Origin of the sequence: Serratia sp. CY74737, assembly GCF_052166775.1 — a bacterium.
Taxonomy (GTDB): domain Bacteria; phylum Pseudomonadota; class Gammaproteobacteria; order Enterobacterales; family Enterobacteriaceae; genus Serratia; species Serratia ureilytica.
In genome coordinates, this window is sequence record NZ_JBJNOF010000013.1 from 169,492 (window position 1) to 219,758 (window position 50,267).

Annotated in this window: 44 protein-coding genes and 1 tRNA gene (1 of these 45 running past the window's edge); 14 read left to right on the forward strand and 31 right to left on the reverse strand. The window is 60.5% G+C overall.

Going from position 1 to position 50,267, the window contains the following annotated elements; all coding sequences use genetic code 11:
* The 9 genes in view from phnN to phnF are tightly spaced (at most 16 nt apart) and all read right to left on the reverse strand, a layout consistent with a single transcriptional unit that may run on beyond the window.
* Window positions 1-380, reverse strand: the 5' portion of a protein-coding gene (gene phnN / locus ACJ8PE_RS18270) for a ribose 1,5-bisphosphokinase (RefSeq protein WP_016929305.1). 190 nt of this gene lie to the left of the window's left edge; only the first 380 of its 570 coding nucleotides appear in the window; it begins with the start codon at window positions 378-380; the stop codon falls past the left edge of the window.
* Entirely contained in the window at window positions 380-1,516 is a 1,137-nt protein-coding gene (phnM, locus tag ACJ8PE_RS18275; RefSeq protein ID WP_197793305.1) for an alpha-D-ribose 1-methylphosphonate 5-triphosphate diphosphatase, read from the reverse strand. Before phnM ends, phnN begins: the two co-directional genes overlap by 1 nt.
* The gene (gene phnL / locus ACJ8PE_RS18280) at window positions 1,516-2,220 is read right to left on the reverse strand and encodes a phosphonate C-P lyase system protein PhnL (protein ID WP_102779579.1); all 705 of its coding nucleotides are present in this window, start codon (window positions 2,218-2,220) and stop codon (window positions 1,516-1,518) included. The genes phnM and phnL overlap by 1 nt, the downstream gene beginning before the upstream one ends.
* Before the next feature lie 16 nt (window positions 2,221-2,236).
* On the reverse strand, window positions 2,237-3,025 hold the full coding sequence (phnK, locus tag ACJ8PE_RS18285) for a phosphonate C-P lyase system protein PhnK (protein WP_033636845.1): 789 nt from the start codon (window positions 3,023-3,025) through the stop codon (window positions 2,237-2,239).
* Complete coding sequence (locus tag ACJ8PE_RS18290) at window positions 3,025-3,885, reverse strand: alpha-D-ribose 1-methylphosphonate 5-phosphate C-P-lyase PhnJ (protein WP_004933420.1); 861 nt, start codon at window positions 3,883-3,885, stop codon at window positions 3,025-3,027. Before ACJ8PE_RS18290 ends, phnK begins: the two co-directional genes overlap by 1 nt.
* The gene (locus ACJ8PE_RS18295) at window positions 3,878-4,963 is read right to left on the reverse strand and encodes a carbon-phosphorus lyase complex subunit PhnI (RefSeq protein WP_047572955.1); all 1,086 of its coding nucleotides are present in this window, start codon (window positions 4,961-4,963) and stop codon (window positions 3,878-3,880) included. The genes ACJ8PE_RS18290 and ACJ8PE_RS18295 overlap by 8 nt, the downstream gene beginning before the upstream one ends.
* Entirely contained in the window at window positions 4,963-5,544 is a 582-nt protein-coding gene (gene phnH, locus ACJ8PE_RS18300; RefSeq protein ID WP_197793307.1) for a phosphonate C-P lyase system protein PhnH, read from the reverse strand. The genes ACJ8PE_RS18295 and phnH overlap by 1 nt, the downstream gene beginning before the upstream one ends.
* Before the next feature lie 3 nt (window positions 5,545-5,547).
* Complete coding sequence (gene phnG / locus ACJ8PE_RS18305; protein ID WP_197793308.1) at window positions 5,548-5,991, reverse strand: phosphonate C-P lyase system protein PhnG; 444 nt, start codon at window positions 5,989-5,991, stop codon at window positions 5,548-5,550.
* Window positions 5,992-6,720, reverse strand: coding sequence for a phosphonate metabolism transcriptional regulator PhnF (phnF, locus tag ACJ8PE_RS18310; RefSeq protein ID WP_015376439.1), 729 nt, complete (start codon window positions 6,718-6,720; stop codon window positions 5,992-5,994).
* A 227-nt stretch (window positions 6,721-6,947) separates the two neighbouring features.
* On the opposite strand from phnF, the gene ACJ8PE_RS18315 reads away from it, so the two are divergent.
* Both ACJ8PE_RS18315 and ACJ8PE_RS18320 read left to right on the forward strand, forming a co-directional pair.
* Window positions 6,948-8,003, forward strand: a complete 1,056-nt coding sequence (locus ACJ8PE_RS18315) for a permease (protein WP_442536828.1) — start codon at window positions 6,948-6,950, stop codon at window positions 8,001-8,003.
* Between the two features lie 41 nt (window positions 8,004-8,044).
* Entirely contained in the window at window positions 8,045-8,329 is a 285-nt protein-coding gene (locus ACJ8PE_RS18320) for a hypothetical protein (protein WP_197793326.1), read from the forward strand.
* A 130-nt stretch (window positions 8,330-8,459) separates the two neighbouring features.
* On the opposite strand, the gene ACJ8PE_RS18325 is transcribed toward ACJ8PE_RS18320, so the two are convergent.
* The 4 genes from ACJ8PE_RS18325 to ACJ8PE_RS18340 form a co-directional block, all read right to left on the reverse strand.
* A complete protein-coding gene (locus tag ACJ8PE_RS18325) occupies window positions 8,460-9,818 on the reverse strand; it encodes a hypothetical protein (RefSeq protein ID WP_232099423.1) in 1,359 nt (452 codons plus the stop codon).
* A gap of 464 nt (window positions 9,819-10,282) precedes the next feature.
* Window positions 10,283-10,747 carry an anaerobic ribonucleoside-triphosphate reductase-activating protein gene (gene nrdG, locus ACJ8PE_RS18330; RefSeq protein WP_041037638.1) on the reverse strand — a complete coding sequence of 155 codons (465 nt, stop codon included), beginning with the start codon at window positions 10,745-10,747 and terminating at the stop codon, window positions 10,283-10,285.
* A gap of 168 nt (window positions 10,748-10,915) precedes the next feature.
* On the reverse strand, window positions 10,916-13,054 hold the full coding sequence (gene nrdD / locus ACJ8PE_RS18335) for an anaerobic ribonucleoside-triphosphate reductase (protein ID WP_404769135.1): 2,139 nt from the start codon (window positions 13,052-13,054) through the stop codon (window positions 10,916-10,918).
* A 244-nt stretch (window positions 13,055-13,298) separates the two neighbouring features.
* Complete coding sequence (locus tag ACJ8PE_RS18340) at window positions 13,299-14,213, reverse strand: LysR family transcriptional regulator (RefSeq protein ID WP_033636854.1); 915 nt, start codon at window positions 14,211-14,213, stop codon at window positions 13,299-13,301.
* Window positions 14,214-14,319: 106 nt separating this feature from the next.
* Between ACJ8PE_RS18340 and ACJ8PE_RS18345 the strand changes: the two genes are divergently transcribed.
* Window positions 14,320-14,844 (forward strand): NAD(P)H-dependent oxidoreductase, encoded by a 525-nt coding sequence (locus ACJ8PE_RS18345; RefSeq protein WP_197793312.1) that lies wholly within the window; start codon window positions 14,320-14,322, stop codon window positions 14,842-14,844.
* A gap of 28 nt (window positions 14,845-14,872) precedes the next feature.
* On the opposite strand, the gene treC is transcribed toward ACJ8PE_RS18345, so the two are convergent.
* From treC to treR, 3 genes are all read right to left on the reverse strand, one after another.
* Entirely contained in the window at window positions 14,873-16,537 is a 1,665-nt protein-coding gene (gene treC / locus ACJ8PE_RS18350) for an alpha,alpha-phosphotrehalase (protein ID WP_197793313.1), read from the reverse strand.
* A gap of 67 nt (window positions 16,538-16,604) precedes the next feature.
* The gene (gene treB, locus ACJ8PE_RS18355; RefSeq protein WP_197793314.1) at window positions 16,605-18,020 is read right to left on the reverse strand and encodes a PTS trehalose transporter subunit IIBC; all 1,416 of its coding nucleotides are present in this window, start codon (window positions 18,018-18,020) and stop codon (window positions 16,605-16,607) included.
* 129 nt (window positions 18,021-18,149) lie between these two features.
* Entirely contained in the window at window positions 18,150-19,097 is a 948-nt protein-coding gene (gene treR / locus ACJ8PE_RS18360) for a trehalose operon repressor TreR (protein WP_042783558.1), read from the reverse strand.
* 424 nt (window positions 19,098-19,521) lie between these two features.
* On the opposite strand from treR, the gene mgtA reads away from it, so the two are divergent.
* On the forward strand, window positions 19,522-22,230 hold the full coding sequence (gene mgtA / locus ACJ8PE_RS18365; protein ID WP_197793315.1) for a magnesium-translocating P-type ATPase: 2,709 nt from the start codon (window positions 19,522-19,524) through the stop codon (window positions 22,228-22,230).
* 266 nt (window positions 22,231-22,496) lie between these two features.
* Window positions 22,497-24,887, forward strand: coding sequence for a beta-N-acetylhexosaminidase (locus ACJ8PE_RS18370; protein ID WP_404769136.1), 2,391 nt, complete (start codon window positions 22,497-22,499; stop codon window positions 24,885-24,887).
* 29 nt (window positions 24,888-24,916) lie between these two features.
* On the opposite strand, the gene ACJ8PE_RS18375 is transcribed toward ACJ8PE_RS18370, so the two are convergent.
* From ACJ8PE_RS18375 to argF, 9 genes are all read right to left on the reverse strand, one after another.
* The gene (locus ACJ8PE_RS18375) at window positions 24,917-25,645 is read right to left on the reverse strand and encodes a proteasome-type protease (RefSeq protein WP_015376453.1); all 729 of its coding nucleotides are present in this window, start codon (window positions 25,643-25,645) and stop codon (window positions 24,917-24,919) included.
* 75 nt (window positions 25,646-25,720) lie between these two features.
* A complete protein-coding gene (locus ACJ8PE_RS18380; protein WP_004933384.1) occupies window positions 25,721-26,515 on the reverse strand; it encodes a transglutaminase family protein in 795 nt (264 codons plus the stop codon).
* A complete protein-coding gene (locus ACJ8PE_RS18385) occupies window positions 26,512-27,438 on the reverse strand; it encodes an alpha-E domain-containing protein (protein WP_004933382.1) in 927 nt (308 codons plus the stop codon). Before ACJ8PE_RS18385 ends, ACJ8PE_RS18380 begins: the two co-directional genes overlap by 4 nt.
* Window positions 27,432-28,868 carry a circularly permuted type 2 ATP-grasp protein gene (locus ACJ8PE_RS18390; protein WP_004933380.1) on the reverse strand — a complete coding sequence of 479 codons (1,437 nt, stop codon included), beginning with the start codon at window positions 28,866-28,868 and terminating at the stop codon, window positions 27,432-27,434. Before ACJ8PE_RS18390 ends, ACJ8PE_RS18385 begins: the two co-directional genes overlap by 7 nt.
* A gap of 259 nt (window positions 28,869-29,127) precedes the next feature.
* On the reverse strand, window positions 29,128-29,514 hold the full coding sequence (ridA, locus tag ACJ8PE_RS18395) for a 2-iminobutanoate/2-iminopropanoate deaminase (protein WP_004933379.1): 387 nt from the start codon (window positions 29,512-29,514) through the stop codon (window positions 29,128-29,130).
* 159 nt (window positions 29,515-29,673) lie between these two features.
* Window positions 29,674-30,138 (reverse strand): aspartate carbamoyltransferase regulatory subunit, encoded by a 465-nt coding sequence (pyrI, locus tag ACJ8PE_RS18400; protein WP_019453298.1) that lies wholly within the window; start codon window positions 30,136-30,138, stop codon window positions 29,674-29,676.
* A 12-nt stretch (window positions 30,139-30,150) separates the two neighbouring features.
* On the reverse strand, window positions 30,151-31,086 hold the full coding sequence (gene pyrB / locus ACJ8PE_RS18405; RefSeq protein ID WP_033641691.1) for an aspartate carbamoyltransferase: 936 nt from the start codon (window positions 31,084-31,086) through the stop codon (window positions 30,151-30,153).
* A gap of 289 nt (window positions 31,087-31,375) precedes the next feature.
* Window positions 31,376-32,944, reverse strand: a complete 1,569-nt coding sequence (locus ACJ8PE_RS18410) for an ABC transporter substrate-binding protein (protein ID WP_197797486.1) — start codon at window positions 32,942-32,944, stop codon at window positions 31,376-31,378.
* A 196-nt stretch (window positions 32,945-33,140) separates the two neighbouring features.
* Window positions 33,141-34,160, reverse strand: a complete 1,020-nt coding sequence (gene argF, locus ACJ8PE_RS18415; RefSeq protein ID WP_197793318.1) for an ornithine carbamoyltransferase — start codon at window positions 34,158-34,160, stop codon at window positions 33,141-33,143.
* Window positions 34,161-34,322: 162 nt separating this feature from the next.
* On the opposite strand from argF, the gene rraB reads away from it, so the two are divergent.
* Entirely contained in the window at window positions 34,323-34,748 is a 426-nt protein-coding gene (rraB, locus tag ACJ8PE_RS18420; protein WP_025305115.1) for a ribonuclease E inhibitor RraB, read from the forward strand.
* 177 nt (window positions 34,749-34,925) lie between these two features.
* Window positions 34,926-35,690 (forward strand): tRNA isopentenyl-2-thiomethyl-A-37 hydroxylase MiaE, encoded by a 765-nt coding sequence (miaE, locus tag ACJ8PE_RS18425; protein WP_123893242.1) that lies wholly within the window; start codon window positions 34,926-34,928, stop codon window positions 35,688-35,690.
* Window positions 35,691-35,705: 15 nt separating this feature from the next.
* Here the strand turns inward: miaE and ACJ8PE_RS18430 are convergent, their stop codons facing one another.
* The 5 genes from ACJ8PE_RS18430 to pepA form a co-directional block, all read right to left on the reverse strand.
* A complete protein-coding gene (locus ACJ8PE_RS18430; protein ID WP_197793319.1) occupies window positions 35,706-37,313 on the reverse strand; it encodes a GMC family oxidoreductase in 1,608 nt (535 codons plus the stop codon).
* A gap of 224 nt (window positions 37,314-37,537) precedes the next feature.
* Window positions 37,538-38,041 (reverse strand): GNAT family N-acetyltransferase, encoded by a 504-nt coding sequence (locus tag ACJ8PE_RS18435; RefSeq protein WP_042783576.1) that lies wholly within the window; start codon window positions 38,039-38,041, stop codon window positions 37,538-37,540.
* 199 nt (window positions 38,042-38,240) lie between these two features.
* A complete protein-coding gene (locus ACJ8PE_RS18440) occupies window positions 38,241-41,117 on the reverse strand; it encodes a valine--tRNA ligase (RefSeq protein ID WP_197793320.1) in 2,877 nt (958 codons plus the stop codon).
* A gap of 12 nt (window positions 41,118-41,129) precedes the next feature.
* A complete protein-coding gene (locus ACJ8PE_RS18445; protein ID WP_025305119.1) occupies window positions 41,130-41,579 on the reverse strand; it encodes a DNA polymerase III subunit chi in 450 nt (149 codons plus the stop codon).
* Window positions 41,580-41,663: 84 nt separating this feature from the next.
* Window positions 41,664-43,175, reverse strand: coding sequence for a leucyl aminopeptidase (gene pepA, locus ACJ8PE_RS18450; protein ID WP_004933352.1), 1,512 nt, complete (start codon window positions 43,173-43,175; stop codon window positions 41,664-41,666).
* Window positions 43,176-43,457: 282 nt separating this feature from the next.
* Between pepA and lptF the strand changes: the two genes are divergently transcribed.
* The 7 genes from lptF to ACJ8PE_RS18485 all read left to right on the forward strand — a co-directional run bounded on the left by lptF (window position 43,458) and on the right by ACJ8PE_RS18485 (window position 49,156).
* A complete protein-coding gene (gene lptF / locus ACJ8PE_RS18455) occupies window positions 43,458-44,552 on the forward strand; it encodes an LPS export ABC transporter permease LptF (protein WP_033641697.1) in 1,095 nt (364 codons plus the stop codon).
* The gene (gene lptG, locus ACJ8PE_RS18460) at window positions 44,552-45,622 is read left to right on the forward strand and encodes an LPS export ABC transporter permease LptG (protein ID WP_033641698.1); all 1,071 of its coding nucleotides are present in this window, start codon (window positions 44,552-44,554) and stop codon (window positions 45,620-45,622) included. The genes lptF and lptG overlap by 1 nt, the downstream gene beginning before the upstream one ends.
* Before the next feature lie 151 nt (window positions 45,623-45,773).
* A complete protein-coding gene (locus tag ACJ8PE_RS18465; RefSeq protein WP_117187889.1) occupies window positions 45,774-46,493 on the forward strand; it encodes an autoinducer binding domain-containing protein in 720 nt (239 codons plus the stop codon).
* Between the two features lie 987 nt (window positions 46,494-47,480).
* Window positions 47,481-47,565, forward strand: a tRNA-Leu gene (locus ACJ8PE_RS18470).
* Window positions 47,566-47,778: 213 nt separating this feature from the next.
* A complete protein-coding gene (locus tag ACJ8PE_RS18475) occupies window positions 47,779-48,303 on the forward strand; it encodes a type IV secretion protein Rhs (RefSeq protein WP_197793321.1) in 525 nt (174 codons plus the stop codon).
* A complete protein-coding gene (locus ACJ8PE_RS18480) occupies window positions 48,300-48,680 on the forward strand; it encodes a putative T6SS immunity periplasmic lipoprotein (RefSeq protein ID WP_197793322.1) in 381 nt (126 codons plus the stop codon). Before ACJ8PE_RS18475 ends, ACJ8PE_RS18480 begins: the two co-directional genes overlap by 4 nt.
* Window positions 48,681-48,775: 95 nt before the next feature.
* On the forward strand, window positions 48,776-49,156 hold the full coding sequence (locus ACJ8PE_RS18485; protein ID WP_197793323.1) for a putative T6SS immunity periplasmic lipoprotein: 381 nt from the start codon (window positions 48,776-48,778) through the stop codon (window positions 49,154-49,156).
* A gap of 165 nt (window positions 49,157-49,321) precedes the next feature.
* On the opposite strand, the gene ACJ8PE_RS18490 is transcribed toward ACJ8PE_RS18485, so the two are convergent.
* On the reverse strand, window positions 49,322-50,267 hold a 946-nt coding region (locus ACJ8PE_RS18490; protein WP_442536829.1), incomplete at its 5' end, for a hypothetical protein.

Below are 50,267 nucleotides of genomic sequence, written 5' to 3' on the forward strand. Positions count from 1 at the left end.
CGCCGGCGCAGGATCGCGGCGTTGACCTGCAGGCATACCGGCAGCAGCTGCGCACCGTAGCGCTGCTGCGCCTGCGGCAGGTGGGCGCGTGAACCGTTGACCGCTACGTCGATCCCCTGCAGCAGCCAAAGATCCACTTCGATCCCGAACGCGTAGCGCTGCTGGTGGGCCTGCCAGTCGAGCGCGAACAGCCCCTTGGCGCGGCGGCGCAGAAATTCGGGTTCGCTCAGCGCGATGTGATTCTCACAGCCGGCGTCCGCCGGCCGGGTGATGTAACGGTGCGCCACCAGCGGCGCGCGATCGGCGTCGGCCCGCAGCGCAGCCAGCAGGCTGTCCTTGCCTGCGCCGGAAGGCCCCATCAGATAGATGAGCCGCGCCATCAGAACACCTGCCTGCCCTGGCGCCACACGTTCTGCACGTAAACGTGCTCGCCGTGCGGCCGCGCCAGCACCAGATCCGCCCGCAATCCTTCGGCGAGGGTGCCGCGATCCTGCAGATCCAGCGCCCGCGCCGGGTTGCGGGTGATCATGCGCACCGCCTGGGGCAGATCGTAGGCGTTGCGTTCGTCCGCCGCGAGGCGAAACGCCGCGTCCAGCAGGCTGGCCGGGTAATAATCGGAAGAGAGGATATCCAGCACCCCCAGCGCCGCCAGGTGGTGCGCCGCCACGTTGCCGGAGTGGGAGCCGCCGCGCACGATGTTCGGCGCGCCCATCAGCACCTGCAGGCCCTGCTGGTGCGAAGCGCGGGCGGCCGCCTCGGTGGTGGGGAACTCGGCGATGGCGCTGCCGAGCGCGCAGGATTCGGCCACGTGCGCGGCGGTGGCGTCGTCATGGCTGGCCAGCGAGATGCGGCGTGCGCGGCAGTGGGCGGCGATCGCCTCGCGGTTCGGCGCGGCCCAGCGGGCGGACAGGGCGACCTGCTGCGCTTCGTACTCGCTCATCTGCTGATCGTTGAGGTGGTATTTGCCCTGATAATATTCGCGGTACTTTTCGCGCGAGGCGAACTGGCGCTGGCCCGGCGAATGGTCCATCAGCGACACCAGCGACACGCCCGGCTTGTCCATCAGCTGTTCGAACAGCGGCAGCGTGCTCTCGTGCGGCAGCTCGCAGCGCAGGTGCAGCCGGTGCTCGGCGCGGTTCACCCCGGCGCGCTGGCTGTGGATCACCGCATCGATCATCTTCTGCAGGTTTTCCAGCCGGTGGCCGCCGTCGCGCACGTCGCCGATCGCCACCGCGTCCAGCACCGTGGTGATGCCGTTGGCCACCATCAGCGCGTCGTGGCTGCTCATCGCCGAATGGGCCGGCCAGTCGACGTTCGGGCGCGGGGTAAAGAACTTATCCAGGTTGTCGGTATGCAGCTCGATCAGCCCCGGCAGCAGCCAGCCGCCGTCGCCGTCCAGCGCCTGCGGCAGCCGGCTCGGGCCGTCGGCGAAGCTGCGGATCACGCCGTCCTGCATCTCCAGCGAGCCTTGCACCACCTGGTTATCCAGCACCAGCTTAACGTTATTGACGATCATCAGAGGGCCTCCAGCGCCTGTGGCGCCTGCATGTCATAAAGTCGGTCGGCGACCCGTTGGCGGACGCCTTCATCATGGAAAATGCCGACGATCGCCGCGCCGCGCGCCTTGGCGCGTTCGATAAGCTGTACCACCGCCGCGCTGTTGCGGCTGTCGAGCGAGGCGGTCGGTTCGTCCAGCAACAGAATGGGGTAATCGACGATAAAGCCGCGCGCGATGTTCACCCGTTGCTGTTCGCCGCCGGAGAAGGTGGACGGCGCCAGCGGCCACAGGCGCTGCGGCACGTTGAGCGCGGCGAGCAGCGCTTCGGCGCGTTCTCGGCACTCGGCGCGCTCGACGCCCTGTTCCAGCAGCGGCTGCATCACCACCTCCAGCGCGCTGATGCGCGGGATCACCCGCAGGAACTGGCTGACCCAGCCCAGCGTATGGCGGCGCACCGCCAGAATCTGGCGCGCGTCGGCGCTGACCATGTCCAGCCAGTCGCCCTGGTGGTTGATCCAGATATGGCCGCTGTCCGGCAGGTAGTTGGCGTACAGCGAACGCAGCAGGGTGGATTTGCCGCTGCCGGAGTGGCCGTGCAGCACCACGCATTCGCCGCCGTGGACCGTCAGGTTGGCGTCGTGCAGCACCGGCAGGCGGGTGCCGTACTGCTGATGCAGCACAAAGGTTTTACTGAGATGTTCAACTCGGATTTGCATAGTCATCTGTTATCGCCTTGGGTTACGACAGCACCGAAGAAACCAGCAGCTGGGTATAAGGATGGTGCGGATCGTCGAGCACCCGATCGGTCAGGCCGCTCTCCACCACTTCGCCCTGTTTCATCACCAGCAGGCGGTGGGCCAGCAGCCGCGCCACGCCGAGATCGTGAGTGACGATCACCGCCGCCAGCTGCATTTCCACCACCAGATTGCGCAGCAGATCGAGCAGGCGCGCCTGCACCGACACGTCCAGCCCGCCGGTCGGCTCGTCCATAAACACCAGCTTGGGGTGGGTGACCAGATTGCGGGCGATCTGCAGCCGCTGCTGCATGCCGCCGGAGAAGGTGGTCGGCAGATCGTCGAGGCGCGACAGCGGGATTTCGACGTCTTCCAGCCACTGGCCGGCCTGGCGGCGAATGTCGCCATAGTGGCGCTGGCCGATGGCCATCAGCCGCTCGCCGATGTTGCCGCCGGCGGAGACCTGCGGCCGCAGCCCGTCGAGCGGGTGCTGGTGCACCACGCCCCAGTCGGTGCGCAGCAGGCGGCGGCGATCGCTCTCCGCCATGGCGTACAGATCGTGTTCCTGGCCCGCCTGCGGGCGGTAAAGGATCTGCCCGCGCTGCGGCGCCAGCCGCGCCGAGATCGACTTCAGCAGCGTGGTTTTGCCGGAGCCGGATTCGCCGACGATGCCCAGCACTTCACCGGGGTAGATATCGAACGACACGTCGCTGAAGCCCTTGCCGGGGGCGTACAGGTGGGTGAGCCGGTTCACCGACAGCAGCGGGGTGGTGCTCAAAGGGGTGGAAGTCATCAGTGCTGCGCCTCTTGCGAAGATTGCGCCAGCTGCTGCCGGCAGTAGTCGGTGTCCGAACAGACGAACATGCGGTTGCCCCGATCGTCGAGCACCACCTCGTCGAGATAGCTGTGGCGCGAGCCACACAGCGCACAGGGTTCGTCCCACTGCTGCACGCTGAACGGATGGTCGTCGAAGTCCAGGCTCTCCACCTTGGTGAACGGCGGCAGGGCGTAGATGCGTTTCTCGCGCCCGGCGCCGAACAGCTGCAGCGCTGGCATCATGTGCATTTTCGGGTTGTCGAATTTCGGGATCGGCGACGGATCCATCACGTAGCGATCGTTGACCTTCACCGGATAGGCGTAGGTGGTGGCGATATGGCCGTAGCGCGCGATGTCTTCATACAGCTTCACCTGCATCACGCCGTACTCCTCCAGCGCGTGCATCTTGCGGGTCTCGGTTTCGCGCGGTTCGATAAAGCGCAGCGGCTCCGGGATCGGCACCTGATAGATCAGGATCTGGTCTTCGCGCAGCGCGGTTTCCGGAATGCGGTGACGGGTCTGGATCAGCGTGGCCTCCGGCGTGCGTTCGGTGGTTTCCACCCCGGCGACGCGCTGGAAGAAGCGGCGGATCGACACCGCGTTGGTGGTGTCGTCGGCGCCCTGGTCGATCACCTTCAGCACGTCGGCGCGGCCGATAACGCTGGCGGTGAGCTGAATGCCGCCGGTGCCCCAGCCGTAGGGCATCGGCATCTCACGGCCGCCGAACGGCACCTGGTAGCCGGGGATCGCCACCGCTTTGAGGATGGCGCGGCGGATCATGCGCTTGGTCTGCTCGTCCAGATAACCGAGGTTATAGCCGGTCAATACTTCACTCATCGCGGGCCTCCTGACGCTCGCTGTATTCCTGCCGCAGCCGCTTGAGCAGCTCCAGTTCGGCCTGGAAGTCGACGTAGTGCGGCAGCTTGAGATGGGAGACGAAGCCGGCGGCCTCGACGTTGTCGGCGTGGGCCAGCACGAACTCTTCGTCCTGCGCCGGGCCGGCGACGCCTTCGCCGTAGTCGGGGCTTTGCAATGCGCGATCCACCAACGCCATCGCCATCGCCTTGCGTTCGGCGCGGCCGAACACCAGCCCGTAACCGCGGGTGAAGTGCGGCGGGTGGTCTTTGGGATCGACGAAGCCGTTGACCATTTCGCACTCGGTCAGCAGGATTTCGCCGATATCGATGGCGAAACCGAGCTCTTCAGGCACGATCTCCACCGAAACGTGGCCGGTGCGGATCTCGCCGGCGAACGGGTGGTTGCGGCCGTAGCCGCGCTGGGTGGCGTAGCCGAGCGCCAGCAGAAAACCTTCGTCGCCGCGCACCAGCTGCTGCAGGCGCGCCGAGCGCGAGCAGGGGTAAACCGGCGGATTGCGGGTGATGTCGTCCGGCGCGCTGCCGTCGTCCTGTTCCTCCCGCGCCAGCTGCTGGCGACACAGCAGATCGAACACGTGGCCGCAGTTGTCCGGCAGCGGTTCGTCGGCCTGCGGCGCGCGCGGCGCCTCGCCTTCCGCCAGCAGCGCGAAATCCAGCAGCCGATGGGTGTAGTCATAGGTCGGCCCCAGCACCTGGCCGCCGGGCAAGTCCTTGTAAACCGCCGAGATGCGTCGCTCCAGCCGCATATTTTCGCTGGCCAGCGGCTCACTGACCGCCAGGCGCGGCAGGGTGGTGCGATAGGCGCGCAGCAGGAAGATTGCCTCCACCAGATCGCCGCTGGCCTGTTTGATGGCCAGCGCCGCCAGCTCGCGATCGTAGATGCCGCCTTCGGTCATCACCCGATCCACCGCCAGCCCCAGCTGCTGTTCGATTTGTTCCGCGCCGATCGCCGGCAGCGCCTCGTCGCCGCGCCGCAGCTGTTCCTGCAGCTGATGGGCGGCCTCAATGGCTTTTTCGCCCCCTTTTACCGCTACGTACATCAGCACACCTCCACGCGGGTGGTCCGCGGGATCGCCAGCAGGCGATCGCCGCAGGTCAGCAAAATATCCAGCCCCAGCGGGAAGCGCTGCGGGCGGTTGACCAGGTAATCCAGCAGCGCCGGCGGCAGGCGCGGCGCTATCAGGCGTTGGCTCTCGATGCCGGGGCCGGTCAGGCGCAGCGCGGCGCCGTTCTCCAGCTCGCCGAGCTGTACGATGACCGTGGCGCCGCATTCCGGCGAGATTTCCGTGCCGTGCGGCAACGCCTGCAGATCGGCGGCCTGCAGCTGCTCATCGAACAGGGCAAAACAGACCTCCTGCGCCGCGGTGGCCAGCGGCGCGCCGCTGTGAAAACGAATGTTTGTTAGCACTTGCTCACTTTTAAGCGCCGCACACAGCTGCAGCGGCGTTTCCTGGTCGGCCAGCGTCAGCAGCGCGGCGGTGCTGGCGGCGTTCAGCGGCGCCCAGGCCGGGCCGCCCGGCAGCGTCACCCGGTGGCCCGGTTCGCTCAAGGCTTTAAGAATCAAACGGAAAGCGTGCTGCGATTGGTCTATCGGTTGTTCAAAACCGGTCAATAAACTCATGGCTTAATCCCCTCGCACCAGCGTAAAGAAGTCCACCCGGCTGGCGGCGATCGTCCGGGTGCGCAGCTGGTGCTGTTCGTGCTGCAGCGCGGCCAGCGGCGCGATCAGCTGTTGTTGCAGGCGTTCGCCGTGTTCCGGCTGTTGCAGCAGCGCATCGGCCAGCGCGCACAGCTCGGCGTGCGCCTTGTCGCGCCCGGCGATATAGCTGTAGCCGTAGCCGCCGTTGTCCAGCTGCACTACCGCACGGGTGACCGTCATGTCCCCCAACACGAAGCGGCGGCCGGTGGCGCCCATGCGCCCCTGCAGCTGGGCCAGGCCGATCTCCGGCGCGCGGATGCTGCGGTAACCCGGGCTGAGGTTCAGCGCCTGCCAGTGGCTGCGCAGCTGCTCGGGCCGGCTGTGCGCCAGCACCGACATCCAGCGTTGTCTCGACTCTAAGGCGTGCATTCAGTGCTCCATCGTCAGTTCAATCATGTCGGCGCGGGCCAGGCTGACGGAGTATTCCGCCACGTCTTCGCCGCCGCTGCGGACGTTAAGGGTGCGCACGCACAGCAACGGCGCGTGGGTGGCGATCTCCAACAGCCGGCTCTCTTTGGCCTGCGCGCGGCGCGCGCTGATGCGCGTCTGGCGGCGGGTCAGCGGCTGCTGGAGGTGCTGTTCGATAAACTGGTGCAGCGAACCGCTGTGGAACTGCTGCAGCGCCGGCCACCAGTCCAGATCGGGCAGATAGTGGTCGATCACGCTCATCGGCACGCCGTTGACCCGGCGCAGGGTGCGCAGGTGGATCACCATTTCGCCTTCTTCACGCGAGAGCGCGCTGGCGACATGCCCATTGCACGGGCGCAAGACTGCGAGTAAGCGCTCACTGGTGGGGTGGCTGCCCTGCTCGAACAGGTTCTGGCTGAAGCGGGTATTGGCGTGCAGCGGGTAGTCGTAAGGCCGCATCAGCACCAGAATGCCGACGCCGTGGCGGCGCTGCAGCCAGCCGCGCTCCACCAGCTGATCCACCGCGCGGCGCAGGGTGTGGCGATTGACTTGGTAACGCTCGGCCAGCTGCTGTTCAGAAGGCAGGTAGTCGCCGCAGCGGTATTGCGTGCGCAGCTCCTGTTCCAGCTGCGCGGCGATCTGCTGATAGCGGGTGGGGTAAGTGGTCGGATGTCTAGATAACTCCATCATAATAAAAACCTCGTCATGCCGATGGCGGTGCGATGAAGACGGAAGCGGTGCGTTTCATCGTGCGTCTACCCTGTGGTTTTCACGTTGGCATCATGGTGCCGGGCGCAGATGACAATCGCGTTACGCGTCGGTGGCGAACAGATGAACTATTTAGGACAGCCCGGGCGTGCACGGGCGGCGGCGGCGCGCTATGCTGGCGCCTTTGTTGACTGACTCTGGCCGCGACCATGCCGCAACCTCTGAACGCCCCTGAACACGCCCCACGCGCCTGGCCGCTGTGGAAACCGATCCTGTTTCTGCTGGTGGTGGCCGTCGGCCTCTACTACGTCAAATGGCAGCCTTACTACGGCAAAGCCTTCGTGGCGGCGGACAGCCACTCGATCGGCAAATCGATCCTGGCCGACGGCGCTGCGAGCCCCTGGCTGGCGGCCTGGCAGTACGCGCTGGTCTACTTCACCGCGGTGTGGAAGGCGGCGCTGCTCGGGGTGCTGTTAGGTTCGCTGGTGCAGGTGCTGATCCCGCGCGACTGGCTGGCGCGCACGCTCGGCTACCGGCGTTTTTCCGGCACCGTGCTGGGGGCGCTGATCGCGCTGCCGGGCATGATGTGCACCTGCTGCGCCGCACCGGTTGCCGCCGGCATGCGCCGCCAGTCGGTGTCCAGCGGCGCCGCGCTGGCCTTTTGGCTCGCCAACCCGGTATTGAACCCGGCGACGCTGGTGTTCATGGGATTTGTGCTCGGTTGGCCGTTCGCCGCCATCCGCCTGGTGGCAGGTGTGGTGATGGTGCTGGGCATCGCCTGGCTGGTGCAGCGCGTGACCGCCAATGACCCGCAACCCGCCGCGCCGCAGCCGCCGGTGATGACGGCGCAGAGCGACGAGCAACCGTTCCTTGTCCGCTGGGGCAAAGCGCTGTGGGCGCTGTTTTGGTCGACCATCCCGATCTATGTGCTGGCGGTGCTGGCGCTGGGCGCGGCGCGGGTCTGGCTGTTCCCGCACGCCGACGGCGCCGTCGACAATAGCCTGCTGTGGATCATCGCGCTGGCGATCGTCGGCTGCCTGTTCGTTATCCCCACCGCGGCGGAGATCCCGATCGTGCAGACCATGATGCTGGCGGGCATGGGCGCAGGCCCGGCGCTGGCGCTGCTGATGACCCTGCCGGCGGTCAGCCTGCCTTCGCTGCTGATGCTCAACAAGGCCTTCTCTGCCCGGGCGCTGTGCCTGACGGCGGCGCTGGTGGCGCTGTGCGGCGTGCTGACCGGCGTGGTGGGGATGGGGCTGGTGTAACGGATTCGTGACCTGATGCTGTCTCAAAGGAGGAAATGAGAATGGAACAGCGGAATAAACCTGAAATGGACGTACAGGTGATGTTGCTGGAGCAAGCGCTGCGTGAGAGGGTAGATGCCGCCTTTGAACGTTTAAGAAACGGCACCGCGGTTTATCTCAGCCATTCGGAGGCAGAAAAACGAATGGCTTTATTTAAGGGGGCGTTATTGGCGAGGGGGGTGAGGGGGCTTAGCTCTGGGGCTGGGCTGTCAGGTTTTGTGGGTAGAAGACTGCGTTATCTACCAGGCGGCTTTGAGCGAGAAGCGGACACACAGGATGTGAATTAAGAACTTGTTTATTCGAAATGTTAATCTGATCAACCTAAAATAGACATAGGTGGTGAAGTTGATAAAAAGCAGGATATCATAATGCCTATACTGTGTTAATTCAGAATAATTATATTATTTTGTTCGCTAATTAAACTTTCAATGAGGATACCAGAGAGTCTTTTCTTATAACATGATCTTTTCGCAATAACACAAGCTCAAGCGCTGCATAGGGTTCAAGAGATTTTTCTATAATGCTCTCTTCATCGATAAGCTCATCAAAAGAAGAAGGCCTCTTCAAGGATTTAAATTCTTTTAATATATTTTGATATTGCTCTGACAAACCATAATGTTGTGCTATTTCCATGAATAGATCCCGATAATATATTGGTTTTTTAATCGGGTATGAATCGACGATTTCGGCAAGAGTACTTAAAACAAGAATGTGAAACGTCTGAAAAGGCCATAGTTGTTCATGTTTTCGATTCATTTTCAGGTGTCGTGGGAAAGAGGGTCCTTTCTTGTCTAATACTGGTTTGAAAAGATGTCTCTTAATCATCCATTCTTTCCAAAACGAATAGTGTTTCTTGAAAAATGTGTTGTATCCGTTTGAGTACTCGGAGGCTAGCGATTCAACCTCTTCTTTTATATGACGTAATTTTTCGATATTAATTAACTCTAGTATATATTGGCTCCTTCTTTTCTGAATGCTTACCTCTACAGAAGGATGTTTCAACCATGAGCAATGAATGACGTTAGATTCATCGTCAAAGTAATTACATATCGCATATTTATCAGCAAGAGGCAGCAATTCAGGAATACAGCTTGAGTATGAATAAGCAACTCTGATCGTTCTGCCTCCAGTAACTACATCGAGAATGACACACTCATCAGACTCAAACATCAGCGAGACTTTTTGACATGTAACGGTGCGAGCAGTAAATACCTCTCGATTTATGTTATGCGTATTACCATTGTGTTCGAGTTCTATGTCTTGACGTATGCAGGGGAGATACAGCGTTTTATCTTTCATAGAACGCTTAACGAGTTCGTGTACTTTAGATTCTCTTTCAGCTTTGGCTCGCTGCTTTTCTTGTTCAACCTTTTCCAAATGCTTGAGCTTCTTTTCCTCTAGAGCTGAGTGGTAGATCCATTTGTAGTCTACGCTGTTAACTTTTAGTAGAGCGATCCATTCGTCAATGCTCCTGTTTTCATTAGGTGGAAAACGGTACTCAATCGAGTCAATCTGCTGGTCGATATAATATTGTCTCTTCTCTTCATCACATTCATGGGTAACCCAGACTTCGATTGCTACATCACCAACACCTGTTTCTAGGTACACATCTGCCCAGTATTTGCCGATCTTGTACTCAAGGGATGATTTACTGACGTCTGTGGTAAATTCAGGAACAAAGAAGTCAGTATCATCTAGGGATAACGAATTTTGGGGAAGGGTAAACTTGGATATCGATAAGAAGTGTTGTTGCATCCCGATGTGCAACTGTGTCATTTGACAGTCTCGGCTTTCTTCTTTTGTTGTATGCGAGAAATGGTGTCTGACTACCCTACCGTTGTTCTTTGCTACCAGAGCGTCCCCACAGTTCTTACAGATGCATTCACAGCGTTTGCCGTTAGGAACGGAATCAACGTGAACAATCTTGTTTGTATTTTTATGGAGGGCATACTCAAATAGCATTTATTCTTTTAGCATCCTTGTTCAGATATGACGCTGATTGGCCTTCATTTGTCCTATTCTTGATTAGAAGAGTTCTTTTCCAACTGATCGGCCCATTCTTGCATCATTGCCTTCCTTTCATCAAGGTAATGTAAACACCCACGTATAACCGTGCCATGTGATTTTAGATATCTTGACTGAATGTGTCGTAATGTTCGCAACATCCGCTCCTGGCACAACGCAGCCCATCAGATTAACGCCGTGCCGTAGCGCTGCCAGATCGAGTCTGTGCAGCTAGCTCAACGCAACCTATGCACCACCTGGTTGCTGCTGCCGCGCCAAATCAGCGCCGGGTCTTTCAAATCCTGCACGAACTTGCCGTCGATCAGCACGTTGATCCTGTCTACTACCTGCATTTGCTGCGCGTCCAACTCCGCCAGCCGGTAGCCGGTCCACAGCCAGATATCCTTGCCGGGGCACTCGGCGCGCACCCGTTTCACCAACTGCAAGATGCTCGGGACGTTGGCCGGATGCAGCGGATCGCCGCCGGAGAGCGACAGCCCCTGGCGCGGCACGCGGGTATCGTTCAGATCGGCGATGATGCGGTCTTCCAGTGCCGGGGTAAACGGCTGGCCGGAGTTGAGCCGCCAGGTGCTTTTGTTGTAGCAGCCGGGGCACTGGTGCACGCAGCCGGCGACAAACAGCGTGCAGCGGGTGCCGGGGCCGTTGACGACGTCGATCGGGTAGTACTGGTGATAATTCATGTGAGACCTGCCCATCAGGCTATTTTACTGGCCATTTTGCCTCCGGCCAGTGCTCCCAATCCTCACGTACTGCGTGTACGCTCCGGTTGGTGCGCGCTGGCCGAAGGCAAACTGGCGGCGACAATCACGCCTGATGAACAGGCTTCTGCATAAGCTGCGCGGTGCTTTTCAGCCGAGCTGCCCGTTGCCGAGGTGTTTCACCCGGCGTTTCACCTCTTCCTGCTTGCCGGCGTTGAACGGCCGGGCATCGGGGCTGCCGAGATAGCCGCACACCCGGCGGGTGACCGAGACCTTAGCCGAGTCGTGATTGCCGCATTTCGGGCAGGTGAAGCCCTTGCTGGTGCAGGAGAATTCACCGGTGAAGCTGCACTCGTAGCACTCGTCGATCGGCGTGTTGGTGCCGTAGTAAGGCACCCGGGTGTAGCTGTAGTCCCACACGTCTTCCAGCGCCTTCAGGTTGTGCTGCAGGTTCGGGTACTCGCCGTAGCAGATGAAGCCGCCGCTGGCCAACGGCGGGTAGGGCGCTTCGAAGTCCAGCTTGTCGTACGGATTGACCTTCTTCTCCACGTCGAGGTGGAAGCTGTTGGTGTAATAGCCCTTGTCGGTGACGCCGGGCACCACGCCGAAATCGGCGGTGTCCAGCCGGCAGAAGCGATCGCACAGGTTCTCGCTCGGCGTGCTGTAGAGGCTGAAGCCGTAGCCGGTCTCGTCTTTCCAGGCGTCGACGGCGGCGCGCAGCTGCGCGACGATCGCCACCGCTTTGGCGCGCAGCGCCTCGTCGTCATACACGTGGTTTTTGCCGCCGAACAGCGCGTTGATGGTCTCGTGCAGGCCGATGTAGCCCAGCGAAATCGAGGCGCGGCCATTCTTGAAGATATCCGCGATGTTGTCGTCGGCCTTAAGCCGCACGCCGCAGGCGCCTTCCATGTACAAGATTGGCGCCACCCGCGCCTTGATGCCTTCCAGCCGGGCGATGCGCGTCATCAGGGCCTTTTTCGCCAGCTGCAGGCGCTGATCCAGCAGCGCCCAGAAGCGCGACTCATCGCCCATCGCCTCCAGCGCGATGCGCGGCAGGTTGAGGCTGATGACGCCGATGTTGTTGCGGCCGTCGTGCACCAGTTCGCCGTCCTGCTCGTAGGTGCCGAGGAAGCTGCGGCAGCCCATCGGCGTTTTGAACGAGCCGGTGACTTTAACCACTTGATCGTAGTTGAGGATGTCCGGGTACATGCGCTTGCTGGCGCACTCCAGCGCCAGCTGCTTGATGTCGTAGTTCGGATCGCCGTACTGGTGGTTGAGGCCGTCGCGGATGGCGAACACCAGTTTGGGGAACACGGCGGTCTTGCGGTTTTTGCCCAGCCCGGCGATGCGGTTTTTCAGGATCGAGCGCTGGATCAGGCGCGACTCCCAGCTGGTGCCAAGGCCGAAGCCGAAGGTGACGAACGGCGTCTGGCCATTGGCGGTGTGCAGGGTGTTGACCTCGTACTCCAGCGACTGGAAGGCGTCGTAACACTCTTTATCGGTGCGCGCCATGGCATAGCCTTTGGCATCCGGGATCTGCCACTCTTCCGCCACCTGCAGGTGTTTGCGGAAGCTCTCGTCGACGAACGGCGCCAGAATTTCATCGATGCGGTTGATGGTGGTGCCGCCATAAATATGGCTGGCGACCTGGGCGATGATCTGTGCGGTCACGGCGGTGGCGGTGGAGATCGACTTCGGCGGCTCAATCTCGGCGTTGCCCATCTTGAAGCCGTTGGTCAGCATGCCTTTCAGATCGATCAGCATGCAGTTGAACATCGGGAAGAACGGCGAGTAGTCGAGATCGTGGTAGTGAATTTCGCCGCGTTCATGGGCCAGCACCACGTCGCGCGGCAGGATGTGCTGCTTGGCGTAGTGTTTGGCGACGATGCCCGCCAGCAGGTCGCGCTGGGTGGGGATCACCTTGCTGTCCTTGTTGGCGTTTTCGTTCAGCAGCGCGCGGTTGCTTTGCTCGACCAGGCCGCGAATTTCCTGGTTCAGGCGGCCGCGCAGCTCGCGCGCCACGTCGCGATCGTGGCGGTATTCGATATAGGCGCGCGCCAGCTGTTTGTACTCGCCGGCCATCAGCTGGTTTTCCACCGCCTGCTGGATCTCGTGGATATCGACGCGCGGCTGCTGCTCCATGCGCTGAGCGACCACGCGGGCGACGGTGGCGCAGTAGTCGGCGTCGACCACGCCCACCGCCAGCGCGGCGCGCTCGATGGCCTGCGCGATGCGCGCTTCGTCAAAAGGTACCTGGCAACCGTCCCGCTTAATCACTACTGGTTTCACGTTGTACTCCTTGTTCCCCGAGGGAGCGTTCATACCCGCCTGGCGTGGCGAGCAACCGTCAAATTTCGCTTATCCACAGGGCAAAGCCGCAGCGCGCAAGGGCTGTGGCGGCGTGTGGATGATTTTGTGGATAACTACTATATATAGGTGTTCGCAATTCTTAATGCACTATATATAGATATTGGCGAGATTCTTTTGATGTAGAACAAGGAAAACGGAAGAGCGTGCGCAAGCTGAACAGTCGTCAATCGCTCACTGGCCGATCGCGAAAATGCGCCAGCAGAAAATCAACCCAGACGCGCACCCGCGGCGGCAGATCCGCCGAGGCGTAATAGAGCCACAGCTGCACCGGGCGCGGCCAGCACTCCGCCAGCACCGGCCGCAGCGTGCCCTGCTCAAAGTGCTTTTCGAGGTACCAGCGCGCCAGGTTGACGATGCCCAGCCCGGCCAGCGCCGCATCCAGCAACATTTCCGGGCGGCTCACCACCAATCGGCCGTTCAGATCCAGCGCCAGCGTTTCGCCCTGATGGCGCAGCTGCCATTTGACGTGGCGGCCGTTGCTGGGGTTGCGGTGCAGCAGGCAGTCGTGTCGCAGCAGATCGTGCGGCGTTTGCGGTTCACCGCGCCGCGCCAGATAGTCGGGCGACGCCGCCAGCACCATGTGCATCGGGTAGAGCGGGCGGGCCACCAGCCGGCTGTCGGGATCGACCCGGCTGCCGATGCCGACGTCGAAGCCTTCGCCCACCAGATTCACCACCCGGGCGTCCAGCGACAGATCGAGATCGATCTGCGGGTAGCGCGCCAGAAATTGCGGGATCAACGGCATCAGCATCTGGCGGCCGAAGCCGGGGATCATCGTGACGCGCACCACCCCGGCCGGCGCCTGCCGCTCGCCGCCGGCGCTTTCCAGCGTCGCCGCCAACGCCTGCCACAGCGGCGCCACCTGCGCCAGCAGCGCTTTGCCCTCGTCGGTCAGCAGCACGTTGTGGGTGTTGCGCTGAAACAGCCGCAGCGCCAGCTTCTCTTCCAGCGCGCGGATGTTTTTGCTGACCGCCGCCGGCGTGACGCCCAGCTGGCGGGCGGCGGCGGAGAAATTTTGCGCCTGCGCGGCGGCGAGGAAGGCCGGCAGCAGGCGGTGCACGTCAAAGGGCAGCGACATAGTGGTTGATACTTTCGGTTGAAATTGAAGTGACCTTGAACAGCCTACACCCGAAGCGGCAGAAATGGAAAAATGCCTCATCTTCTTTACGTTTAAGGAATCCTTTATGTCACGCATTTTAGTGTTAACCGCCCACCGCACCCCCGACGAGTCACGCATCAACCAGGCGCTGATCGAGGCCGTGCGCCCGCTGCCTAACGTGACCGTGCACGAGCTGATCCGCGCTTACCCGGATTACCGCATCGACGTGGCGTGCGAACAGGAGCTGCTGGAAAGCCACGATGCGGTGGTGATGATGTTCCCGTTTTTCTGGTACAGCTCGCCGGCGATCCTGCGCGAATGGCAGGACGCGGTATTAACCTATGGTTTCGCCTACGGCAGCGAGGGCACCAAACTGCACGGCAAGCCGCTGCAGCTGGTGGTGAGCACCGGCGGCAACGCGCAGGCCTACACGCCGGCAGGCTACAACCGCTATCCGGTGCAGGATCTGCTGCTGCCGTTCCACGCGCTGGCTAACCTGACCGGCATGGATTATCTGCCGCCGCACCTGGTGCAGGGCGTGAGCGACATGAGCGATGAGCAGTTGGCGCAAGAGGCCGCCGGGGTGGTGGCGCTGATGGGGACATTGTAGGGCGCAGCGTTCGCCGCGCCCTGCGGGGTCAGTCTTCGAGCAGCCACCATACCGCTTCGAACGGCCGCAGCGTCAGCGCCTGCGGCTGATCCGCCGAGTCGCTGTAGTTGCTCATCAGCGGGCGCCACTGGGCAGAGGCTTCCACGCCATCCGCCGCCCAGGCCAGCGGTTCGCGGCTCAGGTTGGCCACCACCAGCAGGCGCTGGCCGTTCCAGCTGCGCTGATAGCACCACAGCGCCGGGTGATCCGGCGCCAGATCCTGATAGTCGCCGTGGGTTAGCAGCGGATACTGCTTGCGCAGGATGATCAGCTGGCGGTAGGCGTAAAACACCGAGTCGAGATCGGCCAGCGCCGCGTCGGCGTTGATCTGCGGGTAGTTCTCGGCGCAGCCGATCCACGGCGTGCCGGTGGTGAAACCGGCGTGCGGCGCGGCGCTCCACTGCATCGGCGTGCGGCCGTTGTCGCGCGATTTGTCCGCCAGGATCGCCAGCAGTTCGGCGTCGCCGTGGCCCTGGGTGCTCAGCTCGGCGTACATGTTCAGGCTTTCCACGTCGCGGTACTGCTCGATGGCGCGGAAGCCGGGGTTGGTCATGCCGATCTCTTCACCCTGGTAGATATAAGGCGTGCCCTGCATGCCGTGCAGCACCATCGCCAGCATTTTGGCGGCCGGCACCCGCAGTGCGCCTTCATCGCCGAAGCGCGACACGATGCGCGGCTGATCGTGGTTACACCAGAACAGCGCGTTCCAGGCGCGGTTATGCATCCCTTGCTGCCAGTGGCGGAAGATCTGCTTTAACTCCACGTAATCCGGCGCCGCCCGCGTCCATTTTTCGCCGCCGGCGTAGTCTACCTTCAGGTGGTGGAAGTTGAAGGTCATCGACAGCTCTTCGCCGCTCTGCGCCGCGTACTGCTGGCAATGCTCAAGCGTGGTGGAAGACATCTCGCCCACCGTCATCAGGCCGCGTGGCTGGAACACGTCGCGGCTCATTTCCTGCAGGAATTCGTGAATGCGCGGGCCGTCGGTGTAGAAGCGGCGGCCGTCGCCCTGGCTGTCGGACGGGAAGTCCTGCTGCTTGGACACCAGATTGATCACGTCGAGGCGCAGGCCGTCGACGCCTTTGTCCGCCCAGAACTGACACACTTTCTTCAGCTCTTCGCGCACCGGCGGGTGTTCCCAGTTGAGATCCGCCTGCTCGACGGCAAACAGGTGCAGATAGTACTGGCCGCTGTCGGCGTGCCACTGCCAGGCGTTGCCGCCGAACTTGGAGCGCCAGTTGTTCGGCGGCGTATCGCCTTCGCCGTCGCGCCAGACGTAGAACTGGCGATACGGGCTGTGGCGATCTTGCGCGGCCTTGAACCACGGATGCTCGGTCGAGGTGTGGTTGAACACCATGTCCATCACGATGCGGATGCCGCGCCGGTGGGCTGCAGCGATCAGCTGCTCGAAGTCCGCCATGGTGCCGTAAGCCGGATCGATGGCGCAGTAGTCGGCCACGTCATAGCCGTTGTCCACCTGCGGCGATACGTAGACCGGCGTCAGCCAGATGGCGTCGACGCCCAGCTCCTGCAGATAGTCCAGCCGCCGGGTCACGCCGGCCAAATCGCCGTAGCCGTTGCCGGTGCTGTCCTGAAAACTCTTCGGATAAATTTGGTAGATGACGCCGTTCTGCCACCAGGGGGTTGGGTTGCTCATAGTTCAATACCTTTGAATCGTGACAACGGGCCTGCGTAAGCAGGCCCCTACATTCATTTTGCGTCAATCAAACCGGCAGCTCGCCGCGGGCGGCCTTGCGTTTGTAGACCATGATGGTCAGCACCAGCGGGATGACGATCGCCACCAGAATCGCCAGCGAGTAAATCAGCCAGAACTGCGGCTTGATAGACAGAATGCCCGGCAGGCCACCGACGCCGATGCCGTTGGCCATCACGCCGTCCAGCCCGCAGATAAGGCCGGCGATCGCGGAGCCGATCATCGCGCACAGCATTGGGAAGCGGTATTTGAGGTTGATGCCGTACATCGCCGGTTCGGTCACGCCGAGGTAGGCGGAGATCGCCGCCGGCACCGAGATTTCACGCTCGTTGGCCTTGCGGCTGATGATGATGATGCCGAGCACCGCCGAGGCCTGCGCGATGTTGGACAGCGCAATCAGCGGCCACACCGGGGTGCCGCCCATGCTCTGGATCATCTGCATGTCGATAGCCAGCGTGGTCTGGTGCACGCCGGTGATCACCAGCGGCGCATACAGGAAGCCGAACAGTGCGGCGCCCACCGGCGCGAAGCTGCCGGTCATCACCGATTTCACCGCCCAGGCGACGCCGTCGCCGATCATGCGGCCGAACGGCCCGATCAGCGCGTGCGCCAGGAACACCGCCAGCAGCAGCGAGACCACCGGCACCACCACCAGATAGAGATAGTCGGGAACGATCTTTTTCAGCCGGGTTTCGATCCAGCCCAGCGCCATGCCCGCCAGGATCGACGGGATAACCTGCGCCTGATAGCCCACTTTCTGGATCACGAACCAGCCGAAGTTCCACACTTCCGGCGTTTGCTGGCCGAGCAGGTAGGAGTTCATCAGCTGCGGCGACACCAGGGTGATGCCAAGCACGATGCCGAGCACCGGGGTGCCGCCCATCTTTTTCACCGTCGACCAGCAGATGGCCACCGGCAGGAACATGAAGATCGCTTCACCGAGCAGCCACAGGAAGTCGTAAACGGTTTTCCACGCCGGGTGCATCTGCGCCAGCGTTTGGCCGCCGGACATCGGGATGTCGCCGATCACGTTGCGGAAGCCGAGGATCAGACCGCCGCTGATCAGCGCCGGCAGCAGCGGGAAGAAGATCTCGGCGAAGTGGGAGATGGTGCGCTCGGTCCAGGTCATGTTCTGGCGCGCGGCCACCTTGGCCTGCTCCTTGTCGGCCTCGTTGACGCCGGTGCTGGCGATCAGCGCCTGATAGTAGTCGCCGACGTCGGTGCCGATCACCACCTGGAACTGCCCGGCGTTGGTGAAGCAACCCTTGACCATCGGCAGCTCTTCGATCTCTTTCGGTTTCGCCTTGTTGGGATCGTTGAGGACGAAACGCAGCCGGGTAATGCAATGGCTGACGGTGGCGATGTTCTCGCGGCCGCCGACCAAAACAATCAGGCGATCAATATCCTGCTGTTTTACTTTGCTCATTATGGGATACCTGCAGAGGTGTTGACTGAGTAATGATCAAAGCTTAGCCACTCGGCATTTTGAATGAAATGGGAACGTTCCCGGTTTGGGGCGAGGATCACAAAATGACGAAAAATGGTCAACTTCCGATCAGGAAAGTTTGCTGGGCACCACCAGGCGGCGGATCCCCTGTTCGCCGCTGAGCTGCGCCAGCAGCTGCTGCGCGGCCAGCAGGCCGGCGCTGCCGTAGCCGAACTCCACCGACAGGGTGTCGGGGAACAGGAAGCTGAGCAGCGGGGTGTTGCCGATGGCGCATACCTGGATGGCGCGCGTCGGTTGTTGTTGCAGGTATTTGATCGCCCCGAGGGCGATGCTGTCGGAGGCGCAAATCAGCGCGCTGGTATGCGCGTCAATCACTTCGGCGGCGTGCTGGAAACCGCTCTGGTAGCTCAGTTCGCCCAGCGTTGCGCGCGGCGTGAGCGTGAGGCGTTCACAGGCGTCGAGATAGGCCTGATAGCGGCGCTGGCCGGTGGTGGCGTCGCTGAGCTGCACCCCCAGATAGCCGATATGCCGATGCCCTTGCTGATACAGGCGATCCATCAACAGGTTCACCGCGCCGGCGTCGTCGTAGCAGACGGACGAGAAGCCGTCGTATTCGCGCACCATCACCACCATTTTTTCCTGCCACGGCTTGAGCATCGCCGCGGTCAGGCCGGTGAAGCCGAACAGGATCACGCCGTCGACGTTGCGCTGATGCAGTACGTGCAGATGCTCCTGCACCAGGCGGGTTTCGAACTGGCTCTCCATCACGATCGGATCGAAGCCTTGCTGATACAGCAGCGGCAGCATGGTGCGTACCGCCTGGTTTTCCGACGGCGAGTCGAGACGGGAAACGATGATGCCCACCACTTTGTCGCTTTGGCCGCGCATGGCGCGCGCCGACTTGGAGGGCGTAAACCCTTGCTGACGGATCACCGCTTCCACCCGTTCACGGGTTTGCGGGCTCACGCTGCCTTCATTGTTCAGCACGCGTGAGACGGTGGATTTGCCTACGCCGCTCAGGCGCGCGATGTCCTTGATGGTCAGCCGGTTTTGCATGGTTTACTTTTCGTTGAGGTGGACAGGCGTAACATAAAGGCCTGTAAAACAATGCCCGTCAGCATAGCTCATTTTCCGACGCGGATCTTGATGCAAAACGGGATTGTGACATTGCGATGAACGGCCGCTCCTGCCGCTCTGTTTTTCCCTTTACCGGAGGTTATTCCCCATATGGACCCCGACCCGACTGCTTTAGACACTCACTCGGTTCTCCGGTAAAACCTCTCCGCCTGGCGCTGCTGTTTTACCGGTGAAGTACATCACGGTAACCGGTAGCGCGCGCTTCGTCGTTCGCTCCTGCTGCTGAAAAAAAGAATAAGGATCTGCGTTGGCAGAGGCTTTTTGGCGCACCCGCCATTCGCCCGGCCGATGACGATCCCCGTTTACCCGCTGCCGTGAGGCACCGGGCGACGAGGTGCGACCCATGAAACTGAAAAAACTCCCCCGTCAGCTGCTGGGCCTGTTCGCCCGCGGCCTCCCGCGCCGTTTGGTGCGCCGCGACAGCCTGCTGGACAGCGTCGGCGGCGCTGCGCGCGACATGCCGGCCGGCCTGGCGCAGCAGCGGCTGGAATGCGCCGCCGCAGAAACGATGCAGCTCTTTGAGCGTTTTCACAGCCACCCGGAAGGCATCACCGCCCATGAGGCGGAACAGGTGCGCCAGCGCTGCGGCGAGAACGTCATCGACGATCAGCAGAAAGAGGCCTGGTGGCAACACCTCTGGCACTGCTACCGCAACCCGTTCAACCTGCTGCTGACCGCGCTCGGCATGATCTCTTACGCCACCGAGGATCTGACCGGCGCCTTGGTGATCGCGCTGATGGTGCTGATCTCTACGCTGCTGAACTTCATCCAGGAGGCGCGATCCAACCGGGCGGCCGACGCGCTGAAGGCCATGGTGAGCAACACCGCCACGGTGATCCGCAGCGATGCGCTCACCGGCAAGAGTGAGCACGTGGAGCTGCCGATCGCGCAGCTGGTGCCGGGCGATATCATCAAACTGGCGGCCGGCGACATGATCCCGGCGGATCTGCGCGTGCTGTCGGCCAAGGATCTGTTCATCAGCCAGGCGGCGCTGACCGGCGAATCGCTGCCGGTGGAAAAATCCGCCGCGCCGCAGTTGCCGGCGGCCGATCCGCTCGACTGCCCGAACCTGTGCTTCATGGGCACCAACGTGGTCAGCGGCACCGCGCTGGCGATGGTGATCGGCACCGGCGGCGGCACCTATTTCGGCCAGCTGGCGCAGCGCGTCACCAGCCAGGATGAGCAGCCGAACGCCTTCCAGAGCGGCATCAGCAAGGTCAGCTGGCTGCTGATCCGTTTTATGCTGGTGATGACGCCGATCGTGCTGCTGATCAACGGCTACACCAAGGGCGACTGGTGGGAGGCGGCGCTGTTCGCGCTGTCGGTGGCGGTCGGGCTGACGCCGGAGATGCTGCCGATGATCGTCACCTCGACGCTGGCCAAAGGGGCGGTGAAGCTGTCGCGCCAGAAGGTGATCGTCAAACGTCTGGACGCCATCCAGAACTTCGGCGCGATGGACATTCTGTGCACCGACAAGACCGGCACCCTGACCCAGGACAAGATCGTGCTGGAGCGCCATACCGACGTGTTCGGCGCCAGCAGCGAGCGGGTGCTGCGCTACGCCTGGCTGAACAGCTTCTACCAGACTGGGCTGAAAAACCTGCTCGACGTGGCGGTGCTGAGCTGCGCGGAGCAAAATCAGCAGCCGCAGGCGCTGCAAAACTACCGCAAGGTGGATGAGATCCCGTTCGACTTCGTGCGCCGCCGCATGTCGGTGGTGGTGGCCAAAGACAACGAGTATCACGAGCTGGTGTGCAAGGGCGCGCTGGAAGAGATGCTGGCGATTTGCAGCCACGTGCGCCTCGAAGACGAGGTGATCCCGCTGAGCGAGGCGCTGCTGGCGAGGATCCGCCGCATCACCGACGATCTCAACCAGCAGGGGCTGCGGGTGGTGGCGGTGGCCAACAAGATCCTGCCGGCGCAAACCCATGAATACGGCGTGGCGGACGAGTCGGATCTGATCCTCGAAGGCTACGTCGCCTTCCTCGATCCGCCGAAGGAAAGCACCGCGCCGGCGCTGGCGGCGCTGAAACAGAACGGCGTCACGGTGAAGATCCTCACCGGCGACAACGAACTGGTTGCCGCCAAAGTGTGCCGTGACGTCGGGCTCGAGGCCGAGCACCTGCTGCGCGGCAGCGAGATCGAGCAGATGGACGACGAGCAGCTGGCGCAGGCGGCGGCGCGCACCACGGTGTTCGCCAAGCTGACGCCGCTGCACAAGGAGCGGATCGTCAAACTGCTGCGCCGCCAGGGGCACGTGGTGGGCTTTATGGGCGATGGCATCAATGACGCGCCGGCGCTGCGCGCGGCCGATATCGGCATCTCCGTCGATTCGGCGGTGGACATCGCCAAGGAAGCGGCGGACATCATCCTGCTGGAAAAAAGCCTGATGGTGCTGGAGCAGGGGGTGATCGAAGGGCGCCGCACCTTCGCCAACATGCTGAAATACATCAAGATGACCGCCAGCTCCAACTTCGGCAACGTGTTCAGCGTGCTGATCGCCAGCGCCTTCCTGCCGTTTTTGCCGATGCTGCCGCTGCACCTGTTGATTCAGAACCTGATGTACGACATCTCGCAGATCGCCATCCCGTTCGATAATGTCGACGACGATCAGATCACCCAGCCGCAGCGCTGGAACTCTGCCGATTTGGGGCGGTTTATGGTGTTCTTTGGGCCGATCAGTTCGATCTTCGACGTGCTGACCTTCAGCCTGATGTGGTGGGTATTCAAGGCCAACACGCCGGAAATGCAGACGCTGTTCCAGTCCGGCTGGTTCGTGGAAGGGCTGCTGTCTCAGACGCTGATCGTGCACATGATCCGCACGCGCAAAATTCCGTTTATCCAGAGCCGCCCGTCCTGGCCGCTGTGCATCATGACGCTGGCGGTGATCGCCACCGGCATCGGCCTGGTGTTCTCGCCGCTGGCCGGCTTCCTGCAGCTGCAGGCGCTGCCGCTCGGTTACTTCCCGTGGCTGGTGCTGATCCTCGCCGGGTACATGGTGCTGACCCAGTGCGTGAAAGGCTGGTTCGTGCGCCGCTACGGCTGGCAATAACCCGTTCGCCCCCTCCGGCCGGGAGGGGGCAACTGTGATCCCGTCCGCTTTTTCACCGCAACGGTTGGACATCTGTTCTGTGCTGAGTCTTTATCTACAGCGTTGGCTGTTTTTCCCTGCGCCTTTCAAGCCACCGCGTTGTTGGCTGTACGCCTGCCCTCCAGTTACTTAGCAGACCTAAGCGCCGGGGATGCGGGCGCTTGCCGCCTAGCGGTGGTTTGAAATTCATTGGGGATATTTTGTTTTTTTCCTCTGAGGAATTTCCGATGCACAGACCTTTCCGTTATACGCTACTGGCTTCATCGTTATGGTTTTCTTGCGGCGCGCTGGCGCAGCCGGCCGGCGATCTGCCGCTGATGCCCTGGCCGCAGCAGGTGGAGGTGACGCAACCGGCGGGCAAGCTGATTTTGGATCACCAGTTGTCGTTAAGCGTCCAGGGTGATGACTTGGGCGATGCGCTGCCGCGCTGGCGCCAGCGCATCGAACTGCAGACCGGCTGGACGCTGGCGCCGATGGAAGAAGCGAACGGCGCGGCGATCAAGGTGGTGATCAAGGACCGGGTGGCGGCGCAGCCGCTGCCGGGCAGCGACGAAAGTTACCGGCTGGCGGTCACGCCGCAGGGCGCCACGCTGACCGCCAACACTCGCTTCGGCGCGCTGCGCGGCATGGAGACCCTGCTGCAGCTGCTGCAGACCGACGGGCAAAACACCTTCCTGCCGCTGGTGGATATCCGCGACGTGCCGCGCTTCCCGTGGCGCGGCGTCTTGTTGGATTCGGCGCGCCATTTCCTGCCGCTGCCGGACATTCTCCGCCAGCTCGACGGGATGGCGGCGGCCAAGCTTAACGTGTTCCACTGGCACCTGACCGACGATCAGGGCTGGCGCTTCGCCTCCGAGCATTACCCCAAACTGCAACAGCAGGCCAGCGACGGCCAGTTCTACACCCGCGAGCAGATGCGGCAGGTAGTGGCTTACGCCACGGCGCGCGGCATTCGCGTGGTGCCGGAGATCGACATGCCGGGGCACGCCTCCAGCATCGCGGTGGCCTATCCCGACCTGATGAGCGCGCCGGGGCCGTATCGCATGGAGCGCGAGTGGGGCGTGCATAAGCCGACGCTCGATCCGACCCGCGACGAGGTGTATCAGTTTGTCGACACGATCGTCGGCGAGCTGGCGGCGATCTTCCCCGATCCTTATCTGCACATCGGCGGCGACGAAGTGGACGCCAGCCAGTGGCGGGCGTCGCCGTCGATTCAGGCGTTTATGCAGCAGAACGGGCTGGCGGATACCCATGCGCTGCAGGCCTACTTCAACCAGAAGCTGGAAAAGATCCTCGAGAAGCACCAGCGGCAGATGGTCGGCTGGGACGAGATCTATCATCCGTCGCTGCCGCGTTCGATCGTTATTCAATCCTGGCAGGGGCAAGACTCGCTGGGCGCCAGCGCGCAGGATGGCTATCAGGGCATTCTCTCCACCGGTTTCTATCTCGATCAGCCGCAAAGCACCGCCTATCACTACCGCAATGAAATTCTGCCGCAGCCGCTGGGGGTCGAAACGGCGGTGCAACCCGGCGAGCAGGCGCAAAGCTGGCGCTTCAGCATGCCGCGTCTGAAGGGCAGCGCGGTGGAGGGCAGCTTCACGTTGATCGAGGGCAAGCAGGGCTGGCGCGGCTTTATCGATTTCAACGGCAAATCGCGTCGCGCGGTGCACGACATCGTCTGGCGCACGCCGCAGCAGGTGACGTTCCGCGTCGATACCTGGATGGGCGACACGCGGCCGGTGTTTACGCTGCAACAGGACAAGCTCAGCGGCTATACGCTGGTCGGCAACGTGCGTTACCCCACCCAGGGCGAGAAGCTGACGGCGGCGCCGGCGGGCAAGATGCCGGTGGTGCCGGATGAGAAGGGGCAGGCCAAGATCCTCGGCGGGGAAGCGGCGCTGTGGGCGGAAAACGTGCGCGCGCCGCTGATCGATCTCAAGCTGTGGCCGCGCGCCTTTGCGGTGGCGGAGCGGCTGTGGTCGGCGCAGGACGTCACCGATGAGAACAACATGTACCGGCGGCTGGCGGCGATCGACGCCTGGTCGGTGGTGTCGGTCGGCCTGCAGCAGCACGCGGAAACGGCGCGCGAATTCACCCGGCTGAGCAACAGCGTGCAGATCGTGCCGCTGCAGATCCTGGCCGAGGCGGTGGAACCGGCGCAGTATTACACCCGCCAGCACCTGAAGTTCCAGGCCGGCAACTATCATCAGTTCGAACCGCTGAACCGCTTTGCCGATGCGCTGCCGCCGGAGAGCGAGGCGGTGCGCGACATGCATGCGCAGGTCGCGGCTCTGCTGAAGGATAAGCGCGATAAGGCGGCGGCGCAGGCGCTGCGCGAACGGTTGCAGCGCTGGCAGGCGAACGGCGCGGCGCTGCAGACGGCGATCGCGGGCAACCGCACGCTGCGGGAGCTGGCGCCGGTGGCGCAGGACGTCGATGCCCTGGCCGCATTGGGGTTAACGCTGCTGGAGCGCTATCAGCAGGATAAACCGCTGAGCCGAGCAGAGGCAGAACAAGCGCAGCGCCGGCTGGATGCGGCGGCGCAGACGCGCGACGAAGTGGTGATTGCGGCGGTGTACCCGCTGGAGGCGTTGCTGCGGGGGCTACAGGTGCAATGAGGCGGACGGGCTCGTGTGAGCCCGGATCCCTACAGCTGCAGCGGCGGCAACTGGGTGAAAATGCTGACCAGCCCTTCGCCCCAGCCCTTGCGGATGGCGCTGAAGTACGGATGGTCTTCGGTAATGCGGTATTGCCGGGCATGGCTGAAGCTGTCGCGCGGGTAGATCATCACGTCGAGCGGCAGCCCGACGGACAGGTTGCTGCGCAGGGTCGAATCCAGTGAAATCAGCGCGCATTGCATCGCTTGTTCCAGCGGCGTGTCGTAGTGCAGCACCCGGTCGATGATCGGTTTGCCGTATTTGCTTTCGCCTATCTGAAAATAGGGCGTGTCGCGGGTGGCTTCGATAAAGTTGCCTTGCGGGTAGATATGGAACAGCCGCATCTCTTCCCCGCTAATTTGGCCGCCGAGCAGCAGGTTGCAGCTGAAATCGGTGGTGCTGCCGCTTTGCTGCGCCTCGCTGTCGCGCTGGATCACCTCGCGCACCGTTTCCCCCACCAGCGTGGCGGCGTCGTAGAGGCTGGGAGCGTTGAGCAGGTTGGGGCGTTCGGCGTCCTTGCTGCGGTGCAACAGCAAACTGATGATGCTCTGGGTGGTCGCCAGGTTGCCGGCGCTTTGCAGCACCAGCGTGCGATCGCCGTCCTGTTGGAACACGTGCAGTTTGCGGAAGGTGGAAATATGGTCCACTCCGGCGTTGGTGCGGGAATCGGACGCAAAGACCAGCCCGGACGACAAACGCATGGCCACACAGTAGGTCATACTACAATCCCTCAAAACAAGACCGGCACGCCGCCAACGCGCAGCGTGCCCGAAACATTTTCCATCGGCAAGCGGCTACTGGCCGGTTGGCATCATTTGTACGGCGGCGATGGCGCTCATGTCTTCGCAGCCGCCGCCCAATCGCATGCCGCGCACCGGGCAGGCGTCCAGATAATCGATGCCGACCGCCAGCTTAAGGTGCTGATTCGGCATGCGCGTATTGTTGGTCACGTCGAAGCTGTGCCAGCGTTCCTCCACCCACACTTCCGCCCAGGCATGGGTGGCGACATGGGTCGAGTCTTCGCTGTACAGGTAGCCGCTGACGTAGCGCGCCGGGATGTTCAGGCTGCGGCAGCAGCTCAGGAAGACATGCGTATGATCCTGACACACGCCGCTGCCGGCGGCGAAAGCCTCGGCGGCGCTGTCGGTCACGCGCGTGGAGCCAGGGCTGTAAGGCATTTTCAGCAGCAGTTCGCCCATCAGATGTTCCAGGCCGCTCAGCACCGCCTGCGGTTGATGATAACGCAGGGCGAAGGCCTGAATGGCGTCATCGGGTTGAGTCAGCGGGCTATGGCGCAGAAATACCAGCGGCGACAGATGCCCGAGCGCCCGATCTTCGACGCCGTCTTCAATCTCCACTTCCCCGAGCACCCGAATGGTGATGGCCTGATGCGGTTCATCAAGCGTCAGCACGTGCAGTACATTGCCGAAGGCGTCGGTGGTGCGCACCGCGTCATCCGGCAACGACAGTTGCCAGGAGAGGATGCGCTGATGGGGCGAATCCTGCGGCGTCAGCCGCAGATATTGGGTGCTGCGCTGCACGGGCTGGGCGTAGCGATAATGGGTGTTGTGCTCAATATTCAGTTTCATTGCGCCTCCAGATAAGTGTGATGGATGCTTTCGGCGATGCCGTTCACCTGGCCGAGAAAGGCGCTCAACCACTCGCCCAGGCCGATCTTGTTCAGGTCCTTCATGCTGCTGAAGCGCAGCTCGGCATGCAGGGTGTGCGCCAGACGTCGCGGTTGGTTGGCGCCGCCGCCGATCAGTTCCAATTGCTGCACCATGTCGCCGACGCAGGCCAGCAGTGAACGCGGGATTTCATTGCGCAGAATCATCAGTTCGGCGATGGTCTCGCGGCTCAACGGCTGCTTGTAGATGCTGTGGTAGGCTTCGCGCGCGCTCACCGCCCGCAGCAGCGTGTCCATGCGGTAATATTCGCGCACCGGGTCGCCGTCGATGTCCATCAGCGTGTTCTTCACCTCCAGCAGACGGGCGGTGCCGTCGGCCCGCTCCAGCAGGGTGCCGAGACGGATAAAGCGCATGGCGTCGCTGCGCAGCAGCGTGCCGAACATGGCGCCGCGAAACAGATGGGCGCGCTCCTTCACCCAGTCGAAGAAGGCATCGGCGCCCACCGAGCCGATGCCCTGGCGGCGGATCAGTTTCATCTCTATCCAGGTGGCGTTGATGCACTCCCAGACTTCGGATGACAGGCTGCCGCGCACCGCGTGGGCGTTGTTCCAGCCCATTTGCAGGCAGCTGAAGATGCTGCTGTGGTTACGGTTGTCGAGCGCGAAGAAACTGACCAGATTGGGCATCGTCAATTCCGGGTAGGCGGCGGCATACAGCTGGCCGGTGCCGGTCAGGTTGAGCGGCACCTGCAGATCCTGATCGCCGCCGTCGCGGATCGGCATCATCGACAGCTTGTTGGTGACGTCCAGCACCCGGGCGATGCTTTCCGCCCGCTCCAGATAGCGGGCCATCCAATAGAGTTCACTGGCGGTGCGGCTCAGCATAGGTCGTCCTCCAATACCCAGGTGTCCTTGGTGCCGCCGCCCTGCGACGAGTTCACCACCAGCGAACCTTCCGCCAACGCCACCCGGGTCAGGCCGCCGGGCACCAGGCGGATCTCCGCGCCGCTGAGGGCGAACGGCCGCAGATCGATATGCCGCGGCGCGAGACCATCGTTGACGAAGGTCGGGCAGGTGGACAGCGCCAGCGTGTTTTGCGCAATGTAATTCTGCGGGCGAGACAGCAGCAGAGCGCGGAAGCGGGCGAGCTCGTCCTTGCTCGCCGTGGGGCCGATCAACATGCCGTAGCCGCCGGCGCCGTGCACCTCTTTCACGACCATCTGTTCGAGGTTGGCCAGCACATACGACAGTTCGTTTTTATGTCGGCACTGCCAGGTCGGCACGTTGTTGAGGATCGGTTCCTCTTGCAGGTAGAAGCGCACCATATCCGGCACGTAGGGGTAGATCGATTTGTCGTCGGCCACGCCGGTGCCTATGGCGTTGGCCAGCACCACATTGCCGGCGCGATACACCGACAGCAGCCCCGGTACGCCGAGCATCGAGTCCGGCCGAAACGCCAGCGGATCGAGGAAGGCGTCGTCCACCCGACGATAGATCACGTCCACTTTGCACGGCCCGGCGGTGGTGCGCATGAAGACCGCGCCGTCCTTGACGAACAGATCGGCGCTTTCGACCAGCTCCACCCCCATCTGCTGCGCCAGGAAACTGTGCTCAAAATAGGCGCTGTTGAAGCGGCCCGGCGTCAGCACCACCACGGTGGGATCGTTGATGGGCGAGCTTTCGCGCAGCGTTTGCAGCAGGTGCGACGGGTAGCGCTCCACCGGCGCGATGCGTTGCCGGGCGAACAGTTCCGGATAGAGACGCATCATCATTTTGCGGTTTTCCAGCATGTAAGAGACGCCGGACGGGGTGCGCAAGTTATCTTCCAGCACGTAGTATTGGCCGTCGCTGTTGCGGACCATGTCCACGCCGACGATATGCGCATAGATATCACGATGCAGATCAACGCCTTGCATACAGGGTTGATACTGATCGTTGGCCAGCACCTGCTCCGCCGGAATGAGGCCGGCCTTCAGAATATGCTGCTGGTGGTAAATGTCATGCAGGAAGGCATTGAGCGCCTGTACGCGCTGGCGAATGCCGCGATCGAGCATCGCCCATTCGGCGGCCGGAATAATGCGCGGCACGCTGTCGAACGGGATCAACCGCTCAGCGCCGTCATCGTCGCCGTAGACGTTGAAGGTGATGCCCACCCGGTGAAACAGCAGCGCAGCCTCTTCCCGCTTGCGTTGCACGGCCTGGTGATCGGCCTGCTGCAGCCATTGCCAGTAGGCGTCGTAGTGGCCACGGTGTTTTCCCTCAGCCAGAAGCATCTCATCAAAAAACGGTGAAGCGGAAAGATTGATATTCAGCATCGTCACCTCGTCGACATTGCAGGCTGTCAATCAATCGAGCATAAAACGTGCCAAGGCGATAACGGGCGAAAATGGCGCAGAGCGAGGCTGACGCGGCGAAAAACGCCCGTTTGCGGTGCAGGTCTGGCGTGACGACGCCTTAATATAGGGCGAAAAGGCGGCGGCGGTGAGCGCTAAAGGCGCAGGGAGGCAGGCTGTCGGGGCAGAGCAGAAATAAAAACGGCCAGCCGAAGCTGACCGTCATTCGCGTGCGCGTCGATTAACGACGCACGGCGATGGCTTCGATTTCGATCTTCACGTCTTTCGGCAGACGCGCCACTTCCACGCAGGAACGGGCCGGGAACGGCGCGCTGTGCTCGGTGAAGAAGGCTTCGTACGCGGCGTTGACGGTGGCGAAGTCGTTCAGGTCTTTCACGAACACGGTGGTTTTCACGATGTCGGCAACGATCAGGCCGGCGGCTTCGACGATCGCTTTGACGTTTTCCAGCGACTGGCGCGCTTGAGCGGCGACGTCGTCGGCGACGGCGCCGGTTTTCGGATCGACCGGGATCTGGCCGGAAGTGATGATCATGCTGCCCAGATCAACGCCCTGCACGTAAGGACCAATGGCTGCCGGGGCGAGTTCAGTGCTGATGTTACGTGACATGTTTTCTCCTGATAAACCCGTTGTCTTTCACGCCGCCGCACGGTCGGCCGCAGCGTAAAATTCGGTGGGTAGCAACGTGGGTAGAGTGATTTTCAGAGAACCCATTATAGGGCGTCACCGGGAGAATAACAGCGCCATCTCCCGGCGCCCATGCCGGGATTAGTCCGCCTGCAGCACCACCTGATGCTCGAACTCTTTTTCGCAGTAGCGGCACTTCAGGTGCACCTCGCCGTCGCGCGGCTTCACGCTGAAGCTCGACGCCACCGGCTCGCTGCGGCTGATGCAGTTGCCGTTCGGGCAGGTCAGCACGCCGTCGATGTGGTCCGGCAGGCTGAGGGTCAGTTTGCGCACCACTTCATAGTTGTCGATGCGGTTTACCGTGGCCTTCGGCGCGTACATCGCCAGCTGATTGGCCTGTTGCTCGGTCAGGAAGGTGTTCTCTATCTTGATCAGATCCTTGCGGCCCAGCTCGTTGGAGGGCAGGTTCAGGCCGATGGTGATGCGCTGGTCGGTGGCGGTCAGCTTGAACAGCGTCAGCAGTTTGAAACCGATCTGCGCCGGAATGTGGTCGATCACCGTGCCGCATTTGATCGCTTCGACCTGCAGTTTGTTGTCGTGAGTCATGGCGGTTCCCCCTTAAAGAGCCAAATCTGCGTTGAGCACCAGCGCCAGCAGCGCCTGACGGGCGAAGATGCCGTTGCCCGCCTGCTGGAAGTAGTAAGCGTGCGGCGTTTTATCCACGTCGGTGGCGATCTCGTCGATGCGCGGCAGCGGGTGCAGCACCTTGAGGTTGGCGCGCGCGCCGGCCAGATCTGCGGCGCGCAGCACGAACTGCGCCTTCACGTTGGCGTACTCGGACGGATCGAGGCGCTCTTTCTGCACCCGGGTCATGTAGAGAATATCCAGCTCCGGCACCACTTCTTCAATGCTGCCGTGCAGGCTGTACTCGATGCCTTTCTCTTCCAGCATTTTCAGGATGTAGGCCGGCATCGCCAGTGCGTCCGGGGCGATGAAGTAGAAGCGGTTGCCTTCGAATTTGGCCAGCGCCTGGGTGAGCGAGTGCACGGTGCGGCCGTATTTCAGGTCGCCGACCATGGCGATGCTGAGGTTGTTCAGGCGGCCCTGGGTTTCCTGGATGGTGAACAGATCCAGCAGGGTCTGGGTCGGGTGCTGGTTGGCGCCGTCGCCGGCGTTGAGCACCGGCACGTTGCCGGAGAACTCCGAGGCCATGCGCGCTGCGCCTTCCTGCGGGTGGCGCATCACGATGGCGTCCACGTAGGTGCTGATCACCGAGATGGTGTCGGCCAGGGTTTCGCCTTTTTTGCCGAGCGAGGTGTTGCTGCCGTCGGCGAAACCGACCACCGAGGCGCCGAGGCGGTGCATCGAGGTTTCGAACGACAGGCGGGTACGGGTCGAGGCTTCAAAGAAGCAGCTGGCGATCACCTTGTGTTTCAACAGTTCCGGCTGCGGGTTGGCTTTCAGACCGGCGGCGGTGCGCAGCACCAGCTCCAGATCCTCGCGGCTGAGATCGTTAATAGAGATGATGTGTTTGTGATACAGCGGGTTGGCCATTTTTCACTCCTCCTCGACGCGTGCCCGTGGCGCGGGACTTTTTAAGGCAAAAAAAAGCCCCTCAATGAGGGGCTTGAAACGATCGGTTTAGCAACAGGAGAAACAACGGCAGCTGGCCGCCGATAGGCAGTCGGTTTTGTCGATTGCGGCTAACAAAACAAACGTCGTTTTTCATGCTTTCTCCTGGCAAATTGTGGCGCATTATACTCGCGCTTTTCGCCACTGCAAGCGTTAAAACGCCGTTTTTTGCCGCCCCGCAATCGATTGGCCGGCGATGGCCGCCTGCGGGCTATTTGCTGACGCGATCGTAGTAGACCATGTCGGCGTTCAGCCCCTGCTGGTAGCCTTTGACGTTGTCGCGCAGCACCACTTCGGTTTTGGCCTGATCGATAAACACGTACGGCGAACTGCGCTGCAGCTCCTGCTGCATGGCGGTGTACAGCGCGCGGCGCTTGGCCGGATCGGCTTCGGCCAGTGCCGCCAGCGTCTGCTTATTCAACTGCGGGATCTGCCAGCCGTTCAGCCCGGCCACCGTGCTGCTCTTGCCGTCATTGTAGGCAAAGGCGCTGGCGTTGGAGTGGGCGTCGAAATAATCCGGGATCCACAGGCGGATTGCCGCCTGATGCTGCCTGGCGCGCACGCGGGAGTAAACCTGGCTGCCCGCGGCCGGCAGCAGCTCGACCTTCACGCCGGCGGCGGCGAAGCTGCCCTGCAGCGCCTGCGCGATGGTGATGAACGGCGGCTTGTTTTCTACGTCCAGCGTAAAGGCGGCGTGGGTGATGCCCGCTTTGGCCAGGATGGCTTTCGCCTTGGCCGGATCGTAGCGGAACGGGTTGGTCTCCAGCGCGCCCGGCAGCCCGACCGGCAGGAAGCTCTGATGCACGAAGTATTGGCCCTTCAGCAGATCCTGGGTGATGCCCTGATAATCCACCAGATAGCGCGCTGCCTCCCAGAAGGCCGGGTTGTTCAGCAGCGGATTGGCGCCGTTGCCGGTGTTGAATACCAGGTAGTTTTGCTCGGCGGACGGGATCTCCAGCACCTTAACCCCCAGCTGGTTCTTCAGCGTGTCGGTCTGGTCGGCGCCCAGTTCGCGGGCGATATCGGCGTCGCCCTGCTGGACCAGCAGGCGGCGGGTGGCCGGATCCGGCACGTTCTTGATGATGATGTTTTTCAGCTGCGGCTTGTCGCCCGGCGTCGTGGGGTTGGCGTCCAGCACGATCGCCTGATGCGGCTGATAGACGCGCATCTTGAACGGGCCGCTGCCGGCGGAGTGCATTTTCAGCCAGGCGTTGCCGAAGTCGCCGTCTTTGACGTTGGCCAGCGCCGCTTTGCTGTCGACGATCGAGGCGATCGGCGTCGAGAGGATATTCAGCGCCACCGCCGGGCTGACGTCCGCCGTCCAGCGCAGCTGCACGGTATGTTCGTCGATCTTCTTGAGCTGCGCGTCGATGTTGTCCGGCTGCCAGCCGAGCACATTGAGGATGAACGCCGGCGACTTGTTCATTTTCACCGCGCGGCGGTAGGAGAAGATCACGTCGTCGGCGGTCAGCGGGTTGCCGGAGGCGAACGCCGCCTGCGGCCGCAGTTTTACCGTCAGCGTTTTGGCCGCCGCATCGCTCTGCCAGCTTTCCGCCAGCACCGGCGCCACCTTGGCCGGATCGTCGCGATCCGCCTGCACCAAGCGCTGGTACAGGCTGGGCACCGTCTGGATGCTGGAGAGTTCGTTGGCTTCCGCCGGATCGAGGCTGACGATGTCATCCAGCGATTGCACCACCACCAGCGTATTCGGCGGCGTGGCGGCTAACGCGGCGGCGGGCAGGGCGGCGAGCAGGAACAGCGGCAAGAGTTTGGCTTTCATCGGTGTGTATCCCCTGAAGGCGCCGCAGGGCGGCGCTGAGAACGGTTTGTTATCGTTGGTTTTTACGGCGCGGGCGCCGTCGGCCTGTCACGGTAGAACCTTTGCCGGCGGCGGGCAAAGGCCAATGCGCTATTTGATATTCCAGGAATATATTAGCCGCCCTGGCCGGGGGCGCCAGGGCGGAGGGAGAGGCGTGTCAGAGCGTTGCGCTCAGCGTGGCGACCAGCACCGCCTTGATGGTATGCAGCCGGTTTTCCGCCTGATCGAACACCACGCTGTGCGCCGACTCGAACACCTCGTCGGTCACTTCCATGCCGCCGTGCAGATCGTACTGCTGCGCCATCTGCTTGCCGAGCGTGGTTTGATCGTCGTGGAACGCCGGCAGGCAGTGCAGGAACTTCACGTTCGGGTTGCCGGTCAGTTTCAGCATCGCCATGTTGACCTGATACGGCCGCAGCAGCGCGATACGCTCCTGCCAGGTCTCTTTCGGTTCGCCCATCGACACCCACACGTCGGTGTAGAGGAAATCGGCGTCTTGCACCCCTTCGGCGATGTCTTCGGTCAGGGTGAGTTTCGCGCCGGTTTGCTGCGCCAGCGCCTGGCATTCGGCCACCAGCTCCGGCTGTGGCCAACAGGCCTTCGGCGCCACCAGCCGCAGATCCATGCCCGCCAGCGCGGCGGCTTCCAGCAGCGTGTTGCCCATGTTGTTGCGCGCGTCGCCGACGTACGCCAGCTTCACTTCGTTCAGCGCCTTGCCCGGCAGGTGTTCCTGCACGGTGAGCAGATCCGCCAGCAATTGGGTAGGGTGGAACTCGTCGGTCAGGCCGTTCCACACCGGCACGCCGGCATGTTCCGCCAGGGTTTCCACCAGCGCCTGGCCGTAGCCGCGGTACTGAATACCGTCGTACAGGCGGCCCAGCACCCGGGCGGTGTCTTTCATCGACTCTTTATGGCCGATCTGGCTGCCGCTCGGGCCGAGGTATGTGACCTGCGCGCCCTGATCGAATGCGGCAACTTCGAAAGAGCATCGCGTGCGGGTTGAGTCTTTTTCGAAGATGAGCGCAATGTTTTTGCCCTGCAGCCGGCGCTGTTCCCGCCCCTGCTTCTTGGCCTGCTTCAGATCGGCCGAAAGCCGCAGCAGCGCCTGCAGCTCGGTGGGGGTGAAATCCATTAACCTCAGAAAGTGACGTTGGTAGAACGCATTGCCGGTGCTCATAGTCCGATTCCCTGATTGCCTAATTGAATTAAAATTCACTTTATATGTATGAATATTCAATTTCAACCCCGGTGAGGAAATCTTTCACGTTTATCGTGGAAGCAATGTCGGCGGTGTGTGAAAATAGAAGGAATGAAGGCCATTTGACTTGAGGATATAGGCATGGCAAACCGCGAATTGCTGGAAGAACAACGTGAAGAGACCCGCCTGATCATCGAAGAACTGCTGGAAGACGGCAGCGATCCGGACGCGCTCTACACCATCGAGCACCATCTGTCCGCCGAGAAATTTGAGGTTCTGGAGCAGGCCGCCGTTGAAGCCTTCAAACTGGGCTACGAAGTGACCGACGCCGAAGAGCTGGAAGTGGAAGACGGTTCGATGGTGATGTGCTGCGACGTGATCAGCGAAGTCGGCCTGAACGCCGAGCTGATCGACGCCCAGGTCGAGCAGCTGGTGGCGCTGGCGGAGCGCTGCGGCGTCAACTACGACGGCTGGGGCACCTACTTCGAAGATCCGAACGGTGAAGACGGTGAGGATGACGAAGACGGCGACTATATTGACGAAGACGACGACGGCAAACGCCACTAATTAACCCCGCTTATTCACATGGGCCGGTTCTCGCCGGCCCCTGATATCCCCGTCGTCTTTCAAGCTGCAGCGTTGTTGGCTGCACTCTCTCACCCCAGTCACTTACCTGAGTAAGCTCCTGGGGATGAGTGAGCTGGCCGCCTAGCTGCAACTTGAAATACATAGGGCAATGACGCCATGACATACCAATCCCTGCTAGCCCCGATTTTAAGCTTCCTGCACTGTGAAACTCCCGACGCCTGGATCGACGCCGCGCGCCGTCCGGAAAACCTGCAGCTGTTGCTGACCGACCACCTGGTGTGCGAGCTGAAAGCCGCGCAGACCGGCATGTGGCTGATCCGCCGCTACGTGGCGGACAAAGAGAGCGGCGACGCGCTGTTGGCGCTGCTGCGGCCCTACGAGGCGTTTCTGCACGAAGCGCAGGGCGCGCCCGACACGCTGTTCCGTCAGGGCCAGTTCACCCGCAAGATCCTGCCGAAAAACGGCTCGGCCTACGGCCAGGATCTGGCGGATCGCATGGTGCTGTTGATCAAGGAAGAGCTGCATCACTTCTCGCAGGTGCTGGAGATCATGCAGGCGCGTGGGATCCCGTATCGCAAGATCACCGCCAGCCGTTACGCCAAGGGCATGATCCGCGAGATCCGCACTCACGATCCGGCGACGCTGATCGACAAACTGATCTGCGGCGCCTACATCGAAGCGCGATCCTGCGAACGCTTCGCCAAACTGGCGCCGCACCTGGATGATGAGCTGAACCGCTTTTACGTCTCGCTGCTGCGATCCGAAGCGCGCCACTATCAGGACTACCTGACGCTGGCGGAACAGATCGCCGGCGGCGACATCAGCGAACGGGTGGCGCATTTCGGCCGCCTCGAAGCTGAACTGATCCTGTCGCCGGACAGCGAGCTGCGTTTCCACAGCGGCGTGCCCACCGCCGCCTGACGTTGAGGCGCGTCCTTACTGCGGCGCGCCCAGCAACAAATCCACCGCCTTTTCCGCCAGCATAATGGTCGGCGCATTGGTGTTGCCGCTGGTGAGCTGCGGCATCACCGAGCAGTCGATCACCCGCAGCCGTTCAAAACCGTGCACCCGCAGCTGCGGATCGGTCACCGCGTCCTGCGGCGACGGCCCCATGCGGCAGCTGCCCACCGGGTGATACACCGTCTTGCAGAAGTTGCGCACGAAGGCTTCCAGCTGAGCTTCGTCGCGCGTCCACTCCGGCTGCGGCATCAGCAGATCTTTGATCAGCGGCTTCAGCGCCGCGGTTTGCAGGAAGCCCAGGCCGAACTTCACCGCGCGCACGCTGCCGGCCAGATCGTCCGGGTGGCCGAGGTAGTTGGCGTGCAGCTTGACCGGATCGCGCGGGTTGCTGCTGCGCAACAGCACTTCGCCGCGCGCCTTCGGCTGCAGGTAGCCGACCTTGAGCGTGAAGCCGTGAATGTTCGGCAGCGGTTCGCCGGGCACGTCGTCCCAGCTGTCCAGCAGCGGCAGAAAGTGGATCTGCACGTCCGGCCGGCCGTCGCCCTGGCTGTCGGTGAAGGCGGCGCCTTCCAGCACGTTGGACGAGAGCACCCCGCTGCGAAACGCCAGCCACTGCGCGCCGTGGCTCAGCGCCTGCAGGCCGCGATCGGCGCCGAACAGGCTGATCGGCTCGCGGGTGCTGACGTTGATCGACATGTGCAGATGGTCGTGGAAGTTTTTGCCCACCGGCAGATCCGCCCGCACCTCGATGCCCAGCTGCTGCAGGTGGTCGCGCGGGCCGATGCCGGACAGCATCAGCAGCTTCGGCGAACCGACCGCGCCGGCGCTGACGATCACCTCTTTGGTGGCGAGTGCGGTCACTTCCGCGCCGCCGTTCTGGCTGTAAACCACGCCGGTGGCGACGTTGCCCTCGAAGGTCAGCCGGTGCGCCAGGGCGTTCAGTTTCACCACCAGCCGCCGTTCGTCGCGCACTGCCTTCAGGTAGGTGCGGGCGGTGCTGGCGCGCTCGCCGTTGCGGGTGGTGGTTTGGTAGAAACCGACGCCGTGCTGGCTGTCGCCGTTGAAGTCGTTGCGATAGGGCAGGTTCAACTCCTGGCCGGCGCGGATAAACGCCATGCTCAGCGGGTGGCGGTAGCGGTTCTCGCTGACCGGCAGCAGCCCGTCGGCGCCGTGGTAGTCGTCGGACAGGCTTTCATTGGCCTCGGCGCGTTTGAAGTAGGGCAGCACCTCCCGGTAGCTCCAGCCGGTGCAGCCGTAGCGCTCGGCCCAGTCGTCGTAGTCCTGCGGCTGGCCGCGCAGGTAGATCATACCGTTGACCGAACTGCTGCCGCCCAGCACCTTGCCCTGCGCGATCTGCATGCGGCGGTTATTGGCGTGCGGTTCCGGTTCCGTCTCGTAGGGCCAGCTCTTTTTGGCGATGATCTTGGCCACCCCGGCCGGCATCTTGATGAACAGGTTATTGTCGTCGCCGCCGGCTTCCAGCAGCAGCACCCGCGCCTGGGTGCGGCGGATCAGCTGCGCCGCCAGCACGCAGCCGGCGGAACCGGCGCCGACGATGATGTAATCAAAGGTATTTTCCGACATGACAGCTCTCCGTGCGCGATTGGGATACTGGCAGAGTAGCGCGGGGGAACAAGCGGTCAATTTGCGATCGTTAATTTATTAACGAACTTCACATTAAATTTACATCTCGGTTTTTAACGTCAGTTTATCTGCTTGAAAAACGGCGTTATAGCGAGTTTTACTGATTGATTGCGATATTAATAAAAAGGCGCAGCAAGCTGCACCCTGATGGAGAGACGGGACGGTTACAGCGTTTTCAGCATGGTGACTTCGCAATCGACGTGGCCGGTGGCGCCCATCGCGTGGTCGATGTGTTCGAAACCCAGGTGTTCGTACAGCGCAACGGCCTGCGTCAGGCTGGCGGTGGTCTCGAGGTAACAACAGCGGAAGCCGTGCCGGCGGGCGAAATCCAGCGCCTGCAGCGCCAGGCGTTTCGCCAATCCCTTGCCGCGCAATACCGGCAGGAAATACATCTTCTGCAATTCGCAAATATCGTCTGCGCCGCCCTGCAGCGGCGCGATGCCGCCGCCGCCGGCGACCTGGCCGTCCACCTCGATCACCCAGTAAGCGCTGCGCGGCAGGCTGTAGAGCTGATACAGGGCGTCCAGATTGGGATCGGAGACGGTATAGCCTTTATCCGCCGTCAGGCCGTGCTCGGCGGAGACTTCGCGAATGACGTGAGCAATGGCGGGATTGTCTTCCGCCGTGATGGGGCGCACCAGCAGGCGCGCCGGGGTTGCTGTTGTCATGTTTACACTCGCCATTGAAAGAGACCACGTTCGTTTTCGTTTTTATCGCAGCACGAAACGCGCCGGGGGTTATTTCCCGGCGGCGTCCCTGCAGCAGTAATATCTTGTAATAACATCTAACCCGGCCCGGATGCAACGGCGATAAAAAAACAGCGGGGAAGACCCCGCTGTTTTTCAGGCGTTGGCGTGAGCCGGTGGATTACAGCGCGGCGATGGTCGCCTGCTGTTCCTGCAGCTTCACTTTGCCTTCTTTGCAGGCCGCCAGACGATCGCGCTCTTTGGCGACCACCGCCTCCGGCGCGCGCGCCACGAAGCCTTCGTTCGCCAGCTTGCCTTCGATCGCGGCGATTTCCGCATCCAGTTTGCCCATCTCTTTGGCCAGACGCGCGATCTCGGCGTCCTTGTCGATGAAACCGGCCATCGGGATCAGCAGCTCGGCGCCGTCCACCAGCTTGGTGACGGAGACCGGGCCTTTCTCACCGGCCGGCAGCAGCGCGATGGATTCCAGGCGCGCCAGACGGGCGATAAAGCTTTGGTTCTCCTGCACGCGGCGCTGGGCGTCGGCGCTGCAGTTGCGCAGCAGCACGTCTAGCGTTTTGCTAGGCGCGATGTTCATCTCGGCGCGGATGTTGCGCACGGCGATGATGGTTTGCTTGATCCACTCCAGATCGTTCAGCGCCTGCTCGTCTTCCAGCGCGGCGTCGTAGGCCGGGAACGGCTGCAGCATGATGGTGTCTGCGGTCGTGCCAGTCAGCGGCTTCACGCGCTGCCAGATGGTTTCGGTGATGAACGGAATGATCGGGTGCGCCAGGCGCAGCAGCGCTTCCAGCACGGTGATCAGCGTGTGGCGGGTGCCGCGCTGTTCCGCTTCGCTGCCGTTGCTCACCACCGGCTTGGTCAGCTCCAGATACCAGTCGCAGAACTGGTTCCAGGTGAATTCGTACAGGATGTTGGCCGCCAGATCGAAGCGGTAGGTATCCAGCGCTTCGCGGTAGGCTTTCACCGTGCGGTTGAATTCGGCCAGGATCCAGCGATCCGCCAGCGACAGCACTTTCTCGCCGCCGTTGAAGCCGCAGTCGTGCGCTTCGGTGTTCATCAGCACGAAGCGGCTGGCGTTCCACAGCTTGTTACAGAAGTTGCGGTAGCCTTCCAGGCGCTTCATGTCCCAGTTGATGTCGCGGCCGGTCGAAGCCAGCGCCGCCAGGGTGAAGCGCAGGGCGTCGGTGCCGTGCGGCTCGATGCCGTTCGGGAACTGTTTCTCGGTGCGCTTGCGGATTTTCTCCGCCAGCTGCGGCTGCATCATGTTGCCGGTGCGTTTTTCCAGCAGATCTTCCAGCGAGATGCCGTCGACCATGTCCAGCGGATCGATCACGTTGCCTTTCGACTTGGACATCTTCTGGCCTTCGTCGTCGCGGATAAGGCCGGTCATGTAGACGGTCTTGAACGGCACCTGCGGCTTGCCGTTTTCATCCTTGATGAAGTGCATGGTCAGCATGATCATGCGCGCGATCCAGAAGAAGATGATGTCGAAGCCGCTGACCATCACGCTGGTCGGGTGGAAGGTTTTCAGCGCCTCGGTCTGCTCCGGCCAGCCCAGGGTAGAGAAGGTCCACAGGCCGGACGAGAACCAGGTGTCCAGCACGTCTTCGTCCTGGGTCAGCACCACGTCGGCGCCCAGGTTGTTCTCGCTGCGCACTTCTTCTTCGCTGCGGCCCACGTAGACTTTGCCGTTCACGTCGTACCAGGCCGGGATGCGGTGGCCCCACCACAGCTGACGCGAGATGCACCAGTCCTGGATGTCGCGCATCCAGCTGAAGTACATGTTTTCGTACTGCTTCGGTACGAACTGGATGTCGCCCTGTTCGACCGCTTCCACCGCCACTTTGGCCAGCGGCGCGGTGCGCACGTACCATTGGTCGGTCAGCATCGGTTCGATCACCACGCCGCCGCGGTCGCCGTAAGGCACCGTCAGGTCGTGCGGTTTGATCTCGTCCAGCAGGCCCAGATTATCGAAGGCGGCAACCACCGCTTTCCGCGCCGCGAAACGCTCCAGGCCGCGAAACTCGGCCGGGATTTCGCTGCAGTAGTCGGTGCAGACTTCGCCCAGGGTGTTGAACACTTCCGCTTCCTGGCGGATGTCGCCGTCGAAGGTCAGAATGTTGATCATCGGCAGGCCGTGGCGTTTGCCGACTTCGTAGTCGTTGAAATCGTGCGCCGGGGTGATCTTCACGCAGCCGGTGCCTTTTTCCATATCGGCGTGTTCGTCGCCGACGATGCGGATGCGGCGGCCGACCAGCGGCAGAATGATCTCTTTGCCGATCAGATCTTTATAGCGCGGATCTTCCGGGTTGACCGCCACGCCGGTATCGCCCAGCACGGTTTCCGGACGGGTGGTGGCGACCACCAGGTAGTCTTTGCCCTCGGCGGTTTTCGCGCCGTCGGCCAGCGGGTAGCGCAGGTGCCACATGGAGCCTTTGGATTCGCGGTTTTCCACTTCCAGATCGGAGATGGCGGTGCGCAGCTTCGGATCCCAGTTCACCAGGCGCTTGCCGCGGTAGATCAGGTCTTCTTTGTGCAGACGGACAAACACTTCGCGCACCGCGTTCGACAGGCCTTCGTCCATGGTGAAGCGCTCGCGCTCCCAGTCCACGGAGTTGCCCAGACGGCGCATCTGGCGGGTGATGGTGCCGCCGGACTCCGCCTTCCACTGCCAGATTTTGTCGATGAACGCGTCACGGCCGTAGTCGTGGCGGGTTTTGCCTTCTTCCGCGGCGATCTTGCGCTCCACCACCATCTGGGTGGCGATGCCGGCGTGGTCGGTGCCCGCCTGCCACAGGGTGTTTTTACCCTGCATGCGCTGATAGCGAATCATGGTGTCCATGATGGTCTGCTGGAACGCGTGGCCCATGTGCAGGCTGCCGGTGACGTTCGGTGGCGGGATCATGATGCAGAAGCTTTCCTGGCTGGTGTCGCCGTTCGGCTTGAAGTAACCCTGACTCTCCCAGTGATCGTACAGCTTCTGTTCGATCTGTTTTGGGTCGTATGCGGTGTCGAGCTGACTGTTTGTCTTTTCCATTCTTTATCGTATTCAGTGAGTTGGCGGCGTAGCCGTGGTCAAATGGAAGCCGACGCTGCGATAGGCCTTGTAACGGTCGCGCGCCAACTGTTTCAGAGTGTCTTCGTAAGGAACGAAGTCTACCACTTCATGGAAAGCGGTAGCAAAATCGGCAAACTGCGGCAGCAGGGCGATCAGCAGATCGCGCGGGGCATTGCCGCGCTTGCCGGGCCAGCACAGTTCCACCGGCGCGCCGTAGTGTGGCCCTTCGCCGGCCAGGTTGTGCGGCACGAATTCATGCGGCTCGCGCTGCCACAGCGCTTCGTCCAGCCGCTGGGCCTGCTCCTGGCTCTCGCAGGCGATCAGTACCCGCTTGCCGGAACGGAAGCCGCTGGCGGCAACGGCGCAGGCCACGGCCTCATGGGCGCTGAGCGCGCCTGACGGTTCCGCGTTGTCGAGCAAATAAAACGTCGCCTGTTTCATTAAGGATCCACCGCTGCCGATAAAAAAATGTAGGGGCACAGCATGCTGTGCCCCTTGGGATTATACCTGAATTACCGCTCAGATTTAATCGTCGCCGTTCAGACCTGCACGGTTGAGCAAGAACTGAGACAGCAGCGCCACCGGGCGGCCGGTCGCGCCTTTGGCTTTACCGGAGCGCCAGGCGGTGCCGGCGATGTCCAGGTGCGCCCAGGTGTACTTGCGGGTGAAGCGCGACAGGAAGCAAGCGGCGGTGATGGCGCCGCCAGGGCGGCCACCGATGTTCGCCATGTCGGCGAAGTTGGAGTCCAGCTGCTCGTAGTACTCGTCGGCCATCGGCAGACGCCAGGCGCGATCGCCGGCCTGCTCGGAAGCGCCCAGCAGCTCGTGCGCCAGCGGGTTGTGGTTCGACATCAGGCCGGTGATGTGGTGGCCCAAGGCGATCACGCAGGCGCCGGTCAGGGTGGCGATGTCGATCACCAGCTCCGGTTCGAAGCGCTCGACGTAGGTCAGGGTGTCGCACAGCACCAGGCGGCCTTCGGCGTCGGTGTTCAGCACCTCGACGGTCTGGCCGGACATGGTGGTCAGCACGTCGCCCGGACGATACGCCCGGCCGCCCGGCATGTTTTCACAGCCGGCCAGCACGCCGATCACGTTCAGCGGCAGGTTCAGCTCCGCCACCACGCGCATCACGCCGTACACGGTCGCCGCGCCGCACATGTCGTATTTCATCTCGTCCATGCCGTCGGCCGGTTTGATCGAGATGCCGCCGGAGTCGAAGGTCAGCCCTTTGCCTACCAGCACGATCGGCTTAGCGTCCGGATTTGGGTTGCCCTTATATTCCATCACCGACATCAATGATTCGTTCTGCGAACCGGCGCCGACCGCCAGATAGGCGTTCATGCCCAGCTCTTTCATCTGCTGTTCGCCGATGACGCGGGTGGTGATGTTAGTGCTGAAGGCGTCCGCCAGTTGGCGGGCCTGCGAGGCCAGGTAGCCGGCGTTACAGATGTTCGGCGGCATGTTGCCGAGATCTTTGGCCGCCTTGATGCCGGAAGCCACCGCCAGGCCGTGCTGGATGGCGCGCTCGCCGCTGGTGAGCTCACGGCGGGTCGGCACGTTGAACACCATTTTGCGCAGCGGACGACGCGGCTCCACCTTGTTGCTTTTCAGCTGATCGAAGGTGTAGAGCGTCTCTTTGGCGGTTTCCACCGCCTGACGCACTTTCCAGTAGGTGTTGCGGCCTTTCACGTGCAGTTCGGTCAGGAAGCAGACCGCTTCCATCGAGCCGGTGTCGTTGAGGGTATTGATGGTTTTCTGGATCACCTGCTTGTATTGGCGCTCATCGAGCTCGCGCTCTTTGCCGCAGCCGATCAGCAGGATGCGCTCGGAGAGAATGTTGGGCACATGGTGCAGTAGCAGCGTCTGCCCGACCTTGCCTTCCAGTTCGCCACGGCGCAGCAATGCGCTGATATAACCATCACTGATTTTGTCGAGTTGTTCTGCGATAGGGGACAGGCGGCGCGGTTCGAAAACGCCGACTACAATACAGGCACTGCGCTGTTTTTCCGGGCTACCGCTTTTTACACTGAACTCCATGCACTCTCCTGAATCTTAAAGACAAAGGCGGACGCTACGGCTAGAATAACCGACTCCGTAACGATCTCCTGCCATTTGAGTTAACGGATTATGTTAACCTGAACGGCATAAATTGCTCTGTTTTGGCGACTATAAGCAAGTTCCTATAGGACACCCAAACGGCTTGATGTTGTAATACTATTTTAGCTGTGAAGGTTGCCATATGATGAGAATAAATGGCGGATTAACGATGAAATTATCGATTTTCCTGCAAAAAGACAAGTTTTCACAGGCGTAATAAGCGTGATCATCATAAGATATCTGGTACGGGAAACGCTCAAGAGCCAAATCGCCATCCTGTTCATCCTGCTTCTGATCTTCTTTTGTCAGAATTTGGTCAGGGTGTTGGGCGACGCGGTGGACGGCAATATCCCGACAAACTTAGTACTCTCTCTGCTCGCGTTGGGCGTGCCGAAAATGGCGCAGCTCATCCTGCCTTTGAGCCTGTTTCTCGGCTTGCTGATGACGCTTGGGCGGTTGTATACCGAGAGCGAAATCACCGTCATGCACGCCTGCGGGCTGGGTAAACGCACCCTGATTATTGCCGCCATGATCCTGGCGCTGCTCACCTCTGCGATCGCGGCGGTGAACGTATTTTGGGCCGGCCCCTGGGCCTCGCGCTATCAGGACGTGGTGGTGAACGAAGCCAAGGCCAACCCGAGCATCGCCGGGCTGGCGGAAGGGCAGTTCAAACCCTCGCAGGACGGCAACGCGGTGCTGTTTATCGGCAACGTGAAGGGCAGCACCTTCAACGACGTGTTCCTGGCGCAGCTGCGGCCGAATGGCAACCAACGCCCGTCGGTGGTGGTGGCCGAGCACGGTAACATCGTGCAGCAGAAAGACGGCTCGCAGGTGGTGACGCTCGACAAGGGCACCCGCTTTGAAGGCACCGCGCTGCTGCGCGACTTCCGCATTACCGACTTCACCGACTACAAGGCGGTGATTGGCCACCGCACCGTGGCGGCGGACAACACCGAATCCGAACAGATGTCGATGCAGACGCTGTGGGAATCCGACGATCCGGACGCGCGCGCCGAATTCCACTGGCGCCTGACGCTGGTGGTGTCGGTGGCGCTGATGGCGCTGCTGGTGGTGCCGCTCAGCGTGGTGAACCCGCGCCAGGGCCGCGTGCTGAGCATGCTGCCGGCCATCCTGCTGTACCTGATCTTCTTCCTGCTGCAGACCTCGCTGCGCTCCAACGCCGGCAAGGGCAAGCTGGATCCGATGCTGTGGCTGTGGCTGGTTAACGGCGTTTACTTCGCGCTGGCGCTGGCGCTGAACCTGTGGGATACCGTGCCGATGCGCAAGCTGCGCGCACGCCTGAGAGGAGCGGCCTGATGTTTGGCGTATTAGACCGTTATATCGGTAAAACGATTTTCAACACCATCATCATGACGCTGTTCATGCTGGTGTCGCTGTCCGGCATTATCAAGTTCGTCGATCAGCTGCGCAAGGTCGGCCAGGGCGAATACACCGCGCTGAGCGCCGGCATGTACACCCTGCTGAGCGTGCCGAAAGACATCGAGATCTTCTTCCCGATGGCGGCGCTGCTCGGCGCGCTGCTCGGCCTGGGCCAGCTGGCGACGCGCAGCGAACTGGTGGTGATGCAGGCTTCCGGCTTCACCCGCCTGCAGATCGCCGGCTCGGTGATGAAAACCGCCATTCCGCTGGTGCTGCTGACCATGGCGATTGGCGAGTGGGTGGCGCCGCAGGGCGAGCAGATGGCGCGCAACTACCGCGCCCAGCAGATGTACGGCGGCTCGCTGCTTTCGACCAAGAGCGGGCTGTGGGCGAAGGACGGCAACGACTTCATCTACATCGAGCGCGTCTCCGGCGATAAAGAACTCTCCGGCGTCAACATCTACCACTTCAACGATCAGCGTCGCCTGGAGACGGTGCGCTATGCCGCCACCGCCAGCTTCGAGAACGGCCTGTGGCAGCTTTCGCAGGTGGACACCTCGGATCTGACCAACCCGAAACAGGTGACCGGCACCCAGACGCTGACCGGCGAATGGAAAACCAACCTGACCCCGGACAAGCTGGGCGTGGTGGCGCTGGATTCGGATTCGCTCTCCATCAGCGGGCTGCACAACTACGTGAAGTACCTGAAGCAGAGCGGCCAGGAATCCAACAAATACCAGCTCAACATGTGGCGAAAAATCTTCTCGCCGCTGTCGGTGGCGGTGATGATGCTGATGGCGCTGTCGTTCATCTTCGGCCCGCTGCGCAGCGTGCCGATGGGCATCCGCGTGGTGACCGGCATCAGCTTCGGCTTCCTGTTCTATGTACTGGATCAGATCTTCGGCCCGCTGAGCATGGTTTACAGCATGCCGCCGGTGCTGGGGGCGCTGCTGCCGAGCATGCTGTTCCTGCTGATCAGCGTGTATATGCTGCTCAAACGCAAGTAGCGGGGCGAGCGGTATGGGAAAAGGCGTGGCCGCGGGGCCGCGCCTTTTTTGTGGGTGCTGTATGCCCCCGGTGAACCACTCCCCCGACCTGTCGCTTTTCGTCGTGCTATAGTCAACCCTGCGGCATGCGGATAGAGGGAGCGGGCAGTCAATGGAAGACGAATACAATCTCAGCAATATCATCGGCAAGCGCCTGGAAGCGGCGTTGGGGGAGTTGGGCGAGCTCCTGTGGGCGTATGTGGTGTTATCCAAAAAAGACATTTCCTGTATTTTTGGCGTCACCAACTACCCGACTGAATGGGTCAACAAGTATCAAGAGCAGGGGTTGCAGTACATTGATCCGGTGGTGATTACCGCCCGCAACCGCCTGACCCCCTTCGCCTGGGACGAGCAAATCATGGCCGACTCAGGGCTGCATTTTCCCGAACTGTTCGAGCAGGCCCGCGAGTTTGGCGTGACGCACGGCTATACCTTCGTATTGCACGATTACAACAATAATCTCGTCACGCTTTCCTTTGCCTTCAGCGCAGAACAGAAAGCGGAAATCGTCCCGGCGCTCATCGAACGTAAAGGTGAAATCTCGGTATTGCTGGCCTCAATTCATGAGTCGTATCTGGCGCTGGCCCCACCGTCAGATAAAAACGCCGCAGCGCTGGAGGGCAACGCCCGCTTTACCGACAGGGAAAACGAAATCCTCTATTGGGCCAGCGTGGGTAAAACCTACCAGGAAACGGCGATGATCCTGGGCATAAAGACCGGCACCATCAAGTACCATATGTCCAACGTCGTCAAAAAGTTGGGGGTAACGAATGCCCGACATGCCGTGCGCCTGGGGATGGAGCTGCGGCTGATTAAACCGGTGGATGGATAGGCTGCTCGCTCACGGTAGCTTTCGAACCGGAAATGATGGGCGTTAATCGGTATTGAGTGGGCAGCGTGGCGGCTCACGAGAGGGAAGCAATACAGCACCGGCCCCGATCTCTGCGCTTTAAAATAATAACCTGCATGAACTGATAAAGGTCTAGTAAGGGACTGTACTTTAGTCTAACTAGTTTCTCACCCCTTAAGGCGATACACTTTCCCGGTAATGTTTTGATAAAAAATATAAAAAAAAACCTGACCGCGTAGGTCAGGCTGCCAATATTGGCCAACACCAGGGAAAATTTTCTTACATCATCTTAAAGCTATTAACTCTGCAGAGGCAAGTGTTCTCTGCTGGTTTTTACGCCTTGAGTTGCTATTTTGTTACGTATGTACGCTATTTTCTGGTGATTTTAGATAACCCCCCATCTAACCGAAATAGCGTCTCTCCCCTGAAAGCAGCATTCCGCTTCTTTATTTCCCCATCTGACATTCATTAATGAAAAAATACTGTTCTCGGAATGTTGCGCAACCTCATTCTTTATTCGCTGACACATTGACGTGCAATTATTTGCAGCATTGCCATTACGGCTGGGGATTATTTTGTTTTTGCCAGGCGCAGGGTGAGACAGTGGCGATGGGGGCAGGTGCTACCTTCCGCGTGGCGGGTTCCTGAACCTGTTTCGCTAGTTGGGCGAGCGGCTCTGGCTCGTGGGAGTGAATGACGTACGGCACAGGAGCCATCATTGCTCTGTGAAACGATGCTGGAACCTGGGATCGGACGGTATTACGTGAGTGTGGCGCTTTATCTTGGGTGCTCGTTGCAACAGCCTGCTCACCATTAACAGGGTTGTGAAGGGCGTGGAGCGAGAAGACGGGGCGGACAAACGCGCGTGGCGGCGGTTTTTTCGACACTTAACTCATTGAACAACGGATAAGTGTTGCGTGCTGGTCGCGGGAAGGTATAATTCACCCGTTTTCCGCATACTACTTCAGGGCCGAAGTGGCGAAATCGGTAGACGCAGTTGATTCAAAATCAACCGTAGAGATACGTGCCGGTTCGAGTCCGGCCTTCGGCACCATTAAGTACCGCGCGAACAAGAAGCCACCGAAAGGTGGTTTTTTTGTGCCTGTAATTTGCCCGCCTCAACTATTTGCCTACTTTACTCTGTATTGACGTATTTCTCATTTCAGTAAAAACCGGATCTTCCTGATGCTTTCCTAAGGCCTATCTGATTGACCTTAAAGGTTAAAATGACGTTTCATTGAACTCTTTCGGATCAAGGAGTTCCAGGATGGAGCCACAACAGGAAGGGATCACGCGGGCGTTAACACCGGGCGAAGTCAATCTGGCACGCTCGGTGTTTGGCAGCACCATTTTCTATCAGAGTGTGTTGGTCCATTGCGACAGCTACCTGCCATTTGGGTTGCAGAATCAGTACACGGCGATGAGCCCGAATGGGGAGTTGTACTTTCGCAGATCACTCTATGAAAGAAATTATGCGAGCCAGGATCCTGAAGCACAGCACCTTTTTATTCATGAAATGGCACACGTTTGGCAGCACCAGAAGGGCATGTGGGTACGCACCCGTGGGCTTCTCAGTTGGGCGGTAAGTTATCAATATCGGCTTGATCAACCTTTGCTGCGCCACTACAGCATGGAACAGCAGGCATCGATAATTGCGGACTATTTCATTCTCAAGAGATATGGGGCGAATACCTTCTTCCGCTTGCCAAACAGGAAACTCATCGGGATAGTGGACAGACGGACATTGTCACAATTTCAACCCATAATCAGAAGCGCAGGGCTGCCGCTATGAGAAAATATTTATTCCTTCTTCTTCCTCTTTTTATCTCGGGTTGCCCAACGGGTGACAGGTTTAATCTCTATCAAGTACAAAGTAAGATCGTAGACGGTAAAGTCTGCGTCTTTTTTAATGAGAACGATATCGTAAAAAACGAATCCATACTGGATATCGCCATCTGGAGACAGGGAGGGGATGACTACGTTTATGAAAAGTCATATGCTTATAATCCGGTAACGTTAGAGGCTAACAAGTGTGTTCCAGGTATCGGTGAGTTTAGTTTTATCGCTGGTGAAGGATACACTGTGTTGGTCAGAACACCGCTGAATTCGTATCGGACCAGTTTTGTTGTGTGGAATAAAGGTAAGAACATGATGCTGAAGCCCGATTAGAGTTTAACGATATGTTTTGGCTAATTATTGTCATGAGAATGATTTATTAATTCTATAGGCATTACAACCTGTAACTGGAAGTGCCGGCAGCCATTATGAAAAAACTCCTCTTACTCTTTATTCCTCTTTTTATCTCTGGTTGCCCTATGGGGGATAAAGTCAATTTACGCCCGGCAAAAGCAGCTGCTGTCGGCAGCAAGATCTGCGTTTTTGTCGATAAGAATGACATGGAAAGAGAGGAGACCATTCTCAAGGTAGCCATATGGAAGTATGGGAATGATAATTATGTCTATGAAAAGTCATATGCAAACACACCTGTAGCGTTGGAACCGGGGAAGTGTGTTTCTGGAGTCGATGAGTATGATTTTATCCCCGGTGAAGGATACAGTGTTATTGTCAGTACGCCTCTGCATCCTTATGAGGCCGGGTTTATCGTGTGGAAACGGGGTGAGGAGGTTATGTTGAAATCGAATTAGGTTTTAATTATATGATTTCTGGTTGACTCGTTATAGATGAAAATATTTATTGGTTATTTCCATATTAATATCTTTAATTTTACTTTACTAGTTAATTGATTGATTTTTCGAGTGGTAGTAACAGCCCTCATAAGGTTTGTTTAGAGAGCTGTAATTATGATGTTGTCATTTCAATGATTGCATCAGTTTTATCATGCTGTTTTCATTTTTTATTTTTATCTTTTCATAATAAACTGGCTCTAGAATGGGTGAGTCCCAAACATGGATCTCACCTTTGTTAAATGGAATGCAATTCATCGCGGATGCTTTTAACTTGACTAATTTCTCATCATATTTATTGATGTCATCAACCGTTAGTTTTAAACTTTCTGCTCTAGCTTGTATGATTGTTGTTGGGCAAATTAGTTGTTTATTACCTAAAGTGAATACACTAACGCCAGTGATAAAGAATCTACTAGGTATGTTTTGAAAATATCTCGTATTCCATAATAGATCATTAAACATGGTATGAGGGTGAGTTTCTTCTTTGATGTAAAACTGATGGATGCGCCAGTCACTAATACCAGATAGATTCATTGTTAGATTTATAATCATATTTGGTATTGGTCTGAATATCATGGATAAAACAACTAAGGCTGTTGGGATTGATACTAATATAATAATAATGGAGTGAAGCATACCACCATTCCTCTTTTCATTTATATAAATAGTGCCAGGTAGAATACTTAAGGTGGAAAATGTTAGAGCTACGGCAGCAAGTAAAGCCAGTTGAGCAAAATCGCTACTGCCGTCTGTAAACTCTAGCTGGCTTAGTAAGAACAAAAGAGGAAGTATTTGTACAATGGCAGGGGCAAGTAGCAACAAAGGTAATAAAAATATCATCGACCTTTTACCTATTCTGACTTTTATTTCGTTGTTGCTTTGATGAGTTATTTTAATTGGCTTTATGATTTTTATATAAGTAATGTAATAGCTCAAAAGTAAAGAGGCGATGTAAGCATCCCGGTAAAACGGACCATTCACTTTTAGAGATCTTCCGACATACTGATTATGTCCCCTGAGGAGATCGTCATGCGTAAAGCCCGATTCACCGAGCACCAGATCATTACCG

Excerpts from the sequence above, each read along its gene's own strand:
- ACJ8PE_RS18480 (WP_197793322.1), top strand. The coding sequence starts at position 48,300 with ATGAGAAAATATTTATTCCTTCTTCTTCCTCTTTTTATCTCGGGTTGC.
- ACJ8PE_RS18475 (WP_197793321.1), top strand. The coding sequence starts at position 47,779 with ATGGAGCCACAACAGGAAGGGATCACGCGGGCGTTAACACCGGGCGAA.
- phnM (WP_197793305.1), bottom strand. The coding sequence starts at position 1,516 with ATGATCGTCAATAACGTTAAGCTGGTGCTGGATAACCAGGTGGTGCAA.
- pepA (WP_004933352.1), bottom strand. The coding sequence starts at position 43,175 with ATGGAGTTCAGTGTAAAAAGCGGTAGCCCGGAAAAACAGCGCAGTGCC.
- treR (WP_042783558.1), bottom strand. The coding sequence starts at position 19,097 with ATGCAAAACCGGCTGACCATCAAGGACATCGCGCGCCTGAGCGGCGTA.
- ACJ8PE_RS18345 (WP_197793312.1), top strand. The coding sequence starts at position 14,320 with ATGTCACGCATTTTAGTGTTAACCGCCCACCGCACCCCCGACGAGTCA.
- ACJ8PE_RS18465 (WP_117187889.1), top strand. The coding sequence starts at position 45,774 with ATGGAAGACGAATACAATCTCAGCAATATCATCGGCAAGCGCCTGGAA.
- ACJ8PE_RS18430 (WP_197793319.1), bottom strand. The coding sequence starts at position 37,313 with ATGTCGGAAAATACCTTTGATTACATCATCGTCGGCGCCGGTTCCGCC.
- ACJ8PE_RS18340 (WP_033636854.1), bottom strand. The coding sequence starts at position 14,213 with ATGTCGCTGCCCTTTGACGTGCACCGCCTGCTGCCGGCCTTCCTCGCC.
- phnH (WP_197793307.1), bottom strand. The coding sequence starts at position 5,544 with ATGAGTTTATTGACCGGTTTTGAACAACCGATAGACCAATCGCAGCAC.
- lptG (WP_033641698.1), top strand. The coding sequence starts at position 44,552 with ATGTTTGGCGTATTAGACCGTTATATCGGTAAAACGATTTTCAACACC.
- ACJ8PE_RS18380 (WP_004933384.1), bottom strand. The coding sequence starts at position 26,515 with ATGAAACTGAATATTGAGCACAACACCCATTATCGCTACGCCCAGCCC.
- nrdG (WP_041037638.1), bottom strand. The coding sequence starts at position 10,747 with ATGAATTATCACCAGTACTACCCGATCGACGTCGTCAACGGCCCCGGC.
- ridA (WP_004933379.1), bottom strand. The coding sequence starts at position 29,514 with ATGTCACGTAACATCAGCACTGAACTCGCCCCGGCAGCCATTGGTCCT.
- ACJ8PE_RS18390 (WP_004933380.1), bottom strand. The coding sequence starts at position 28,868 with ATGCTGAATATCAATCTTTCCGCTTCACCGTTTTTTGATGAGATGCTT.
- ACJ8PE_RS18370 (WP_404769136.1), top strand. The coding sequence starts at position 22,497 with ATGCACAGACCTTTCCGTTATACGCTACTGGCTTCATCGTTATGGTTT.
- ACJ8PE_RS18320 (WP_197793326.1), top strand. The coding sequence starts at position 8,045 with ATGGAACAGCGGAATAAACCTGAAATGGACGTACAGGTGATGTTGCTG.
- ACJ8PE_RS18445 (WP_025305119.1), bottom strand. The coding sequence starts at position 41,579 with ATGAAACAGGCGACGTTTTATTTGCTCGACAACGCGGAACCGTCAGGC.
- ACJ8PE_RS18375 (WP_015376453.1), bottom strand. The coding sequence starts at position 25,645 with ATGACCTACTGTGTGGCCATGCGTTTGTCGTCCGGGCTGGTCTTTGCG.
- phnK (WP_033636845.1), bottom strand. The coding sequence starts at position 3,025 with ATGACTTCCACCCCTTTGAGCACCACCCCGCTGCTGTCGGTGAACCGG.
- phnL (WP_102779579.1), bottom strand. The coding sequence starts at position 2,220 with ATGACTATGCAAATCCGAGTTGAACATCTCAGTAAAACCTTTGTGCTG.
- pyrI (WP_019453298.1), bottom strand. The coding sequence starts at position 30,138 with ATGACTCACGACAACAAACTGCAGGTCGAAGCGATCAAATGCGGCACG.
- phnG (WP_197793308.1), bottom strand. The coding sequence starts at position 5,991 with ATGCACGCCTTAGAGTCGAGACAACGCTGGATGTCGGTGCTGGCGCAC.
- argF (WP_197793318.1), bottom strand. The coding sequence starts at position 34,160 with ATGAGCACCGGCAATGCGTTCTACCAACGTCACTTTCTGAGGTTAATG.
- pyrB (WP_033641691.1), bottom strand. The coding sequence starts at position 31,086 with ATGGCCAACCCGCTGTATCACAAACACATCATCTCTATTAACGATCTC.
- ACJ8PE_RS18435 (WP_042783576.1), bottom strand. The coding sequence starts at position 38,041 with ATGACAACAGCAACCCCGGCGCGCCTGCTGGTGCGCCCCATCACGGCG.
- ACJ8PE_RS18410 (WP_197797486.1), bottom strand. The coding sequence starts at position 32,944 with ATGAAAGCCAAACTCTTGCCGCTGTTCCTGCTCGCCGCCCTGCCCGCC.
- ACJ8PE_RS18295 (WP_047572955.1), bottom strand. The coding sequence starts at position 4,963 with ATGTACGTAGCGGTAAAAGGGGGCGAAAAAGCCATTGAGGCCGCCCAT.
- ACJ8PE_RS18485 (WP_197793323.1), top strand. The coding sequence starts at position 48,776 with ATGAAAAAACTCCTCTTACTCTTTATTCCTCTTTTTATCTCTGGTTGC.
- phnF (WP_015376439.1), bottom strand. The coding sequence starts at position 6,720 with ATGATGGAGTTATCTAGACATCCGACCACTTACCCCACCCGCTATCAG.
- mgtA (WP_197793315.1), top strand. The coding sequence starts at position 19,522 with ATGAAACTGAAAAAACTCCCCCGTCAGCTGCTGGGCCTGTTCGCCCGC.
- ACJ8PE_RS18325 (WP_232099423.1), bottom strand. The coding sequence starts at position 9,818 with ATGACACAGTTGCACATCGGGATGCAACAACACTTCTTATCGATATCC.
- miaE (WP_123893242.1), top strand. The coding sequence starts at position 34,926 with ATGACATACCAATCCCTGCTAGCCCCGATTTTAAGCTTCCTGCACTGT.
- rraB (WP_025305115.1), top strand. The coding sequence starts at position 34,323 with ATGGCAAACCGCGAATTGCTGGAAGAACAACGTGAAGAGACCCGCCTG.
- treB (WP_197793314.1), bottom strand. The coding sequence starts at position 18,020 with ATGAGCAAAGTAAAACAGCAGGATATTGATCGCCTGATTGTTTTGGTC.
- ACJ8PE_RS18385 (WP_004933382.1), bottom strand. The coding sequence starts at position 27,438 with ATGCTGAGCCGCACCGCCAGTGAACTCTATTGGATGGCCCGCTATCTG.
- ACJ8PE_RS18315 (WP_442536828.1), top strand. The coding sequence starts at position 6,948 with ATGCCGCAACCTCTGAACGCCCCTGAACACGCCCCACGCGCCTGGCCG.
- ACJ8PE_RS18290 (WP_004933420.1), bottom strand. The coding sequence starts at position 3,885 with ATGAGTGAAGTATTGACCGGCTATAACCTCGGTTATCTGGACGAGCAG.
- ACJ8PE_RS18440 (WP_197793320.1), bottom strand. The coding sequence starts at position 41,117 with ATGGAAAAGACAAACAGTCAGCTCGACACCGCATACGACCCAAAACAG.
- treC (WP_197793313.1), bottom strand. The coding sequence starts at position 16,537 with ATGAGCAACCCAACCCCCTGGTGGCAGAACGGCGTCATCTACCAAATT.